Origin of the sequence: Paraburkholderia sp. ZP32-5, assembly GCF_021390495.1 — a bacterium.
Classification (GTDB): Bacteria; Pseudomonadota; Gammaproteobacteria; order Burkholderiales; family Burkholderiaceae; genus Paraburkholderia.
The window spans coordinates 1,211,104-1,268,376 of the sequence record NZ_JAJEJP010000001.1 but is presented as its reverse complement, the minus strand read 5'-3'; the positions used below and the strand labels follow the sequence as shown (position 1 = coordinate 1,268,376).

Sequence of the window (57,273 nt, the reverse complement as noted above, 5' to 3'; positions counted from 1 at the left end):
GCTCGGACGGATCGCCGCATCGGCCGGTCGATACCCGCGATTCATGCCATTGCCGACGATCCGCCATAGAATAGAAGCACCCGGCGGCGTGTTTCGGCAAGTTTCGACAATTTCGCCGAGAACTTCGCGAAACGCGCCGCGGCCCGACCCGCGGCCGCCGGTGCCGAGTCGTTCAGACGGCACGGCGGCGACCTCATTTCCCCTGAACCACGGCGCACGCGCCCTGAAGGCCCGAACATGACAACCGCACTCGATCAACTGAAGCAGTACACCACGGTCGTCGCCGATACCGGTGACTTCCAGCAGCTCGCGCAATACAAGCCGCGCGACGCGACCACCAATCCGTCGCTGATTCTGAAGGCCGTGCAGAAAGACGATTACCGGCCGCTGCTCGAAAAGACCGTGAAGGCGCATGCGTCGAAGCCGGTCGGCGCGATCATCGACCAGTTGCTGATCGCCTTCGGCACCGAAATCCTGAAGATCATCCCGGGGCGCGTGTCGACCGAAGTCGATGCCCGTCTGTCGTTCGACATCGAAGGATCGATCGCGAAAGGCCGTGAGCTGATCGCGCTGTACAAGGAGCACGGCATCGAGCGCGACCGCGTGCTGATCAAGCTCGCGTCGACGTGGGAAGGCGTGCGCGCGGCCGAAGTGCTGCAGAAGGAAGGCATCCACTGCAACATGACGCTGCTGTTCTCGCTCGCGCAAGCCGCGGCCTGCGCGGAAGCCGGCGCGCAACTGATCTCGCCGTTCGTCGGCCGGATCTACGACTGGTACAAGAAAAGCGCCGGCAGCGCGTGGGACGAGGCGAAAGACGGCGGCGCCAACGATCCGGGCGTGAAGTCGGTGCGCCGCATCTATGCGTACTACAAGAAGTTCGGCTACAAGACCGAGGTGATGGGCGCGAGCTTCCGCACACCCGAGCAGATCCTCGAACTGGCCGGCTGCGATCTGCTGACGATCAGCCCGGACCTGCTGCAGAAGCTGCAGGACAATACCGACAAGATCGAGCGCAAGCTGTCGCCGCAGATGTCGGGCGACGCGGACATCGAGCGCGTGCCGGTCGACGAGAAGTCGTTCCGCTTCCTCGTCAACGACGACGCGATGGCGACCGAAAAGCTTGCCGAAGGTATCCGCACGTTTGCCGCGGACGCCGTGAAGCTGGAAAAGCTGATCGACGCGCTGCGCTAAAGCGTGACAGGTACGCGCGGATCGCGCGCGTGAGTCGCGTCTTTCACGCACGATCCGCTCGATAAAACCGCACCACGGGCGGCCCTGAATCTGACGGTTCGGGGCCGCCCGCCGTTTACGACGCCACGCACGCGTAGCCCATGTGCGCCAGAACCGCGCCGCCGTCACGTCCTACGACATAACGTCACAATCCACGCGCGACACGCGACTACAATCGATTGCACGCGCTGGCCGCACCGCAAGCTCGCCCCGGCCACGACGGCGCCGACGCAACGCGAGCCCCTTCAGGAGACGATCATGAACCTACAGCCCTACGTGTTTTTCAATGGCCGCTGCGAGGAAGCGCTGAACTTCTACACCGAAAAACTCGGTGCGCAGGTGGTCTTCAAGATGCTGTTCAAGGAAGCGCCGCCGGACGCGCACAACCCGCCGCGCCCCGAACTCGCGGACAAGATCATGCACGCGACCGTGCAGTTGGGTTCGAGCACATGGATGGCCTCCGATGGCAATTGCGACCCCGCGGCGGGTCCGTTCAACGGCTTCAGCCTGTCGCTGACGATCGAAGACAACGCGTCGGCGGAAAAATGCTTCAACGCGCTGGCCGACGGCGGTCAGATCGTGATGCCGTTCGGGCAGACGTTCTGGAGCAAAGGCTTCGGGATGGTGGTGGACCGCTTCGGCCTGATGTGGATGGTCACGCTGCCGCCGCAGGTCTGAAGCGCTGGGACGTCCTAAGGTCAAGCCCGCGCTTGGCGCGCGAAGCAACCCGCTACGCGCCGCGCGGACTCCGTCCATGCTGCTCGATATTCCAGTTCGACTCGGTTTCGAGCAATAGCGCGCGCAGCCGGTCGACCTGCTCCGCGAGCCGCTGACCGAGCCAGTACGGCCCCTGCCATTCGGGCGGCAAACCGGCGGCGGTATCGGCGTGCCCCGCCGCGAGCGGTGCTGCGGCCGGAATGCCGAGTCGCGGCGGACGGGCAAAGCGCAGCGCGCGCGCCGTCGACAGCAGAATCGCCCGCACCGCTCGCACCTCGTTGCCGCAATGCGCGGCGTAAGCGGCACGCGCGGCCGCATCGGCATGCATCAGCGGCCCCGTGGCGAGCAGTTCGAGCGAACTGAGCACCGAACGATGCAGCCGCTGGATCTCTTCGAGCTTCGCTTGCGGCAGGTCGATTTCCTTCGCGACCGATGGCATCAGCGAGCGCAGCTGCACGAGCCGCTTGTTGATCTGCAGGAAGTGCTTGACCTGCTCTTCCTCGGAGATCGTCTCGCCGTCGAGCAGCCGTGCATAGATGCCCGCGCATTCGCGCAAATTGGCGGCGATGCCGTAACGCCACGAGTACGTCGCGTGCAGCGGAAACGCGAATGAAAACGCCAGCGCGATCACGATGCCGATCAGCACGTTCAGCGTGCGCCACAAGCCGGTGTCGATCAGATTGTCGCCGTGGCCCGCGACGATGCACATCGTAATCGCGGTCAACAGCCCGATATAGCCGGCCGAGCCGATCGCGAACCACGCACAGATCGCCGCGACGATCGACATCAGCACATAGGTCAGCGGCAGCGAGCCGATGAAGTGCTGCTGGACGATCAGCAGCAGACCGATCGATGCGCCGAGCAGCGTGCCGGCCGCCCGGTCGGCCGCCTTTTTGCGGATATTGCCGTGATGCTGCAAGCCGCCGATCACGACCAGCAGCGTCACCGACGACCAGATGCCATGCGGAATATCGATGCCCGACGTCGCGAGGATCGACGCGATCATCGCGAGACCGACGCGCACGCTGTGCAGCACCTTCGCGTGCCGGTAGCGGTAGTACGGCGACGTCACCGCGCGCACCATCCGGCTGAGCGCCGCGCGGCGTGGAATCACGGTGGGACTATCGGCTGCAGCCATGGTGGCGCGCGACGAACGCGTGAAAGGACGGTTCCGCTATCCTGCCCTGGAGTGCCCCGAAAACACAAACGCCCGCGAACTTTCGTCCGCGGGCGCTGCATTTTTCGAACACTGCTTTTTGAAGGCCGCTTGCTGGAGGCCGCATTTGGCAGCCATCACTCAAGCGGCACGCCAATCAGCTTTCGACCATGTCCAGATAGTCTTCCGGACTCGTGCTGTCTTCGCCGTGGCGCATGCCGACCGCGCGCACGATCAGGCTCACGACCACCGACACCACGAGGTTCACGATCAGCGACCACACCGCCGCGTAACCCGGAACCGCCATGCCGAACAGGTGGATCGTAAAGATCGAGCCGGCCAGCTTCAGCGAAATCGCCATCCACGTGCCGGTTGCGATACCGACCGCCCAGCCGATCAGCAGACCACGGTAGTCGAGCACGCGCGTATAGAGGCCCAGCACGATCGCCGGCAGCGTCTGGATGATCCAGATCCCGCCGAGCAGTTGCAGCTGGATCGCGTACGTAAGCGGCAGACCGAGAATGAACGCGACCGCGCCGACCTTGACGATCAGCGACACCAGCTTCGCGACGTTGGTCTCCTGCTCATGCGTCATGTTGCGGTTGATGAACTCCTTGTGCACGTTACGCGTGTACAAGTTCGCCGCCGCGATCGACATGATGGCCGCCGGCACCAGCGCGCCGATACCGATCGCCGCGAACGCGACGCCGACGAACCACGACGGGAAGAAGTGCAGGAACAGCGCCGGCACCGCGAAGTTCGGACCGAAGGCCTTGAAGTACGGCGCGAACTCGGGCATGTCCTTCACGCCGGCCGCGAGTGCCATGAAGCCGAGCAGCGCGAGCAGGCCGAGCACCAGCGAGTAAGCCGGCAGCAGCGCCATGTTGCGGCGGATCGTATTGCCCGATTTCGACGACAGCACCGCGGTGACCGAGTGCGGATACAGGAACAGCGCGAGCGCCGAGCCCACCGCCAGCGTCGCGTACGCGCTATAGCCGTTCAGGCTCGACACGTCCGGCGACTTCAGCAGCAGCTTGGCCGGCGGCACCACGCTGAAGATATGGCCGAAGCCACCCAGTTGCGGCGGAATCACGATGATCGCGGCGAAGATCGTCACGTAGATCAAAATATCCTTGACCACCGCGATCATCGCCGGCGCGCGCAGGCCCGACGTGTACGTGTAGGCCGCGAGGATCGCGAACGCGATGATCAGCGGCAGATCGCCGACGAAGCCGGTCGTATCGAAACCGAGCGCGCCGATCACCACCTCGATACCGACCAGCTGCAGCGCGATGTACGGCATCGTCGCGACGATGCCGGTCACGGCGATCGCGAGCGCCAGCATGCGGCTGCCGTAGCGCGCCGACACGAAGTCAGCCGAGGTCACATAGCCGTGACGCTTGGCGACGCTCCACAGCTTCGGGAACACCACGAACGCGAACGGATAGATCAGGATCGTGTACGGCAATGCGAAGAAACCGGTTGCTCCCGCACCGAACACGAGCGCCGGCACCGCGACGAACGTATAGGCGGTGTACAGGTCGCCGCCGAGCAGGAACCACGTGACGATCGTGCCGAAGCGCCGCCCGCCGAGGCCCCACTCTTCCAGATGGGCCAGATTGCCGCGCCGCCAGTGAGCCGCGACGAAGCCGAGAATCGTGACGCCGATGAAAAACAGAACGAAGACGAAAGTTGCAATGGGGTTCATTATTGCGCGCCCCCTTGGGAACGGCCCGAATAGCGGGATTTAGTCTTGTGGTAAACGAACGCGGTGATGACCGCGCTGATCAACACCCAAAGCAGTTGGTACCAGTAAAAGAACGGGAAATCGAACAGCAAAGGCTCGACCCGGTTGTAGGACGGGACCCAGATCATCGCGATCCAGGGTAGCACTAATAGCCATAGCCAGTGCTTGCTGGCCTTTTTCGCGTCGGCGTCGTGAGCCATGACGTCTCCTCTTCCTGTGAATCTATTTTGGATTTATCTGCCCGTGGTCGACGGGAGTGGAACTCATAGCGGGTGGTCAGCCCGCGGATCGCCACGGGCACCCCGAAAGTTTCGAAAGAGTATAGGAGCGGCGAACGCCCGGTCAAGCAGGGACGACCCGAGGCGCAACAGCCAGCCGCGGCGCGGAAAACACGCTGGCGATGCGCTCCGGATGAAGCCGCGGACGCCGAAAACGCTCGCTCAGACCGTGAACGACGCGCCGGTCTGTCCGGTCGATTCCCGCAGTCCCTTGACCCACTTGCGCGCCGGCAGGCCGAGCTGCGCTTCGATCAGTTTCGCGCGGGCGTCGAGCGTGGCGAACGGCACGTCGAGCGCCGGACCCGAGAACGCGATCGCGATGCGGTTGCCGTCATGGACTTCCGGCAGCGCGACCACGCGGCCGTCGAACGCTTCGTTCAGACGCTTCATGTTGCGCACGAAGCTCGGATGATCGCCGAACAGATTCACCGTGACGACGCCCGCTTCGGTCAAACATGCACGTGCCGCGCGGTAGAAACCGACGCTGTCGAGCACCGGACCGCGCGCGGTCGCATCGTAGACGTCGATCTGCAACGCGCCGATCGTGCCGTGATTCGCGCTGTCGTTGACGAAGTCCCACGCATCGGTCTCGTGGATCGTCAGGCGCGCGTCGTCGTACGGCAGCTCGAACATCGTGCGCGCGGCCACGACGACCGCCGGATTCAGCTCGACGGCCTCGACCTTCGCGCGCTTCAGGAAGCGATACGCGAATTTGGTCAGCGACGCCGCGCCGAGGCCAAGCTGCACGATGCGCTTCGGCGTTTCGAGAAACAGCAGCCAGGCCATCATCTGCTGCGCGTATTCGAGTTCGATGTGATCGGGCTTGCGCAGACGCATCGCGCCTTGCACCCATTCGGTGCCGAAATGCAGGAAGCGCACGCCGCCTTCTTCGGAGAATGTCACCGGCGCGAAACGCGGCTTGCGCGGCGCTTCGATTTGCGGTGCGTCGGCGAGGTCGTGGTCGTCCGCGCGGTGGTCATTGCGCGCGTTTTGACGCGGGGCCTTGCGCGCCATCTTCTGTTTGCCGCCGATGGCGTCGGCGTCCCGGTTACGGAAAGCGCGCGCCTCGGCCGATGCGCGCTTGATCAGTGTGGTCATGTGAGGAAGTCGCGCCGAACGGCGCCATTTTTGGACGAACGAGAGCATAGCATCCGGCGCGGCCGACGCAGACGGGCCGCGCGCGGCCCGGCATATTAAAGAGTTCGGCCCGGCGGTCGTAAACCCGATATACGGGGAATGGCTGCCGGCCGATGCATCGCATACGTCGCACGCGTCGCGCAGTCGAAATTAAATATATATAGCGTTGCGGGGGATTTACCTTGAGTCGTCCACAGTCGTGGTCGCGTACAGCGGCACCCGGCGAGATCATCTATTCCGAAGGCTATTGCGGCGAGCCTGTCGTCTTTCTGATTACCGAAGGCAAAGTCGAACTCTCCACCCGCTGCGACGACAGGAAGGTCGTCGTCGCGACCTTGGGCCGCGGCGAATTCTTCGGCGAAGCCGCGTTGCTCGGCGCGGAGCCGCGCAACAACACCGCGAAAGCGCTAACGTTCACGCAACTGACTGTCGTGCCCGCCAGCATGCTCGACGACGAAATCGAGCGCGTATCGCCGTTGCTGCGTCACATCACGCGCACGCTGGTCCGCCGCGTCAAGCGTAAGGACGATCAGCTCGCAACTTACACGCATGCGGATTTCATGCCGGGCGTGCTGTCGTACGCGCATGTGCTGACGCTGATGTCGAACGGCGAGCGGCGCGACGCGAATGACGAATGGGGCCGCCGCGCGATGCAGGCGCAGGCCGGCGAAACTTCGGTGCCGCTCGTCGAAGTGATCAGGAAATGCCGCGCGATCGCCGGCCATTCGCGGCCGCACGTGATGGCGATGCTCAAGCGGATGGAAAAGCTCAACCTCGTGACGATCGAGGCCGCTCAGCCCGGCCAGTTGACTCACGTATCGAACGAATACGCGGCGTACGACGGCGCGGCCGCGCGCCAGGTCGTCACGTTCGACGCCGCGCGGATCGTCGATCGCGCGCAGCAGGTCGCGGACGGCGACCTCGACATCGCGGTCAGCACCGAACTCGAACTGATCGAGCTGACCGATCTCGAAACGCTGATCGGCGTCGAGAAGACCGTCATTCTGAACAAGCTGTCGCACGGTGAAATCGCCGACGAAGTCTTCGCGTTCCGCAAGTCGAAGGTGCTGACCTATGTCGAGAAGCAGGGCGTCTCGTATTTCTCGCGGCGCAATCCGCGCCGGGCTGGCGAGCTGAACTCGCTCGACGACCTCGCGTTCGTCGACCAGCGCACGCTGTTCGACGCCATCAGCGCGTTCGATACGTACGACCTCGCAAAGCTGCTGGCGAGCATCGATGGTCAGCCGGTCGCGGAGCGCCTGCTGGCGGTAATGACTGAAGTGCGCAGAAACGAGGTGTCGTGGGTGATGCGGCGCGACATCAAGCTCGATGCGGTCGAAATCGGCGACATCGAAACGCGGCTGCTCGATGCGGTGAAGGCGCTCAAGGCGCCGCCCGCGCCACGCCCGCCGCGGCAGCAGGATGCCGGGCTATGAGCGGCCTGACGTCGAGCCGTGAGTTACCGGCGCTGCGCGCCGATCGTGGTGCCGTACGGAGACCAGCATGGATCTGCTGACGTTATTCGGCGTGCTGTTCGGCGCCGCCGCGATCGTCTTCGGCTTCGCGCTCGAAGGCGGCCATTTCCAGACGCTGTTCCAGCTCGAGGCCTTCGTGATCGTGCTCGGCGGCACGCTCGGCGCGGTGATGATCCAGAACACGTGGGCGCGTTTCTTCGATGCGCTGAAGCAACTGGGGCTCGCGTTCACGAAGGCGCGGCGGGTCGACCGCAAGAGTCTCGCGGACCTGCTCGAATGGGGCGATCAGGCGAAGCTCAACGGCCTGCTCGCGTTCGAATCGATGGATGTCAGCGGCATTCATCCGTTTGCCCGGCGCGGGCTCGAACTGCTCGCGAACGGCGTATCGACCGCGGTGCTCGAAGATGCGCTGCAACGCGAGCTGGATGCGTACGAGCGCAATCACATGGCGGCCGCGCGCGTGTGGCAGCAGGCGGGCGGCTATGCGCCGACGTTCGGGATTCTCGGCTCGGTGCTGGGCCTGATCCAGGTCACGAATCATATTCTCGACCCCGCGCAACTCGGCTCGGGGATCGCGACCGCCTTCGTCGCGACGCTGTATGGGCTCGCGCTCGCGAACCTGGTTTTTCTGCCGCTGTACGGCAAGCTGCAGGCGCAGGTCGATAGCGAGGTGCGGTTTCGCCGGCTTTATCTCGACGGCTTGCTGGCGATTTCGCGCAAGGAGTCGCCGCACACGATCGAAACGCGCCTGACGGGCGAGGTGCGCGCCCGCGCGGCCGAGTCGCTGGCTTAGAACGGATCAGCGTTATGCAAACGACGTCTGGCGGCAAACATGGCGCGAGCGGCACGGATGATCGCCGCGAGTATCGGGGCGAGCACAGAAGTAACTACAGAGGCAACGACGGCGACGGGGGCGACGGCACCCAGGCGGGACGGTGGCTGATCTCTTACGCGGACCTCGTCACCACGATGATGGTGCTGTTTCTCGCGCTCTATGTGTTGCAGTTGGCGAAGTCGAAGGAACTGGAACTCAGATATCAGACGCTCGAGTCGAAGACGACTCAAACGCACGCGCCGGCCGCCTCGCGGACGCCCGCCACGCGCGAGGATACGCGTAAGCAACTCGATGCATTGCTCGCGGCGTTGCGCGACAACGGGCAGATCACGGTGACGGACGTGCCGCACGGCGTCGAAATCGGCGTCAACGCGAAGATCCTGTTCAATGCCGGCGATGCGCGGCTGCTGCCGGCGTCGTTCGACGTGCTGAACCGGATCGCGCAGGTGCTACAACAGGCTCCGGTGGGCGACGTGCTGGTCGAAGGCCATACCGATAACCTGCCGATCTCGACCGCAAAGTACGCGTCGAACTGGGAGCTGTCGTCGGCTCGCGCGGGCGCGGTGGTCAGGTATCTGGTCGAGCGCGGCGTCGAGCCGCATCGGCTGGCCGCAATCGGGCGCGCCGACAACTTTCCGCTGGTCGCGGGCGATGATGCGGCGGCACGCGCGGCGAACCGGCGGGTCGCGATCGTCGTGCAGTATTGAGCCGCCCACGTCCGGCGGGCGGCTCCCCTTCCTCCGATTTCAGCGCGTTTTAAGCGCGTTCCAGGCGCGCTTAAAACGCGTTTCACCGCACCTCACTGCGCCGACATCGCCGCGAGCGCGTCGTTCAACGTGCGGCTCGGGCGCATCACCGCATCGAGCTTGTCGAAGTCGGGCCGGTAATAGCCGCCGATGTCGACCGACTTGCCCTGCACGGACGCCAGCTCCGCGACGATCGTCTGCTCGTTGGCGGTCAGTTGCGTGGCGAGCGGCTTGAAGCACGCGGCCAGTTCGGCGTCGTCAGTCTGCGCGGCGAGTTCCTGCGCCCAGTACATCGCCAGATAGAACTGGCTGCCGCGATTGTCCAGCTCGCCGGTCTTCGGGCTCGGGCTGCGATTGTTGTCGAGCAGCTTGCCAGTTGCGGTGTCGAGCGTCTTCGCGAGAATCTTCGCGCGGTTGTTACCGGTCTTGATGCCCAGTTCTTCGAGCGACACCGCCAGCGCGAGAAACTCGCCGAGCGAGTCCCAGCGCAGATGGTTTTCCTCGACGAGCTGCTTCACGTGCTTCGGCGCCGAGCCGCCGGCGCCGGTCTCGTACATGCCGCCGCCCGCCATCAGCGGCACGATCGACAGCATCTTCGCGCTGGTGCCCAGCTCCATGATCGGGAACAGATCGGTCAGATAGTCGCGCAGGATATTGCCGGTGACCGAGATCGTATCGAGCCCGCGCACCACGCGCTCCAGCGTGTAACGCATCGCGCGCACCTGCGACATGATCTGGATATCGAGGCCGGTGGTGTCGTAATCCTTCAGATAGGTTTCAACCTTCCTGATCAGTTCCGCCTCGTGCGGACGATACGGGTCGAGCCAGAACACCGCCGGCGTACCCGAGTTACGCACGCGCGTGACCGCGAGCTTCACCCAGTCGCGGATCGCCGCATCCTTCACTTCGCACATGCGCCAGATGTCGCCCTCTTCGACGTTCTGCGTGAGCAATACCTCTCCGGTCGCCAGATCGACGATGCGTGCTTCACCGTCTTCCGGCACTTCGAAGGTCTTGTCGTGCGAGCCGTATTCTTCCGCCTGCTGCGCCATCAGACCGACGTTCGGCACGGTGCCCATCGTGACCGGATCGAAGTTGCCGTTGGTCTTGCAGAAGTTGATGATCTCCTGATAGATGCGCGCGAACGTGCTCTCCGGAATCACGGCCTTGGTGTCCTTCGGCCGGCCGTCGGCGCCCCACATCTTGCCGCCGATGCGGATCATCGCCGGCATCGACGCATCGACGATCACGTCGTTCGGCGCATGCAGGTTCGAGATGCCCTTCGCCGAATCGACCATCGCGAGTTCCGGACGGTGCTCATGGCACGCGTGCAGGTCGCGGATCACTTCCTCGCGCTTCGATTCGGGCAGCGCCTCGAGCTTCTCGTACAGATTGACGAGACCGTTGTTGACGTTCACGCCGAGTTCTTCGAACAGCTTGCCGTGCTTCGCGAACGCATCCTTGTAGAACACCTTCACCGCGTGGCCGAACACGATCGGGTGCGATATCTTCATCATCGTCGCCTTCACGTGCAGCGACAGCATCATGCCGGTCTTGCGCGCATCTTCCATCTGGTCTTCGTAGAATTCGAGCAGCGCCTTTTTGCTCATGAACATGCTGTCGATGATCTCGCCCTCCTGCAGCGCGACCTTCGGCTTCAGCACGACGATGTGGCCACTCTTCGTCACGAGTTCCATCTTCACGTCGCGCGCGCGATCGAGCGTCATCGACTTTTCGCCATGATAGAAGTCGCCGTGGCGCATATGCGCGACGTGCGTGCGCGACGCCATGCTCCATTCGCCCATGCTATGCGGATGCTTGCGCGCGTAGTTCTTCACCGCGGCGGGCGCGCGGCGGTCCGAGTTGCCTTCGCGCAGCACCGGGTTCACCGCGCTGCCCAGGCACCGGGAATAGCGTTGACGGATCGCCTTTTCTTCGTCGGTCTTCGGATCTTCCGGATAGTCGGGTACCTTGTAGCCCTTCGCCTGCAGTTCCTTGATCGCGCTCGTCAACTGCGGCACCGACGCGCTGATGTTCGGCAGCTTGATGATGTTGGTTTCAGGCAGCAAGGTCAGGCGGCCGAGTTCCGCGAGGTTGTCGGGCACGCGCTGCGCATCGGTCAGGAACTCGGGAAACTCGCCGAGAATGCGGCCCGCCACCGAGATGTCGCTGGTATCGACTCGCACGCCGGCCGGCGCCGTGAAGGCCCGGATGATCGGCAGGAATGCGCTGGTCGCGAGCAGCGGGGCCTCATCGGTGAGGGTGTAGATGATGGTCGGTTGCTGAGTCGTCATTGCTGGCCTCTGGGCAGGCAGTTGGGAGGCATCCCGCAAGCGTGAGCCGGGAGGGATGCGTAGGCGTCGATCAGGATCGGGCGACACGGGCGCGGAACCGGTGTGCGGCACGGGCGCCGCCGGCCGCGGTTCACGAAGGCGGAACCGGATGGCGAACGAGACGGCCTGCTTCGCACAGCGGATAGCACGATCCGATTCTGCCTCATTTTTGGGGGCGCGGAAAAGCGGGGTTTGCCGTACCGTCGAGGTGTCGCGCGAGCGCGCCGCGCGCGTGTCCGGCACTAGCGCGAGTGCAGGCGTAAGTCCCGGCAGGTCTGGCGATGACGCCCGCTGATGTGCTTCAATGTGAACGAACGTGCGGCTCGAACGCGTGGCACGCATGGATGAATTCGTGCCCAAGGGCACCGTTCGACCCGAAGCGGCAGCCGGCATTCACGCAATTGACATTACTATCGACTAAGATCGAGCGCCATTTTTGATCGAGAAAGAGCATCGCCATGTCTCAGACGCTCGCAGAAACCTCGGGGCGCCCCCGCTTCCGACAACCATGCGCCGAGGACCTGTGTATCCCGGTTCCATCGGTGACCAGCGAGCAGACCAATCAGGACGTAAACGACGTCTTCAACCGGCACCGGGACATGGCCACGCTACCGGTGACCGAGAACGGACGGCCGATCGGCCTGATCAACCGCTCGATCTTCATGTCGCAGATCAGCAAGCCGTTCTATCAGGAACTCTATAACCGCAAGAGCTGCATCGCCTTCATGGACAAGGAGCCGCTGGTGGTCGACGCCGCCACGAGTCTGGAGGCGCTGACGTTCAAGGCGGTCGAGTTCGGTGAAAAGGCGCTGTCCGACGGCTTCATCATCGCGCGCGAGGGTCGCTATCTGGGCATCGGACTGGGTCTGCATCTGATGCGCCTCGTGGCCGATACGCAGGCCGAGCGCAACCGGCAGATCATGCACAGCATCGACTACGCCAGCAATATCCAGCGCGCGATGCTGCGCACCTCGCGCAGCGCGCTGGCGCGGACGCTGCCCGACGCGAACCTGGTGTGGGAGCCGCGCGACGTGGTGGGCGGCGACTTCTACCACTTCGCCAGTTTCGACGATGGCTGGTTCGCCGCGGTCGCCGATTGCACCGGCCATGGCGTACCGGGCGCCTTCATGACGCTGATATCGTCGTCGATTCTCGGCCAGGCGCTGGAGCGGCAAGGGCCGCGCGACCCCGCCGCGCTGCTGATGGCGGTCAACCGCGGCATCAAACAGATGCTCGGCCAGTTCGAAGGCAGCGCCGAAACCCCCGAGTCCGACGACGGCATGGACGCCGCTTTTTTCTGGTTCGACAATGCCACCAAGCGCCTGACCTTCGCCGGCGCCCGCAGCTGGCTGTTCGTGCTGCACCCCGATGAGGCCGCGATCGGCACCGTCGACGGCGAGCGCGCGGGGGTCGGCTATGTCGACAGCGACATGGATTTCGTGTGGGCCAACCATACGATCCAGACTCACGTGGGCACCGTGATCTTCGCCAGCACCGACGGACTGGTCGACCAGATCGGCGGCCCCAAGGAGATCGCCTTCGGCAAGCGCCGCATCCGCGACGCGATCGTTGCCAACCGCGATGCGCCGGCGGCCTCGCTGAGCCGGGCCGTGCTCGATCAATACCACCTCTGGAAGGGTGATCAACGCCGCCGCGATGATCTCACCGTTTTCTGTTTTCGCGTTCTGGAATCCTGATATGACCAACGCCGCAATCGATACCGACTATCAAGCTTTCTTCGACACCGCTCGCAAACATCGGGTGATCTTCTACTACGTCGGCTATTTCTCGCAGAACATCATTGCAGCGATGTCGGACGCGGTACGGTTACAATTGACGGCCTCTGGTGTCGATAACGTGAAGCGCCGCAAGCTGTTCTCCTCCTTCGTGGAGATGGCCCAGAACATCGTCCACTATTCGTCGGATTCGTTGACCGCCGAAGACCAGAACGACAACCAGTTGCGCCACGGTTCGGTGTGCATCAGCCTCGTCGATGGCCAGCACCGGTTGATGTGTTCAAATCCCGTGGATACGTCGCGCGTCGAGCATCTGCGCGAAACGCTGGAGCCGCTGCGCCATATGACGCTGGAAGAAATCAAGCACGCGTACAAGGAAACGTTGCGCGCCGAAACACCAGAACACAGCAAGGGCGCGGGCCTCGGTTTTCTGACCATGGCCCGTGATGCCAGTGCGCCACTGGAATACAACTTCCTGCCGATCGCCGCGAATTCCGCGACGACCATGTTTTTCCTGACGGCCATCATCTGAGTGAATTCAAATCGAGAGATGTGATGCAGAACCTCCTACTTGCCGCCACCCCGACCTCGCCGGAGGTGAATTTCGATTTCGAGCGGCATACCTTATCGCTGAAAGGCGAGTCGTATCCTGAAAACGCCGCGATGTTCTACGGCGAAGTGATTTCCCGGCTACGCGAATATCTTGGCATTTGCACGTCGGCCAGCGTGACGGTCAACGTGGCGCTGACGTACTTCAACAGCTCCAGTACCAAGATGCTGTTCAGCATGTTCGATGCGCTCAACGAGGCTGCGCAGAACGGCAACCGGATCCTGCTGAACTGGTTCCACGATGTCGACGACGAAACCATGCTGGAGTTCGGCCAGGAGTTGCATGCCGATTTCGACAACATCGAGTTTGTTAGCCACGCAACCACGAGCGGCTGAATTTCCATGGCGGAAACCGATCTTTTCGAGTTTGAGAGCAAGATCCTGGCTAGCGCCAGAGTGGTATTCGACGACACCGAGGCCGGCGCGACGGGTTACCGCGACGCCCTCGGCCAACTGATCGGGCACTACGAACGGCTGATGCGCGAAACGCGCCGGCTGATCCGTCGCAGCGATCGCGAAGAGCTGGAAATGAACCGGCTCAATCAGCGGCTGCAGGAGCTCGCGCAGGAATTGGGCTTCCGCGTCCGGCACGACAGCCTGACTCGCGCGCTCAATCGCGGTGCCGTCATCGAGCAGGCCACGGCCATACTGACTCGCGACAGTCTCGCCGTCGTGATCCTCGACATCGACAACTTCAAGCGCATCAACGACACCTTCGGCCATCCGGTCGGCGATATGGTGATCTGCGAGCTGGTCGACTGTCTGAGGCAGGCATTGGGCGAGACCGCGATATTCGGCCGCCTCGGTGGCGAGGAATTCGCCGTGCTGCTGCCGGGTATCGATCTGGCCGAAGGCGTCAAGGTGGCCGAGCGCGTGCGTCTGCACATCGCCCAGAAGGCCTTCGGCTCGCTATCGGCCGGCCAGGTCACGGCCAGTTTCGGCGTCAGCTGGAACGCGTGCGGCGCGAGCTACGACGAAGCCTATCGCCTCGCCGACGAAGCCTTGTACGTCGCCAAACGCACCGGCCGCGACCGGGTCGTCGGCGCCCGCTGACGACAAACGCCAAGCCGAATCCGGGCTCCGGATGCGGTGACGGCAACCCAAAGCCGACTTTCGTCGAGCTATCGCGCACGCCAGGCGCGCAAACGTTTCGCCTCGGTACAATCCCCCTATCTCGAAATTTTCCGCCAATCAGCCAGAGAGGCCGGAGAGCGTCATGAACGGCGACATCAAGCAACTGCAATCCGACTGGATTTCCCGTTCGGAATCCAGCAGTGGAGTCGAACGCATCGAAGCCTTTTTCCACGGCAACGCGTACTCCATGCATCGGCACGACACCTATGCGATCGGCCTGACCCTCGCCGGCGTTCAGTGCTTCCACTACCGGCGCGGCCTGCGCGCGAGCCTGCCCGGACAGACGATGGTGCTGCATCCCGACGAACTGCACGACGGTCAGGCCGGCACGCAAGAGGGATTCCGCTATCAGATGATTTACGTGCAGCCTGCCGCGATTCAGGACGTGCTCGGAGGCCGGCCGCTGCCCTTCGTCGAAGGAGGCGTGACGAACGATCCGCGGCTCCTTGAAGCGACGCAGGCCGCGCTGCGCCAGATGCGCGGCGATGCCGAGCCGCTCGAACGCGACGACGCGCTCGCCGGCCTCGCGCTGGCACTGGATAGCGCATCGAGCGCACGAACCGTGCGCAAGTCCGCGGATTTCGCCGCGGCGCGGCGCGCACGGGAATATCTGCACGCTTCGAGCACCCGCGCCGTCACGCTGGAAGAGCTTGCCGCCGTGAGCGGACAGGACCGCTGGAGCCTGTCGCGCGATTTCCGGACGTTTTACGGCACCAGTCCCTATCACTACCTGGTGATGCGCCGGCTCGAAGCAGCGCGCGCGATGATGCTGCACGGCGTGTCGCTCGTGGATGCTGCTGCGGCCGCCGGCTTCGCCGACCAGAGCCACATGACCCGGCATTTTCGCCACGCGTACGGAATTCCGCCCGCGCGTTGGCTCGCGATGATGAACGGCGCGCGCACCGGCTAGCGCAGGCTTGCACGATCGTTCAAGACACGCGTCGGCGGCGGCACTAAGCTCTGTTGCAGGTATCACCCGAACGGAGCCATCATGCATAGCGATTCCCAGCCGACACCCGAGCAACGCGGCCAATACAAAACGATCAACCTGCTCGACAAGACCCGTCAGATCAACGACCACTGGCAGCCGCGCGTGGTTGCCGAAATGAACGACTACCAGTTCAAGGTCGTGAAAATTTCCGGCGATTTCGTCTGGCACCGGCATGCCGACACCGACGAAACCTTCATCGTCCTCGAAGGCCGCTTGCGCATCGACTTCCGCGACCGCTCGATCGAACTGGCCGCCGGAGAAATGGCGGTGGTTCCACGGGGCGTCGAGCACAAGCCGTATGCCGAATCCGAAGTGAAGCTGCTGCTGATCGAGCCGCGCGGCGTCGTCAACACCGGCGATTCGACCAACGAAAGAACCGCCGAAAACGACGTATGGATCTGACAGCCACACTGCAAATGCCGCTGCCGGTCGTGCGCGAAGCCGTTTTCCCCGCCGATACGCGCAAGCTCGTCGCGGTGATCCGCGAGTACGTCGCGTGGCTGGATCTGGATCTGTCGTACCGTGGCTTCGAAGCCGAAATGGACGCGTTCGAACAGGTCTATACGTTGCCATCCGGCATGTTCTTCGTCGCCGATGCCGGCGGCGAACTCGCCGGCTGCGCGGGGCTGCTGCGCCATGACGCGCAGACCGCCGAAGTCAAGCGGCTCTTCGTTCGCGATGCATTCAGAGGGATGAGTCTCGGCGAAACGCTGATGACGTCGGTGATCCGCAAGGCGAAATCATTGGGCTTCACGACACTGGTGCTCGACTCGGTGCCGCAAACCGCGTTCGCGCGGCGCCTTTACCAGCGCTTGGGGTTCGTCGAAATCGCGCCGTATTACGCCAATCCGGTTGAGGGGACGCAGTTTCTTGCATTGGCGCTTTGACGGCGGGCGCATGGCAGGCTGACAGTTCTGCCTTAGCGAAGAGTCGCGATCGGCGAGACGATCTTGCTGTGCGTCGCGCTCAGCAGACAATCTCGCGCCACACCAGCAGCTTCTGCTCGAAAGAGAGCGCGGCATGCGCCGGACTCGACGACGGCAACACGAGCGTTTGATAGCCTGCCGCGCCGATGACCGGCGCAAAGCGCCCCGCCGTCTTGCCGTTGAAGCAGACCTTCTTCAGCACCGGCGCATGCTCGCGCAGCGACGCGAAGTCGTTCGGCTGTGCATGACGGATCGCCGAGTCGAGGCTGCCCTGACGGTGGCACGCATCCAGCACATCCCAGATGCCGATCCCGTGTGTCAGTACGCAAGCAAGGCGCTCTTCGTAGCGCAATTCGTGCAGCGCGGGCTCGTCCAGCACCGCGCCGAGAAGACGCCAGAACTGGTTGCGCGGATGCGCGTAATACTGCGTCGCGGCCAACGATGCCTCGCCGGGAAAGCTGCCCAGAATCAGCGTGTGCGTATTGGCCGCGATAACCGGCGGAAAGCCGCGCAACATCAGCGGCTCCTGTCGTCGGCGCTGCGCGACGCGGCATGCGCGCGCGATGCGGTGTGCTCGAGCGGACGACCGTGCTCACGTATGCGTGCATGCGCATGCGCGACGTGGTCCGCATTGACACCTGTCTTCTGCGCAGCTCCAGCCCCGCGCATCGAAATCGAAGCCAGATGCTCCCACAACGCCGGCAGCATGCATTCGGTCACCATCAACGGCTCTCCGTGACGCTCGAACACCGAGCGGCGCGCGACGAGAACATGAGGAATGTTGTCGCCCGCAAGCTCACGCACGGCCAGCCGATACAACGGATGCCGCGCCCCGACCCGCCGGCTCACCAGCGACGAGCGCGCGACGCTGCTATCGCTATACAGCAGTTCCGCCAACGGTCGCGTTCGCAGCCGCCGCGTCGCCTGCCACACGCCGGCGCTGGCCGCGCGCGGCGTCACGCTATGCGCGGCGACGAACGGCACGCCATCCACCGACAGCACCACCTCGCGCACCCACACCGGCGCGCGCGGAGCAAGTCCGAGCGGGGCGGCTTCGTCGGGCCATGGCAGCGCGACGGTCTCGCGCGTGACGCGCACCGTGACCGCGCCGAGCGCGCGCAAGTGCGCGGTCAGCGAACCACCACGGGTCAACCAGTCTTTCTGGGCAGCACTGCAGCTGGGCGAGGAGGCAACGCGCCAATGAGTATCGGCGGGATCGAAACGGATAGGCATGGTGTCGGATTATAGCGGCGTGGTTGGTCGGGGTTTGGTCGCCGCGACTCGCTATCGCGCAACGCAATCCGACCCGTTGTGCGCGCGATGTGCAAAAAAAACGCTGCCGAAGCAGCGCTTTTTTCAACTCGTCAGTAACGAGCGTCACGACGACAACGACGCCCGTCACGCAGACTCGAACTCAAACCGGCATTCAACCCGCGCGCGACAGCAGCAACGCATTGGTCCGCTTCACGAAGCTCGCCGGATCTTCGAGCGAACCGCCTTCGGCCAGCATCGCCTGATCGAACAGCAGATGGCACCAGTCGTCGAAATTCGCGCTGTCCGCATGCAAGCCCTTCACCAGTGCGTGCTCCGGATTCACTTCGAGGATCGGATGGAAGTCCGGCGCCTGCTGACCCGCGGCCTTCAGCATACGCTGCAGATAGCCGCTCATTTCGCCATCGTCGGCCACGAGGCACGACGGCGAATCGGTCAGGCGGAACGTCAGACGCACGTCCTTCGCCTTGTCCTTCAGCGCTTCCTTCATCTTCTCGACGAGCGGCTTGAACTCTTCGCCGATCTTCTCCTGCGCCTCTTTTTCCTCGTCGTTCAACGCGCCCAGATCGAGATCGCCACGCGCGACGCTTTGCAGCGGCTTGCCGTCGAATTCGTTGAGGTACGACAGCATCCACTCATCGACGCGATCGGTCAGCAACAGCACTTCGACGCCCTTCTTGCGGAACACTTCCAGATGCGGGCTGTTCGCCGCGGCCTGCCATGTATCGGCGGTCACGTAGTAGATCTTCGTCTGCTCGGGCTTCATGCGCGCGACGTAGTCCGCGAGCGCAACCGTCTGTTCGGCGGTGCCGGTATGCGTCGACGCAAAGCGCACGAGCTTCGCGATCCGCTCGCGATTGGCAAAGTCTTCGCCGATGCCTTCCTTCAGCACCTGGCCGAATTCCTTCCAGAAGCCGGCGTACTTTTCCTTGTCGGCGTCGTTATCCGCATTGGCCAACTCTTCGAGCATCGACAGCGCGCGCTTGCTCACGCCTTCGCGAATCGCCTTCACGTCGCGGCTTTCCTGCAGGATTTCACGCGATACGTTCAGCGGCAGATCGGCCGAATCGACCACACCCTTTACGAAACGCAGATACGTGGGCAGCAGTTGCTCGGCGTCGTCCATGATGAACACGCGCTTCACGTACAGCTTCAGGCCGCCGCGTTGCTCGCGGTTCCACAGATCGAACGGCGCGTGCGCGGGCACGTACAGCAGCTGCGTATATTCGCTGCGGCCTTCGACGCGGTTATGCGTCCACGTCAGCGGATCCTGATGATCGTGCGAGATGTGCTGATAGAACTGCTTGTACTGCTCTTCGGTGATGTCGTTCTTCGCGCGGGTCCACAGCGCGCTGGCCTGATTGACGGTCTCGTCTTCGTCCTTCAGGACCATCTCGCTCTTTTCCGCGTCCCACTCTTCCTTCTGCATCAGGATCGGCAGCGCGACGTGGTCCGAGTACTTCTGGATGATCGACTTCAGCCGATACGACGACAGCAGTTCGTCTTCATCGGCACGCAGATGCAGCGTGATCGTCGTGCCGCGCGCGGCGCGCTCGATCTGCTCGACCGCGAAATCGCCCTCGCCCGCGCTTTCCCAGCGCACGCCTTCCGAAGCCGGCAAACCGGCGCGGCGCGTTTCGACGGTGATCTTGTCGGCGACGATAAAGCCCGAGTAAAAACCCACGCCGAACTGACCGATCAGCGCTGCGTCCTTCTGCTGATCGCCTGACAGCTTGCCGAAGAATTCCTTGGTGCCCGAGCGCGCGATCGTGCCCAGATTCGAGATCGCTTCGTCGCGGCTCATGCCGATGCCGTTGTCGTCGATCGTGATGGTGCGCGCGGCTTTGTCGTACGACACGCGGATCCGCAGGTTCGGATCGTTTTCGTACAGCGCGCTGTTTTCGATCGCTTCGAAGCGCAGCTTGTCGGCCGCGTCGGACGCGTTCGAGATCAGCTCGCGCAGAAAGATTTCCTTGTTGCTGTACAGCGAATGGATCATCAGTTGCAGAAGTTGCTTCACTTCTGCCTGAAAGCTCATGGTTTCTTGTGCCACGGTCGGATTCCTCTCTGTTTCGAATGGGGGTCGGGCGGCGGCGAACCGGAGTTCGGGCCTGGTTCAATGATGGTCAGGGCGCGCCGGATCGTTCGCCAACATGGGGACGCGCCGGCGCGGTTTCAAGAGGCGCGGCGCGCGACGCCGTCGAGATAGCGGGCGAGAAACGCCGGCAACTCGGGATCGCCGCAATTGGCGATATTGAAGCGCATCCACGTGCTCGGCGACTGCTGCGGCGAAAACAGGCCGCCGGGCGTCAGCAGATAGCCGGCCTCGTGCGCGGCCGCGGCGAACGCGCTGGCATCGACGCCGGTGTCGGCCCACAGGAACATGCCGGCGGTCGGCGTCAGAAACAGCTTCATGCCCGTCTTCTCGATCATTCGCACGGCCTTTTCGCGCACGCCGTCGAGCCGCGCGCGCACGCGCTCGACGTGCCGCCGGTAATGGCCTTCGGTCAGGATCTTGTAGATCACGCGCTCGTTCAGTTCGGGGCTCGTCATGCCGACCAGCATCTTCTGATTGCTGACGACCATCGCCACCTCCGGCGCGCACGCGATGAAGCCGACGCGCAGATTCGGCGCCAGCGTCTTCGAAAAGCTGCCGAGGTAGATCACGCGTTTTAACTGATCGAGGCTCGCGAGCCGCGTGCCCGGATAGCCCGGCGGGCACAGGTCGCCGTAAATATCGTCTTCAACGACGATGAAGTCGTACGCCTCGGCCAGACGCAGGATGCGAAACGCCTGCGCGGCGGTCAGCGACGTGCCGGTCGGGTTCTGCAGCACCGAATTGATCACCAGCATTCTCGGGCGCCACTCCTGCACCAGCGCCTCCAGCGCGTCGAGATCGGGGCCCTCCGGCGTGTACGGCATGCCGACGAGCCGCGCGCCCTGCGCGGCGAAGCAGCCGAACATCTGGAACCACGCCGGATCGCCGACGATCACCGCATCGCCGGGCTTCACGTAGATGCGCGAAATCAGGTCGACCGCCTGGGTGATACCGGACACCATCACGATCTGATCCGGCGACGCGCCGATCTCCAGCTCCTCCAGGCGCGTCTGCAATTGCTGGCGCAGCGGCAGAAAGCCCTGCGCGGTGCCGATGCCGAGCATCTGCATGCCGCTTTGCCGCCCCAGCGTACGCAGCGCGTTGGTGATCAGGTCGCCGTCGAGCCAGCGGGCCGGCAAATAGCCGAGCCCGGGGCTGCGCTCGGGCCGCGCGCCGGTATGCAGCATGTTGCGCAGCAGCCAGACCACATCGATATTGGCCGGCACCGGCGGCGTCTCGGCGCGCGGGCGTAGTTCGGTGACCGCCGCGCCGCCGCCGTGACGCTCGCGCACGTAAAAGCCTGAGCCGCGCCGCGACTCCAGAAAACCCTGCGCGACCAGCCGCTCGTACGCCTCGACCACCGTGAAGCGCGACACGCCTTTATCGAGCGCGAGCTTGCGGATCGACGGCATGCGCATGCCGGGGCGAAACACGCGCTCCTCGATGCGGCGGCGCGCCCACTGCACGAGCTGTTCGACCAGCGTCAGCGACGCGGTGTCGTGCGGGGCGGGAATCTGGGTAAGCGGGACGGACATGACGGGCTCCAACTGTACCGAATAGTATCGCGTCGATTGTACCGTTACTGTGCAGGTCGTGATCGTTACATTGGATCCCAGCGAAGGGTGGTAGCGTCACGTCGAAGCGGCACGAATGCCGCGCAAAAGCGTTGCCGGCATACTCCGGACAGCGCCCGCCAACTGCCCGCATGGCCCGCCGATCCGGCAAACGGTTATGCTTACGGCCCAGCCGCGCGGCTTTCGTGCATGGCGCGCCGGCCTCCTTGCCGAAACCGTTTCCGTCGATCCGCCATGACAGTTCTGCCCGCTCATTCGCTCAGTCTCGATCATCTCGTCGTTTCCGCCCGCACCCTCGACGAAGGCGTCCAGTACGTCGCCGATACGCTCGGTGCCGCGCCGGCCGGCGGCGGCGCGCATCCGTTGATGCGCACCCACAACCGTTTGCTGGGCCTGTGGGGCGGCATCTACCTGGAAGTGATCGCGATCGACCCGCTCGCGCCGGCCGCCGCCGACGGCGAGACCGCCCGCCCGCGCCTGTTCGCGCTCGACGACCTCGCGACGCACGCGCGGCTCGAAAGCGGGCCCTATCTGTCGCATTGGGTCGCGCGCGTCGCGCGGCCGAAGCGTCTCGCGACGTGGCAGGCGCAGTATCCGCAGCGCATCGCGCCGATCGTGCCGATGACGCGCGGCGATTTCACATGGGGCCTGTCGGTGCCCGACGACGGATCGTTCCCCACCTGGCAGGGCACCGGCGACGGCGTGCTGCCGTCGCTGATCCAGTGGGATTCGACGCGCCATCCGTCGGCCGTGCTCGCGCCGGCGAATCTCGCGCTGAAGGCGCTGAAGGCCGTGCATCCGCGCGCGGACGTGATCGGCGAGCAACTGCGCTGGCTCGGCGCCGCGCATCTGATCGACGTGCAGCCGGGCGAGAACGCGGCGCTCGTCGCCGAATTTGAAACACCCGAGGGTCCGCGGACTCTCGCATGAGCAGCACGGGTCGGCACCCGAAATCCGCAACCCGTGCCGACTCGCGCGATAATCGAAGTTTTGACCGGTTCCAGAAATACAGCAGAGGAGATCATGGACCAAAGCGATCTGAAAGCCCCGACGTGGCAATTGTCCGAACGCGCACGCAAGCTCACGAGCTCGGCGATCCGCGAGATCCTGAAGGTCACGGAACGGCCGGAAGTCATTTCGTTCGCGGGCGGCCTGCCGTCGCCGGCTACCTTCCCGGCCGAGCGCATGCGCGAAGCCGCCGACCGCATTCTGCGCGACGCGCCGGCCGCGGCGCTGCAGTACAGCGCAACCGAAGGCTACGCGCCGCTGCGCGAATGGATCGCGCAACGCTACTCGGTGGGCGGCGTGCAGATCCGCGCGTCGCAGGTGCTGATCACGACCGGTTCGCAGCAGGCGCTCGATCTGCTCGGCAAGGTACTGGTGTGCCCGGGTAGCCCGGTGCTGGTCGAAACGCCGACCTACCTCGGCGCGCTGCAATCGTTCTCGATGTACGAACCGCACTACGTGCAGGTGCCGACCGACGAGCAGGGTCTGATCCCCGCGGGCCTCACGCCCGAACTGACGAAAGACGCGCGCTTGCTGTACGCACAGCCGAACTTCCAGAATCCGACCGGCCGCCGCCTGCCGGTGGAGCGCCGCCGCGCGCTCGCCAAATTCGCGAAGAGCGCGCCGTTCCCGGTGATCGAAGATGACCCGTACGGCGCACTCGACTATGCGGGCGAACCGCTGCCGACGATGCTGTCGATGGCGCCGGATCACATCGTCTATCTCGGCTCGTTCTCGAAGGTGCTCGCGCCGGGCCTGCGGGTCGGCTACATCATCGCGCCCGAAGATCTGATCTTCAAACTCGTGCAGGCCAAGCAGGCCACCGATCTGCACACGCCGAGCTTCACGCAGCGCATCGTGCATGAAGTGATCAAGGACGGCTTCCTCGACACGCACGTGCCGACGATTCGCGATCTGTACCGCAACCAGTGCGAAGCGATGCTGAACGCGCTGCAGCGCTACATGCCCGAGGGCGTGAGCTGGAACCGTCCGGAAGGCGGCATGTTCGTGTGGGTCAATCTGCCCGCGCAGATCGACAGCATGAAGCTGCTCGAGGAAGCGGTCGCGCAGAATGTCGCGTTCGTGCCGGGCGGTCCGTTCTTCGCGAACGAGGCGCAGCACAACACACTGCGTCTGTCGTTCGTCACCGTGCCGCCGGCTAAAATCGACGAAGGCGTGGCGCGTCTCGCGCAACTGGTTCGCGCGAAAATCTGAGCGGCGTGAGCAGCACACATATCGGGGCGAAGTCCGCATGCGCCGCGTAGGCGTTGCGTGTGGACTTCGCCCCGCCTGCATCAACGCAATCTCACCGAATCGAGGTCTCAACATGGCTCAATCGAATGTGTACGACAAGCTCAAGGAACTCGGCATCGAACTGCCGGCGGCAGGCGCGCCGGCAGCGGCCTATGTGATGAGCGCGCAAAGCGGCAACACGGTGTACCTGTCGGGCCATATCGCGAAGAAGGACGGCAAGGTGTGGGTCGGCAAGCTCGGCGCGACGATGGGCACCGACGAAGGCAAGAGCGCGGCGCGCTCGATCGCGATCGATCTGCTCGCGACGCTGCATACGCACGTCGGCGATCTGAACCGCGTCACGCGCATCGTCAAGCTGATGAGCCTCGTCAACTCGACGCTCGAATTCACCGAACAGCATCTGGTCACGAATGGTGCATCCGAGCTGATCGCCGACGTGTTCGGCGAACGCGGCAAGCATGCGCGCTCGGCGTTCGGTGTCGCGCAGATTCCGCTCGGCGCATGCGTCGAGATCGAACTGATCGCCGAGGTCGAATAAGGCAAGCGGTAATGGGCTGTGAGCGGCCGGCTTACGAAGCTATACGACGTAACGTAACGTGACGTGATTTGACGTTATGTAACGTCACGCGGTGACCATCCAGCCAGCATAGGCCGCGCGTTCGTACCCGCTTCACAACGAACTCATACTGCATTCCCTGTCAAACGCGCCGCCCGGCCTGTCAAGCCGGCGGCGCGTTTTGCTTATTGCACGGTAGATCGCCGGCGCGGACGCGGATAGAATCCGCAAAGCCCTTCAACGCTTTGCAGCTGTTACGCGCCGAGTCATGTCGATGCCCGCTCATACCGTCCGTTTCAAACAGGTCGACGTCTTTACGTCGACACCGTTCAAAGGCAATCCGCTTGCCGTCGTATTCGATGCCGACGCGCTCGATACCACGCAGATGCAGGCCATCGCGCGCTGGACCAATCTGTCCGAAACCACGTTCCTGCTGAAGCCAGGCGATGCGGCCGCCGACTATCGCGTACGCATCTTCACGCCGGGTGGCGAACTGCCGTTCGCGGGTCATCCGACGCTCGGCACCGCGCATGCGTTGCTCGACAGCGGCTACCAGCCGAAGCAGGCCGGCAAGCTGATCCAGCAATGCGGCGTCGGGCTGGTCGAACTCGAAGCGCTCGACAGCAGCGGTGGCACCAGCGACGCGCACGGCGCATGGGCGTTCGCCGCGCCGCCTGCGCGCGTCACGCCGCTCGCCGCGGATCGTTACGATGCGCTGTCCGCGGCTTTGCGTAGTCGTGCGATCGATTTCAGCGCGGCGCCCTGCGCGGTCGATAACGGTGCGCCATGGCTCGTCGTGCGTGTCGATTCGGCACGTGCCTGTCTCGAACTCGAACCGGATGCCGCGGCACTCGCCGAACTGGTGCAGTCGGTCGATACGCATGGTCTCGCTGTCTATGGCCCGCATGACGCCAACGGCCCCGCGACATTCGAAGTGCGCTGCCTGATGGCCGGCGGTGATTTCGGCCTCGGCGAAGACCCGGTGACGGGCAGTGCCAATGCCGCGCTCGCTGGCCTGCTGAACGCACAGCAACGGCGCCCCGGCACACGCTATACGGTGCGTCAAGGCACAGTGCTCGGGCGCGCAGGTGACGTGTCGGTTCATTACGACGATGCGCGCGGCAAGATCTGGATCGGCGGACCTACGGTTACGATCGTCGACGGCACGTTCCGGCTCGCATAGCGAGCGCGCCTGAAGTCGTGAGGTGCGCGCATCATTCGACGTCGTGATAGCGGCTGCAACTCAACGCTGAGACTCAACACCGAGACCCAACGCCGCATCATGCCGCACGAAAACAGAAAAAGCCTCATTGCATTACGTCAGCACAAAAAGATTCATGCATCCCGAATCACGAACACCCTGATGCAAGCCCACGCCATAGTGGGCGCCATGCCGATGAGATATTTGCAGAATCGCCGATAAATTGCCGCATCAAGACCGGCCCAGCCGGCATCGAATCCAACTGGACCGAGCGCCTCGCGCGCCAGCGTATACCCCATGCCCGGACCCTTTCTTAATCCATTGGCATTCAGTAATATCGGACATATACGATGACCTTTGGACCGTCAGGCACGGCATCACGCCCCCTCCTCCTGCGCAGCAGCTTTGGCACCCTGGTCACATGCAGCCATCCAACCAACTAGCGCAGTCGATGCCCATGCATTTGCAACTGGCCCGTCTGCAGCCACGGCCCGCACGATGAGTCAGTCCCGCTTCTCCGACCCGCGCGAAGCCAGGCCGCGCCGTGATCCGATGATCACGCGCCGGCGGGCGCTGCTCGTCATTCCCGCGCTCGGCGTGCTGGTGTTGATTCTGCTATGGACGGTCATCTTCGCGCGCCTGTCGGTCGAAAAGGAAGCGACCTATCGCGAAGCGATGGCCTCATCCGCAATTCTTTCCGCTGCGCTCGAACAGCACACGATCAAGGCGATCCACCAGGTCGATCAGATCACCCGCTTCGTCAAATACGAGTTCGAAAAAACGCCGAATCATTTCGATCTCGCGAGCACGGTCGAAAAAGGCGTCGTGCAAAGCGAAACGCTCGTGCAGGTGTCGCTCATCGACGAACACGGCAAGCTGATCGCCAATACCGCCGAACTCAATCCGAAGCACATCGACCTGTCCGATCGCGAGCACTTCAAGGTCCACGAGCACGAGAACGACGATCAGCTGTATATCAGCAAGCCGGTGCTCGGCCGCGTGTCGGGTCAATGGACGCTGCAGATGACGCGCCGTCTGAATCATCCGGACGGTACGTTCGCGGGCGTCGTGGTGGTCTCCGAAGATCCGAGCTATTTCACGTCCGACTTCTACAACAACGCGGCAATCGGCCGCGAAGGCGTGATCGCGGTGATCTCGGACAACGGCACCGTGCTCGCGCGGCGCACCGGCAACGCGCACCGCGCGAGCAGCACGTTCTCCGCGAGCGGCACCTATCCGACCTCGGAACACGTGTCGGGCACCTACGTCGATTCGATCGACAACGTCACGCGCATCGTGTCGTACCGGCATATCGACGGCTATCCGCTCGGCGTGCTGGTCGGTCTTTCGCAAGCCGAAGAGTTCGCCGACTACAACCACACGCGCAACGTCTATCTGCTGATGGCGGGCTTCATCTCGCTGGCGATGCTGAGCTTCTTCGCGGTCGCGACCGGCCTGATCGGCAAGCTGCTCGGCCGCGAACGCGAGATGACGCACCTCGTCGAATACGATCTGCTGACCGGCCTGCGCAACCGCTATGCAACCTTGCAGGCGCTGCGCCATGACGTCGCGCAGCCGTTCAATCTCGGCCGCCTCGCGATCCTCTTTATCGACCTCGACAACTTCAAGACCGTCAACGACACACTCGGCCACAACGCCGGCGACATCGTGCTGCAAATGACCGCGTCACGGCTCGCCGCCGCGGTCGGCGAAGGTGGCGCGCTGTCGCGCATCGGCGGCGACGAGTTCGTCGTCGTGATCAAGGGCGACGATGTCGAAAAGCGCGCGGTCACGCTCGCCGAAGCCGCCGGCGAGGCGTTCTCGAAACCATTCGAAGTGCGTGGCAGTGCGTTCGTGCTGCATGCGAGCATCGGCATCGCGCTGTACTCGGTCACGAACGAAAGCGAAATCGATCTGCTGAAGAAGGCCGACCTCGCGATGTACAGCGCGAAGGACGCCGGCAAGAACTGCTACCAGTTCTATTCGCCGCATCTGTCGCATCGCGCTGACCACTTGATGAAGTGGGAACAGCAGTTGCGCGTCGCGCTCGCCGAGGGGCAACTGTTTCTCGCGTATCAGCCGAAGATCGATCTGACGCTTCGCTGCATCACCGGCTTCGAGGCGCTGGTGCGCTGGAACCATCCGCAGCACGGGCTGATTCCCGCCAACGAATTCATCCCGGTCGCGGAATCGACCGGACTGATCGTGCCGATCGGCGACTTCGTGATCGACACCGCGTGCCGGCAGCTCGCGCTGTGGCAGCAACAGGGCTACGACACGCTGTCGCTCGCGGTGAATATTTCGGCGGTGCAATTCTGGCGCGGCGATCTGTTCGAAACGATCTCGCGCGCGATCGAGGAAAGCGGCATCTCGGCGCGCCGCCTCGAACTCGAAATCACCGAGACGACGATGATGGAATATCCAGAGCTCGTCTCCGAAAAAATCTTCGCGCTGAAGCGCCTCGGCGTACGCATCGCGCTCGACGATTTCGGCACCGGCTATTCGTCGCTGTCGTATCTGAACCGCTTCTCCGTCGATACGCTGAAGGTGGACCGCTCGTTCGTGCAGGCGATTCCGGGCGACCGCAGCGTCCGCGTGATGGTCACCGCGATCGTCAACCTTGCGCGCTCGCTCGGGCTCACCGTGGTGGTCGAGGGTACCGAAACCGAGGAACAGATCGCGTGGCTGGCCGCGCTCGGCCATATCGAGGCACAGGGTTTCCTGTTCTCGCGTCCGGTGCCGGTCGAGGCGACCCCGGCGCTGCTGGAGCGCTTCGGGGTATGCGGCGTGAGCAGCGGCGCCGGGCGCCACGCCGCGCAGGAAAGCGACAGCACGAGCAGCATGTCCAGCACCAACAACTAAAGGACCGGCGCCCGTGTGCCGGGCGCGCATTGCGCCATGCAGACCATCATCACCACCGAGGATGCCGCCAGACACGGCCAACGGGAACCGCTATGGACGCTGTTCCGGGTCGTGCTCGGCCTGTCGTCGCTATCGTGGGGCGGCCTCGCGCTGATGGCGCAACTGGAACATCACTATGTCGAACGCGAGGGGCGCCTGTCGCGCGTCGCGTTCTCGGATCTGATCGCATTGGCGTGGATGGTGCCGGGGCCGGTGGGCTGCAACGTCGCCGTACAACTCGGCCATGCGCTGCGCGGACGATCCGGCGCGTGGGTCGCGGGCATCGCGAGCGTGCTGCCGTTCTTCACGCTGATGACGCTGTTCGCGATCTTCTACCGCACACCGCTCGTGCACGCGGTCGCGTCGCAAACACTGCTGCATCACTTCAGCGTCGTGCTCGCGACGCTGATCGCGGTCACCTGGTACAAGCAGACGCGCGCGCTCGTGCGCGGCAAGCTCGAATGGTGCGCGGCGGTGCTCGGCTGCATCGCGCTCTTCTATGCGCACAGCGCGGCCGCGTATGTGGTGATGCTCGGTGCGGCCTTCGGCGCCGGCTGGTTCGCGAGCCCGGAGCGCGACACGCGCCTGAACGTGTCGTTCGAACGCGGCGACTACCGGATACTGGCCGCGCTCGCCATACTGCTCGTGCTGTTCGCGTTGCCGCTGCCGCACCGCTATGAATTGGCGCTGTTGTGGCCGCGACTCGCGGGTGCCGGGATGACGCTGTTCGGCGGCGGCTTCTCCGCATTGCCGGTATTGAAGACGCTGTTCGTCACGCCGGCGGTCGGCGTATCGGACAACGACTTCACGCTCGCGTTCTCGCTGTCGCCGTTGTCGCCTGGACCGCTGTTGAATGTGGTGCCGTTCTTCGGCTATCTGGTGGACGGCTGGGCCGGCGCGCTGATCGCGACACTCGCGCTGTTCGTGCCGTCGGGCTGCCTCGTCGTGCTCGCGCAGCGGCATCTGCATCAGTTGAAGGCGAACCCGCGCTTCGAGCATGGCATGCGGATTCTGCGCGCGGTCACGACCGCGTTTCTCGCGGTCGCGGTGCTGCGCATTGGCGCGCATGTGCCGTTAGAGCCGATCTATCTGCTGACCGCGCTGTTCTCGGTCATGTGCTTCGCGAAGCTGAGGGTGCCGGTGTACGCGGTGTATGGGACGGTTGCTGTGGTGTGCGGAGTGTGGCTCGCCACGCACGGCGCGTCGTTCTGATTCGGTCTGGCATCGCGGGCGATAGATAGCCCGCAACGCAGCCCGCAACGCAGCCCGCAACGCCGCCGCAACGTTGATCGCGATCCTGCTTAGAACCCGCGCGACAGTACCGCGACGCCGATCGTCACGACGCCCAGCACGATATTGATCAACACCAGACGCCGGATCGTGCCGACCGCCCGCGCGCCATCGGGCCACTTCTGCGCCTGCACCGCGCGACGGATGCGCGGAAACACCGCGAAGCGGATATGCCCGAAGATCAGCATCATCATGATGCCGAGGCCGGCCATCGCGTGCAGAGGCCAGGTCGCGTGACCGCCGCCGAATTGCATCAGCAGGAAGCCGCCGCTGATCAGAATCACCAGCACCGAAACGCCGACCCAGTTGAAGAAGCGGCCGAACACCGACTCCCAAAGCGGCAAACGCAATTGCGGCGACAAATCGCCGAGCGCCGGACGCAGGCAAAAATGCGCGAATATCATGCCGCCGACCCACACCGCCACCCCGAGCAAATGCAGAAACAGCGCGATCTCAATAGCCTTGTTCATCTAGTTTTCCTCTCCCGACGACGCCACGCCGCTTGGCCAGTTGATTCGGCCCAGTTGATTTTCGACAGCGGCTACTGAGCGCATTCGACCGCGCGTGCTACATGCAGTTCCGGGCGCCGGTGCTAGTTGCGTGATTATTGTGTGGTTATCTTTTGCGATAAACGGCGTGCGTCTCGCATGCTGTCAGGCACACGCCGTTGTCCCGGGTCGACTTCGTCAACCGGGCATCACCGGGCGCATGCCGTCGAGCTTCAGCTTGCTCTCCGGCGAGCGTCCCTTACGCGCGCGTTTGCCGACATGCGGCGCGAGCGCTGCGCCGCTCAGTTTCTCTTCGTCGAGACGGCCGCCGCGGCGCGTGCCGATCAGCATCACACCGGCCGCGTTGATCGCGAGCGCCTGCACGAGAGACTCGTTGTCGTCGAGCGCCATCAGCGTGACGCCGCGTCCGCCGCCCGACAGCGTCTTCATCTCGTCGAGACCGAACACCAGCAGACGTCCGCCCGACGACAGACACGCGACCTGCCCGGCATCCGGCAGCATCGGCATCGGCGCGAGCGGCGTCGCGCCCGCGTCGATCGTCATGAACGACTTGCCGGCCTTCACGCGGCTCACCATATCGCCGACCTTCGCGATGAAGCCGAAGCCGTTGCTCGACGCGAGCAGCAGCGCCTGTTCCGCCGATGCCGCGTAGTAATGCATCAAATGGCTGCCCGACTCCAACTCGATCAGCGACGTGACCGGCACGCCGTCGCCGCGTCCGCCCGGCAGCATCGCGACCGCGACCGAATAGACGCGGCCGTTGCTGCCCCACGCGATCAGCGTATCCGGCGTGCGACACTGGAACGCCGCATAGAGCCCGTCGCCGGCCTTGAAGGTGAAGCCGGCGTTATCGAGCCCATGACCCTTCAGCGCGCGCACCCAGCCCTTTTGCGACACCACCACCGTCACAGGTTCGTCGACCACGCGCGCCTCGAACGTCGCGCGCTTTTCCTGCTGGATCAACGTGCGGCGCTCGTCGCCGTATTGCTTCGCGTCGGCTTCGATTTCCTTGATCAGCTGGCGTTTCATCGCCGATTCGTTGCCGAGCAGCTCTTCGAGCTTGGCCTTCTCGTCGCGCAACTCGGCCAGTTCCTTCTCGATCTTGATCTTTTCGAGCCGCGCCAACTGACGCAAACGGATTTCGAGAATGTCTTCGGCCTGCCGGTCGGACAGCCCGAACGCGGCCATCAGCGCGACCTTCGGTTCGTCCGATTCACGGATGATGCGGATCACTTCGTCGATATTCAGGAAGACGATCATCCGGCCTTCGAGAATATGGATCCGGTCGTCGACCTTCGACAGCCGATGCCGCGTGCGGCGCGTGACCGTCGCGAAGCGGAACGCGACCCACTCCTGCAGGACTTCGCTCAAGCCCTTCTGACGCGGCCGGCCATCGCCGCCGACCATCACCATGTTCAGCGGCGCGTTCGATTCGAGGCTCGTATGCGCGAGCAGCGTGTTGACGAACTCGGTCTGATCGATGCGGCTCGACTTCGGCTCGAACACGAGGCGCACCGGCGCGTCCTTGCCGGACTCGTCGCGCACCGCGTCGACGAGCGCGAGCAACGTCTGTTTGGTCTGCAATTGCTCGGGCGTCAGCGCCTTCTTGCCGAGCTTGATCTTCGGATTGGTCTGCTCTTCGATTTCCTCGAGCACCTTCTGCGCGGCCGTGTTCGGTGGCAGTTCGGTGATCACCAGTTGCCACTGGCCGCGCGCGAGGTCTTCGATCTTCCAGCGCGCGCGTACCTTCAGACTGCCGCGGCCGGTTTCGTACGCGGCGGCGATTTCCGCCTCGCTCGAAATGATCTGGCCGCCGCCCGGAAAGTCCGGACCCGGCACGTGCTGCATCAGTTCCGCGTGCGACAGCTTCGGGTTACGAATCAGCGCGACCGCCGCGCCCGCGACTTCGCGCAGATTGTGCGACGGAATTTCCGTCGCGAGACCGACCGCGATGCCCGATGCGCCGTTCAACAGCACGAACGGCAGACGCGCCGGCAGCACCTTCGGTTCCTCGAACGAGCCGTCGTAGTTCGGCATGAAGTCGACCGTGCCCTGGTCGATTTCAGCGAGCAGCAGCTTCGCGATCGGCGTCAGACGCGCTTCCGTGTAACGCATCGCCGCCGCGCCGTCGCCGTCGCGCGAGCCGAAGTTGCCCTGGCCGTCGATCAGCGGATAGCGCATCGAGAAGTCTTGCGCGAGACGCACGAGCGCGTCGTACGCGGACTGGTCGCCGTGCGGGTGGTACTTACCGAGCACGTCGCCGACCACGCGCGCCGACTTGACCGGCTTCGCGTTGTCGCCGAGGCCCATCTCGTTCATCGCGAACAGGATGCGGCGCTGCACCGGCTTCTGGCCGTCGCACACGTCCGGCAGCGCGCGGCCCTTGACCACGCTGACCGCGTATTCGAGGTACGCGCGCTCCGCGTAGTTGCCGAGCGTCAGAAAGTCGCCGTCCGGGGGAGGCGGCTCGTTGAAAAGGTCGAGAGTGTTATCGTCGTCCATCTAGATTCCGTATCCGTGTTTGGCTTGAAGTGCGGTATGCCGTATTGAGGCAGGACCGAGGCTGAGACCGAAGCGCCGCGCGCTCAGATATCCGCTTCCACTTCGTTGCCCTTCTCTTCGAGCCAGCTGCGGCGCGACGCCGCTTCGCCCTTGCCCATCAGCATCGTCATGCGCGCGACGGTCGCGTCGTAATCGAGCTCGCCGAGTGCAACCGGTTGCAAACGGCGCGTATCGGGATTCATCGTCGTGTCCCACAGTTGCTCGGCGCTCATTTCGCCGAGACCTTTGAAGCGGCTGATTGACCACTGGCTGTCGCGCACGCCATCCTTGCGCAACTTGTCGAGAATCGCTTCGAGTTCGCCTTCGTCGAGCGCGTAGAGCTTCTGCGCGGGCTTCTTGCCGCGCGCGGGCGCATCGACGCGAAAGAGGGGCGGACGCGCGACGCACACATGGCCGCGTTCGATCAATTGCGGGAAATGCTTGAAGAACAGCGTGAGCAGCAGCACCTGGATGTGCGAGCCGTCGACGTCCGCATCCGACAGGATGCAGATCTTGCCGTAGCGCAGATTCGACAGATCGACCTTGTCGTCGGGGTTGTGCGGATCGACGCCGATCGCCACCGAAATATCGTGTACTTCGTTGTTCGCAAACAGGCGATCACGCTCGGTTTCCCACGTGTTCAGCACCTTGCCGCGCAGCGGCAGGATCGCCTGATATTCCTTGTCGCGGCCCATCTTCGCGGAGCCGCCGGCCGAATCGCCCTCGACGAGGAACAGTTCGTTGCGGCCGATTTCCGTCGATTCGCAATCGGTCAGCTTGCCCGGCAACACCGCCACGCCGGAGCTCTTGCGCTTTTCGACTTTCTGCCCGGCGCGCGTACGCGCCTGCGCCTGCTTGATCACGAGGTCCGCGAGCTTCTTGCCGTGCTCGACGTGCTGGTTGAGCCACAATTCGAGCGCCGGCCGCGCGAACGACGACACCAGCTTCACCGCATCGCGGCTATTCAGCCGTTCCTTGATCTGCCCTTGGAACTGCGGATCGAGCACCTTCGCCGACAGCACGAACGACACGCGCGCGAACACGTCTTCGGCGAGCAGCTTGACGCCCTTCGGCTGCAGATTGTGCAGCTCGACGAAGCTCTTGACCGCCTGATAGAGCCCATCACGCAGACCCGATTCGTGCGTGCCGCCCGCGGGCGTCGGAATCAGGTTCACGTACGACTCGCGCGTAAGCGGGCCTTCCTCGCTCCACGCGACGACCCATGCGGCGCCCTCGCCCTCGGCAAACGTCTCCTCGTTCGAACGCGAGTTTTCCGCGTAGCGCTCGCCTTCGAACAGCGGAATCAGCAGGTCGCTGCCGTTCATGCCTTCGAGCAGATAGCCGCGCAGACCATCTTCGTACTTCCAGCTTTGCTGCTCGCCGGTCTTCTCGTTGATGAGCGTGACTTCGACGCCCGGCAGCAGCACCGCCTTCGAGCGCAACAGACGCTGCAGCTCGCCAAGCGGCAGATTCGGCGAATCGAAGTATTTCGGATCGGCCCACGCGGTCACGCGGGTGCCGGATTTCTTGTCGGCCTTCGTCGCCGCGCGCACCTGCAGCGGTTTCGCGACATCGCCGTGGGCAAAGCTCAGTTCGGCGACCTTGCCGTCGCGCCATACGGTGACGTCGAGCCGCGTGGACAGCGCGTTCGTGACCGACACGCCAACGCCGTGCAGGCCGCCCGAGAACGTGTACGCGCCGCCGGCGGCCTTGTCGAACTTGCCGCCCGCGTGCAGGCGCGTGAAAACGATTTCGACGACCGGCACACCCTCTTCCGGATGCATGCCGAACGGGATGCCGCGGCCGTCGTCGTCGACCGAGACCGAATGGTCCGCGTGCAGCGTGACCGTGATTTGCCGGCCGTAGCCGCCGAGGGCTTCGTCCGACGCGTTATCGATGACTTCCTGAATGATGTGCAGCGGATTCTCGGTGCGGGTGTACATGCCGGGCCGTTGCTTGACCGGCTCCAGACCCTTCAACACCTTGATCGACGCTTCGCTATACGCGGCGTTTGGCTTTTTCGTAGACATGATTGACTCGGTGCGTCGGTTCATCGTTGTCCACAGCTCCTGTGGACAGGTCCGTGGACAGGTCCGTGGACAATGCGTTGACTTTTCAAAAAAAGCGAAACGAAACAACAGGGTTACATGGGTGCCCGTGCTGCGGGCACGCTGTTTTGTCTTGCCGCTTCCCGCTCGCGCACCCGCCGGCCGGACATGGCCGCGGAGCCCACGAGGGAAGCCTATTCGCGGGGTATTGTACTGATTTCGATAACGGCGGCAATTGACGACGCGTGGGATTGGCCGACTGGACAAGGCGCGTCGGGCAGCGCCGCGCCCGGAAAGCCGGGCAATGGGCGAGCGACGCTCGCGGGAAAGCGGGACACGGTCCCGCTTTGTATGTCGATGGAGGCGCGGCGACGCTTCTCTTTGTGTTTCTGTTGTTGCCGCCGCGCAAACCGCGCCGTGCTGCGCGGATGCTGCGCGAATACCGCGCCGCCGGGTCGCCCCTTGATCACCCCTTACTTGCCGCGGTTTTCCAACTCGTCCCAGCGTTCCAGCGCGATCATCAGCTCTTCGTCGATCTCGGCATAACGCTCGGTCAGACGCGTGCCCTCGCGCGCATCCTTTGCGAACACCGAACCGTCTTCGAGTTGTGCACCGATCGCTTTCTGCTCGGTTTCGAGTTCGGCAATCCTCTTCGGCAGCGCTTCGAGCTCGCGCTGTTCCTTGAACGACAGCTTCGCCGTGCGCTGCGCATTGCGGCCCGTGGCGCTGTCCTTCTGCGCCGCTTCCTTCGCTGCTTCCTTGTTCGATTCTTTCTGCGCTTCGAGCGCAAGTTGCGCCGAGCGCTCGCGCTGGGTCTGCCAGTCCGTGAAGCCGCCGACATACTCGCGCCACTTGCCGCTGCCTTCCGACGCAAACACCGACGTCACGACGTTATCGAGAAACGCGCGGTCGTGGCTGACGAGCAGCACCGTGCCGTCGTAGTCGATCAACAGTTCTTCGAGCAGTTCGAGCGTCGGGATATCGAGGTCGTTGGTCGGCTCGTCGAGCACCAGCACGTTGGCCGGCCGCGCGAACAGACGCGCGAGCAGCAGCCGGTTGCGCTCGCCGCCCGACAGTGACTTGACCGGCGAACGCGCGCGCTCCGGCGCGAACAGGAAGTCGCCGAGATAGCTCATCACGTGCTTTTTCTGGCCGTTGATTTCGACCCATTCGCTGCCGGGGCTGATCGTATCGGCGAGGCTCTTTTCCAGGTCGAGCTGCGCGCGCATCTGATCGAAATAGGCGACCTGCAGGTTGGTGCCGACACGCACGTTGCCCTCGTCAGGCGCGAGTTCACCGAGGATCAGCTTCAGCAGCGTGGTCTTGCCCGCGCCGTTCGGCCCGATGAAGCCGATCTTGTCACCACGCATCACCGTGGCCGTGAAGTTGTCGACCACCGTGCGCGCGCCATAGCGCTTGGTCACGTCCGTCAGTTCCGCGACGATCTTGCCGGACTTCTCGCCCTGACCGACATCGAGCTTCACGTTGCCCTGCACGTTGCGACGCTCGGCGCGCTCGTTGCGCATCTGCACGAGCCGCGCAATGCGGCCGACGCTGCGCGTGCGGCGCGCCTCGACGCCCTTGCGAATCCACACTTCTTCCTGCGCGAGCAGCTTGTCGAACTTGTCGTTTTCGATCCGCTCGACTTCCAGTTGCTGCGCCTTGCGCGTCTGGTACGCGGAAAAGTTGCCCGGATACGACAGCAGCCGTCCACGATCGAGTTCGACGATGCGCGTCGCGACGCGGTCGAGAAACGCGCGATCGTGCGTGATGAACAGCAGACCCGCGCGCAGCGATACCAGCAGATCTTCGAGCCAGCGGATGCCGTCGAAATCGAGATGGTTAGTCGGCTCGTCGAGCAGCAACACGTCCGGCTGCACGACGAGCGCTCGCGCGAGCGCCGCGCGCTTTTGCATCCCGCCTGACAGCGAACCGATGCGCGCCTCGCCGTTCAGGCCGATCTGCTGCAGCGTGGTGGCGACGCGGGTGCTCCAGTTCCACGCGTCGGCCGCATCCAGCGACGACTGCAGCGTGTTCATCCGCGAGAGCAATGCATCGTGCTCCGCGCCTTCGGGCGTGTCGGCAAGCTGATGCGCGACCGCGTCGTACTCATCGAGCAGCGTGCGCGCGTGCGTCAGGCCGGCGGCGACCGCGTCGAACACGGTGTCGTCGGCGTCGAACTCGGGCTCCTGCGGCACATAGACGGTGCTCAGATGCTGCTGACGGGTGACGAGGCCGTCGTCGGGACGAGCCAGATCGGCGACGATCTTCAGCAGCGACGACTTGCCGGCGCCGTTGCGGCCGATCAGCCCGACGCGCTCGCCCGCTTCGAGCGAGAAATCCGCGTGGTCGAGCAACGCGACGTGACCGAAGGCCAGTTGGGCTCCGGTAATGGTGTAGAGCGACATGGGAATGAGAGAAGACAGCGATGAGCCGGAACTGCTTATTGTACCGGGCGCGCGGGGCGGTGCCTGGGGTGCTTGTGCGCTCGGGGAGGCTGCGTGGAGAGTTGCCTTTGGTGGTGAGGCGGCGTGCGGTGCGATGTGCGCGCGGAAGGGTTGCGCGCTCCGTCCGGGTCACCGATGAACTGCGTTAGCGCTGGATTAGTGCCGGCCCAGCAAAAAGCACACGCAACCCAGTCAAAGCGGGCGGACGATGTTCACGTCCGCCCGCTGTGTCAGAACCGCTTATTTCACTTCACGTGAACCGTGATCGTCTTGCTCATTTCCGGGCCATACGAGCGATGCGCGCCGTCGCCGAATTGCAGCGTCAGCGTGTGGTCGCCCGGCGGCAACGTCAGGTCGGTTTCGGTCTGGCCCTTGCCGAAGTGCAGCGACTTGTCGTTCGCGGGGATCACCTCGCCCTTCGGCAGCGGCTGGCCGTCGATCAGCAGATGATGGTGGCCGGTGCCCTCCGTCATCGTGCCGGCCGGTGCGATCTTCATGCCGTCGAGGCCGAACACCACATGCACCGGATTGCTGACGGTCGCGCCATCGGCCGGTTGCACGAACGACACGCCCGCGGCATGCGCCACGCCTGACATGGCGATCAGCCCAGCCATCGCAACTCCCGCCAACCACTTGTTTTTAAACATCGTTTTTCTCCTTCAGGAATGGAACCGGGCACGCGGCGGCGGCGTTCGCGGAAGGCCGACTACCGTGAGGCCTGCGAAACGCGCGGCGCACCGCTGTGATTAGATAGCTGCCGGCCAAGCTTACACACGGTTTGTGACGGGACCACCCTGCAAGCCTCGCGACGTTACGCACGCGGTGTGGCGGTGCCGCACCGGCCAGCGGAGGTCGATTTAACAAATTCCGGTAATATTGCGCGTCGCCGCGCCGCCTTAAAAGGGGTACGCAAGGCTCGTCGTTGGATTGAAGAGAGAGTGTGTCGTGAGTGAAGTTGTCGATGTGACTGAATACAAGAGCTGGGTCTGCCTGATTTGCGGCTGGATCTACAACGAAGAAGAAGGCCTGCCCGAGGAAGGTATCGCGCCGGGCACGCGCTTCGCCGCCATCCCGGAAGACTGGCGCTGTCCGCTTTGCGATGTGGGTAAGGCGGAGTTTGCGGTGGTGGAGTTCTGAGGCGTTTTTTGTTGCGATGGCTTGACGCGATGGGCACCGTTTAGTGCGCATCGCGCGGTAGCTCAGGTGGGTTTGTGCGGCCCGGCAGGCGATGTCTGCCGGGCCGTTTGCTTTGGAGGGCGGGAATGCCGCTCTCCTTTTGCCGGAGTGGGTTTGATATACTCTGCGCTCGCTGGCGAATCGGGACTCGGCGAGTCCTCGTGGATTTGTCCGGTTCGGTCCTCTCCCTGTAGTTCAATGGATAGAACAAGTGCCTCCTAAGCGCTAGATACAGGTTCGATTCCTGTCAGGGGGACCAACTACCTTCCCAGCATCTTCCAGGATTGTTCAGAAAGCCCCGTATGCCCTGCGCTGCGGGGCTTTTTTGATGCTGCCATTGCCTACGTCAGCCTCATATAACCTAGATTTTCGGGGGTATCGCCGAATACCCAAAAAGTTGATACTCCCAGTGCCACACCCAAACAGATCGCACCGCAAACTGAGCTTCAGGTCTGCTTTGGCACATACGAGCATCGTTGAATATCGTCGGCTTTATGCAGGTGAACGGTTCCGCCATTTTCGTCACCACCAGGTAAGGACCAACACAACAACCCGAATGAAAGAGGTTTCCGATGAGAACTCTTGCACCCCTGGTTTCCCTGATCCTTGTCATCGTCCCACTGTGGCGAATATGTACACGCGCAGGCTTTCACGGCGCCATGTCGCTGCTGGCAATCATCCCCCTACTCGGCCCGTTCATCATCGGGGCTGTCTTGTCGTTCGGCACGTGGCGAGCGCCGCGTCGAGGAGCCTGACTATGGGCACGTTCTCGATCTGGCATTGGTCGATCCTTAGCCTCGTGCTCCTGCTCAACCTGATTTACATCCCGGCAGTTCGCAAGGCCGGTTTTTCGGGCTGGTGGGTCGTGCTCTCCATCGTGCCCATCGTCGGGCTCGTTCTGCTTTGGATGTTCGCATTCGCGCGCTGGCCCGCTCAACCCGAGCGTTAGATACGGCGGGACGCTTCACTTATGCAGAAATTTCGGGGCCCCGCCAGCGGCTCGCCTACGGCCACGTTGCCTTCGCCGCGCGCTCATAGGCGGGTCTCCGCGACAAACGCTCCGCGTAGCGGACAAGAGATTCCGCCGGCTGTGCGATGCGCTGATTGAACAGGGCGATCGAAAGCAACGAGCCAAGCATCACATCGGCGGCGGAAAACTGTTCACCTAGCAACCAGGGGCCAACGCAAAGCGCGTCGTCCAGAACTTCCAGTACGCTGGACCGACTGCCCCAGCCGCGACCACTCGCAGCCAACTCATCGCCATCGTCCTCGAGATAAATCGCAGGCTCGAAAACCGCGGTGGAAAAGATCATCCAGCGCAGGTAGCTGCCTCGCTCCGCTGCATCCAATCGGGGTGCCAGATTGCCCAGACTGTAGCGATCCGCCAGATAAATGCAGATGGCCGGGTTCTCCGAAACGGTCACCGGACCGTCCGTCAGCGCGGGAACCTTGCCCATCGAATTGATTTGCAGATAGCTCGGCGATTTTTGAGCGCCTTTACGCAAGCTGACTGTCTTCACCCGGTACGGTAGCCCAAGTTCTTCGAGTAACCAGCGAGCGGTAAACGCTCTGCTTGCGGGCGCGAAGTAGAGCGTGATGTCAGACACGGCCACGAACCTGGTTTTTCCCACACGGCGCTATCCGGGGTACGCGCTCCACAGCGTCTCCCAAGATTGCCGAGAAAATCCCGCATGCATTGCGCTGCAGGCACTTCCTGAAAATACTGCCAACGGTCGATGCTGCCTTTACCATCGATGTGCTCTGAACGTCTCGAAACGCGAAACCGCGATGCATCCGATACGCGTCAGGTTTCGCGCCGCAGTTCCGATCACACGTGGCGAGCGGACAGCACAGTCGGGCGCATCCAACCCACCCACGCCCGTCCACCGCCACCCCGCCCCCACTCAACTCGGACGCTTCGGAATATCCAACCCCCGCGCCACCGCCGGACGCTCGACGAACGCAGCGAGCACCCGCTTCACATTCGGGAAGTTCTGAATCCCGACCAGTTCGCCCGCTTCGTAAAAGCCGACCAGATTGCGCACCCACGGGAAGATCGCGATATCGGCGATCGAATAGTGATCGCCCATCACCCATTTGCGTCCTTCGAGGCGTTGTTCCAGCACGCCGAGCAGCCGTTTCGATTCGGCGATGTAGCGATCGCGCGGGCGCTTGTCCTCGTATTCCTTGCCGGCGAATTTGTGGAAGAAGCCGACCTGGCCGAACATCGGGCCGATGCCGCCCATCTGGAACATCACCCACTGGATCGTTTCGTAGCGGCCGGCCGCATCCTGCGGCATCAACTGGCCGCTTTTGTCCGCGAGGTAGATCAGGATCGCGCCCGATTCGAACAGCGGCAGCGGTTTGCCGTCCGGGCCGTTCGGGTCGACGATCGCCGGAATCTTGTTGTTCGGGTTCAGCGACATGAACTCGGGCGACGTCTGGTCGTCGGCATCGAAACGCACCAGATGCGGTTCGTACGGCAAACCGGTTTCCTCGAGCATGATCGAGACTTTCACGCCGTTCGGCGTCGGCAGCGAGTACAGCTGAATCCGGTCCGGATGCGCGGCCGGCCATTTCTTCGTGATCGGGAAAGCGGAAAGATCGGTCATGGGTTCAGGTCGCCTTATGCGAGAGAAATTACGGGGCCGATCAATATAAACCGACTCGGCGCGACGCGTGCGGCGCCGCGCACGGCAAACGCAGGCGGCAGCAGGAAGCGAAAACGGGAGACACGACTGTGCGGCACAGACGCGATCCCACGCTGACCGTAGACGCAGCGCCGGAGCAACCACAACGTAAGCCCAAGCCGCCCCGCAAGCGCCCCTAACGAAGCATGCACTGACCGCGCGACTCATCGCGCGCTGTAATTCACATCCCGACGCCCGGGCTCACCACAAATCTTTAGTCGCCGTCCCCGCGCGTACGTCGAACCCCTGGCGCCACAGCGCCGCGCCGACCGCGACCAGCAGCGTTCTCTCCGAACCGTCAAGCAACTCCCACGCCGCCGCGAGCCAGCTGGCGAAGCTCGCGCAGGTGGTTTCGAGATCGGCGGGGGCCTTGCCTTCAAGGTACTGCCGTTCGAACATCGAAAGCATCTTTTCGGGTGTCATTGGCGCTACCTCCAGGGGAGATTGCGCCCAGTCTAAAGGCCGCGCATCGCGCGCGGAATGCCTTCGATCGCGATCACGGGGTTAGTCCCAGGCCGCCCGTCAAGCGAACGGTTGTAGCTGCCCAGACTGTGAGTACGCGATGCCGCGCCACGCATCGACAGATGCTGGCAACGGCTTCACCAATGCACACACACGTGCCCCTGAAACAGACGAGGCGCCGCGCAATCCGCGACGCCCCGTCCGCTACCGCAGGCTACCGAGCACCGCCTCACGGATGGTTACGCTTGGCGTTCTCTTTCGCCTGATCCTTGGCGTCCTCCTTCGCGTCGCCGTAGGCCTTCTGCACCTTGCCCGCGCCTTGCTGCAAATCGCCCTTCAATTCCTTCGCAGGATTATTCGTGGCCTTGCCAACTGCCTCGTTGACCTTGCCCTTGATCTGTTCGCCTACGCCCTTCACCTGGTCCTTATTCATGTTCGGCTCCCCAATCGTCATAAACAGCAATGCCGGCACGGTCTTGCGCCGGTATCGGGGATTCAGCAACGGGTATGCCCGGGGGTCGACCGACTCGCCGCTACGAACGGCTGCGGGCATCGGTGATGCGCCTACTACAGATCGCGAGAAAATTTCATGAAACGCCCTAAAGTCCCGCCGCGCGCTGCCGTCAATGCGCTTAGGGAGGGGCTATGGACCAAACGCCTGGTACGTTGTCGGGATCTTCGCAGGCCGCCTTGATCGATCGCGACATCGCGCACATCGGGCGCGTGATGTACGTGTCGTTGCGTGGCGATTTCGGCGGACCCATTCTGCCGGCCTCCTACTGGCGCAAACGCCTGACCACGCTGCTGGAAAGCGGCAATCTCAGTCCTGCGCAATTCGGCAAGGTCGACAGCCTGCTGCTGCAACTCGACCAGTTCGAGACGATGCCGCATCCCGAATGGGAACGGTACGCGCCGTCCGCCTCCGAGCCGGTGCCGCCAGCGAAGACCGATCGTCCGGTGCGCTCGGCCTGACGAGTCGTCACTCACGCTTTTCAGCCGCACCGGGTGCGGCCCACGCGGCCACGCGGGCCGCGCCAATCACACGCGCATGACCGGCCACGCCTCTGCCCCTGTCACGCGACCGCCCCCCGTCCGCCACGCCACGCTCCGCGTCACGCAAAAAAACGGCCGCGCACAGAGTCGCGGCCACAAACACACATCGCAACGCAGGGAACGTGCGTCACGCAACAAGCCTACATGGCGATCTGTGACAAGCATGTTTCGCCGCCCACCGACTGAAATAGGTGAGAAATTTCCTATCTTAAGTCGGCAAAAAGAGGGAAATGGGACAGCCTTAGGTCATAATGTCCGCAAAAATTCCCAGCAAGGACGCCACGTGACCCTCGCCGCCCCGCTCGACCTGCTCCGGCAGGCGCGCGCCCGCTTCACCCAACGCGAAATCGCCGCGCATGTCGGCAAGGACATCAAGACCGTACGTCGCTGGGAGAAAGGCGAGACGCCTTGCCCCGCGATGCTGGAGCCCGCGTTGCGCGATCTGCTGCAACGCCCGCGCGCGGCGAGCCCGGCGCACGGCACCGCGCGATTCCGCTTTATCGATCTGTTCGCGGGCATCGGCGGAATTCGGATGGGCTTCGAGGCGCAAGGCGGCGAGTGCGTGTTCACCAGCGAGTGGAACGAATTCTCGACGCGCACCTATCGCGAAAACTACGGCGAACGGTATCAGGCAGACGCAGCCGAGGAAGCCGACGCGGCTGACGGCGCGGCGGCCAGCGAACATACGTTAATCGGCGACATCGTCACCTTTCCCGCCGAAGACGTGCCGAGCCACGACGTGCTGCTCGGCGGCTTTCCGTGCCAGCCGTTCTCGATCGCCGGCGTCAGCAAGAAAAACGCGCTCGGGCGTCCGCACGGCTTCGAATGCACGACCCAGGGCACGCTCTTTTTCGACGTCGCGCGGATCATCGCCGCGAAGCGCCCCGCCGCGTTCCTGCTCGAAAACGTCAAAAACCTGCTGTCGCACGACAAAGGCCGCACCTTCGACGTGATCCTGCAAACGCTGCGCGACGAACTCGGCTACGAGGTGCATCACCGCGTGATCGATGGTCAGCATTTCACGCCGCAGCATCGCGAGCGCATCATCATCGTCGGCTTTCGCGGCAAGACGTCGTTCTCATGGGACGATCTGCGCCTGCCCGAGCACGGCCCGCGGCTCGGCTCGATCCTGCATCGCACGGACGGCAGCGAGCCGGTGCTGCCATGGGACCACGACCGCTTCTTCGATCACGCCACGCGCCGCATCCAGCCGAAGTACACGCTCACGCCGAAGCTTTGGGCCTATCTGCAGAACTACGCGGCCAAGCATCGCGCGGCGGGCAACGGCTTCGGTTTCGGCATGGCTTATCCGGACAGCGTCACGCGCACGCTGTCGGCGCGTTATCACAAGGACGGCTCCGAAATCCTCGTCTATCAAGGCGAGGAACTGCGCCCACGGCGGCTGACGCCGCGCGAATGCGCGCGCCTGATGGGCTTTCCCGACACCTTCCGGATTCCGGTCAGCGATACCCAGGCCTACCGGCAATTCGGCAACAGCGTCGTGATGCCGGTGATGCGCGAAGTGGCGCGCATCATGCTGCCGCATGTGCAAACCCTGCTCGCCAACCCGACCCGCCATGGTTCGAAACATTAATTGCCGCGCCATGCGTGAGCGCGCGCCAGCGGAGCGCTGACGATGGTCGATATCGTCGACAGCGCGACGCGCAGCCGGATGATGTCCGGCATTCGCGGCCGCAATACCAAGCCGGAGATCCTGATCCGCAGCCTGCTGCACCGCCAGGGCTTTCGCTTCCGGCTCGACGCGCGCGATCTGCCCGGCCGGCCCGACATCGTGCTGCCGCGCTATCGCGCGGTGGTGCTCGTGCATGGCTGTTTCTGGCACGGGCACGACTGTCATCTGTTCAAATGGCCGCAGACGCGCCCGGAGTTCTGGCGCGACAAGATCGGCCGCAATCGCAGCAACGACGACAAGGTGCGCGACGCGCTGCTCGCGAGCGGCTGGCGCGTCGCGGTCGTGTGGGAATGCGCCTTGCGGGGCGCAAATCGCGATATCGCGGGCGTGATCGAGCGGCTCGTTCAATGGCTGCAAAGCGACGTGCGCGAGTTCGAGGAACGCGCATAACGAGCAGCTCGAAACGGCGCTGAGCGCAGCTTCGCGAGCGGCTGGAACAGCATGCGCTTGACCTCGCTCATGCGAGTCGCGCGGCCGTGGTGATACACTCGAAAAGCTCGTTTGGAGCGCTTTCGACGCGTGCTATAGAGCGTTTTTCATGCGCTTTGTGTGCATCGGGTATGTGTTTGATATGCGCTTTCGGGTGTGCGTTTTTACGGCACGTTCGCGGGCCGTTCGCCTGCACGTCGGCGCGCTGTCCAAGACCCGCTCGCTCACCACGATATCGCGCGCTCCAACGACCCCAGAACCAATCAACAAGGGAGGCACATCATGGCTGACTTCCGTCTCTGGTCCGACGACTTTCCCACCAACGGCTTCATGCCGAAAGCGCACGAATACAACGACAAGGCGTTCGGCGTCGATGGCGAAAACATCTCGCCGTCGCTGCAATGGGAAGCCCCGCCCGCGGACACGCAAAGCTTCGCGCTGACCGTTCACGATCCCGACGCGCCGACCGGCAGCGGCTTCTGGCATTGGGTGGTCGTCAACATCCCGGCCGATGCCCGCTCGCTGGCGCGCAATGCCGGCAAGGCCGACGGTTCGCTGTTGCCGCAAGGCGCGATGCAGGTGTGCAACGACTACGGGACTGTCGGCTTCGGTGGCGCCGCGCCGCCGCGCGGCGATCGCACGCATCGCTATATCTTCCGGCTGCATGCGCTGAAGGTGCCGCATCTGTCGATCACCGCGGAGACCACCAACGCGGTCGCGCGCTTCATGACGCACCTGAACGAACTCGACTCGACAACCCACACGGGACTTTACGAGCTCAAATAACGCCGACGTCGCGGCGCCGGCGTAACGCAATCGCAACGCCGGCGCGAACCGCCACGCTTGCCACGAGCGGTCAGCGCTTCGCGCCCCGCTCTCGCGCGCAACCGTCCTACTACAAATCAAACAATCGATGCACGCACAATCCTCGCGCAAGGACGGCTCCGCGCCCTCCGCCACGCCTTCGTTCGAACGGGCAACCGAACCGGGCCTGCCGGTCCCGCAACGCTACTGGGCGATGCTCGTCATCGCGCTCGGACTCACGCTGTCGGTGCTCGACGGCGCGATCGCCAACGTCGCGCTGCCGACGATCGCCCGCAATCTGCAAGCCAGCGCGGCCGGCTCGATCTGGGTCGTCAATGCCTATCAGCTCGCGATCACCGTGACGATGCTGCCGCTCGCGTCGCTCGGCGACCGCATCGGCTACCGGCGCGTCTATCTATCCGGGCTGATCCTGTTTACGGTCGCGTCGTTTGGCTGCGCGCTGTCCACGTCGCTGCCGGCGCTCGCACTCGCCCGCGTGTTCCAGGGCTTCGGCGCGGCCGGCGCGATGAGCGTGAACACGGCGCTCGTGCGCATGATCTATCCGCCGGCGCGGCTCGGCCGCGGCATCGCGCTAAACGCGATGGTGGTCGCGGTGTCGTCGGCGGTCGGGCCGACCATCGCGGCGGGCGTACTCGCGATCGCATCGTGGCCGTGGCTGTTTGCGATCAACGTGCCGATCGGTCTCGTGACGTTCATCGTCGGCATCAAGGCGCTGCCGTTGAACGCCGGCCACGAATCGCCTTACGACTATCTGAGCGCGATCATGAACGCGTTCGTATTCGGCCTGCTGATTTTCGCGGTCGATGGGCTCGGTCACGGCGAGAACTTCGGCTATGTCACGCTCGAAGCAGGCGCGGCGCTGCTGATCGGCTATTTCTTCGTGCGCCGGCAGCTGACGCAGCCCGCGCCGCTACTGCCGATCGACCTGCTGCGCATACCGGTGTTCGCGCTGTCGATCGGTACCTCGGTCTGCTCGTTCTGCGCGCAGATGCTCGCGTTCGTCTCGTTGCCGTTCCTGCTGCAGGACACGCTCGGCATGTCGCAGGTCGAAACCGGTCTGTTGATGACGCCATGGCCCGCGATCATCATCATCGCGGCGCCGGTCGCGGGCGTGCTGGCGGACAAAGTGTCGTCGGGTTGGCTCGGCGGCGTCGGGCTCGCGACGATGGCGGTCGGCCTGCTGCTGCTCGCCACGCTCGGGCCGCATCCGGACGCGTTGCAGATTGCGTGGCGCATGGCGCTGTGCGGCGCGGGCTTCGGCATTTTCCAGTCGCCGAACAACCGCACGATTTTGTCGTCCGCGCCGCGCGAACGCAGCGGCGGCGCGAGCGGCATGCTCGGCACCGCGCGCCTGACCGGCCAGACGCTCGGCGCGGCACTGGTCGCGCTGATCTTCGGCGTCGCGCCGAAGAACGGGCCGATCATTACGCTGTATGTCGCAGCGGGATTCTCGGCGGTCGCGGCGGTCGTCAGCACGATGCGCGTGATGCAGAAGGCACCGACACCGGCTTGATGGGTTTGCGTTGATTCGCTGCGCCGGCTGCGTGCAGGCGTGCACGGTGAGATAGAAGGCATTCATGCGCCGCGCGCGCCACACCTTCGTACGCGCCGTAGAAGCCATATATGCAAAAGGGCGCGCATCACATTACGCGATGCGCGCCCTTCTTTCGAATACAACCTACGCTTGCTGCTGACGTCACGCTCACGGACGCCAGCAACAGCCCCCTCTACCTCCGCGCGCCGACGCTCAAGCTCATTCGCTCTTGCCTCTTCCGTGCCGCGCTAAACGCAAATCACGACGTGACTGGCATGCGCGCCGCCCGCCGCGAATCGCGCGGGCAACGCCCATCTCCTTACGACGACGATGCCGCCACGTCAGCGAGCTTTACCGCTTTGGCCGTCACCGAAGACGCGGTCGCAACATTGCGCAGATCGTCGAGCAGCGTATCGCGCCACACCGACAGGTTGTTTTCGCGCAGCGGCTTCATCATGTCCGCGTGACGCGCCTGGCGCTCGGCGAGCGGCATCGATAGCGCGCGCTCGAGCGCTTCGGCCATCTGCGACAGATCGAACGGATTGACGACCAGCGCGCCCGGCAACTGCTCGGCGGCACCGGCGAATTGCGACAGCACGAGCACGCCCGGATCGGCCGGATCCTGCGACGCGACGTATTCCTTCGCGACCAGATTCATGCCGTCGCGCAACGGCGTCACATAGCCGACCTGCGACTGCCGGAACAGCGCCATCAGCAGATTGCGTTCGTACTTGCGGTTCAGATACTGGATCGGCGTCCAGTCGAGTTGCGCGAAGCGGCCGTTGATACGCCCCGCTTCGCCTTCGAGCGTTTGCCGGATGCGCTGATAGGTCTGCACGTCGGCGCGCGTCGGCGGCGCGATCTGCACGAGCGACACGCGGCCGTGCCAGCCGGGCGCGTTCTGCAGCAGCCGCTCGAAGGCCTGGAAGCGCTCGACGAGGCCCTTCGAATAGTCGAGCCGGTCGACGCTCATGATCAGCTTGCGCCCGCGCATGCCGTCGCGCAGGCTCTTCACCGGCTTGCGGTCGGTGAATTGTTCGGCGGCCTTCGCAATCGCATCCGGATAGATACCGATCGGATACGCGCCTACCTTCAGGAAGCGGTTGAACGCGTGGACCATGCCGTCTTCGCTCGACGTGCCGTGATGGCCGCGCTCGATATAGTCGACGAACGACTGACGGTCGGCCTCGGTCTGGAAGCCGATCACGTCGTAGCTGCACATCGCCTTGACGAGTTCGTCGTGCGGCGGAATCGTGCGCAGCACCTCGGGAACCGGAAACGGAATGTGCAGGAAAAAGCCGATCGGATTTTTCACGCCGAGTTCGCGCAGCTCGCGCGCGAACGGCAGCAGATGGTAGTCGTGAACCCAGATGATGTCGTCGGGCTTCAGCAAATCCTTCAGCTGCTTCGCGAAAATCGTATTCACGCGCAGATAGCCCGCGTATTCCTCGCGATCGTAGCGCGACAGGTCGTTGCGGTAATGGAAGGTCGGCCACAGCGTCGTGTTCGAAAAACCGCGGTAATACTGGTCATAGTCGCGCTTGGTGAGGCCGACCGTCGCGTAGGTCACGTTGCCCTGCTTCTCGATCACGGGCGCGGATGGCTCGCCGACGGTTTCGCCGCTCCAGCCGAACCAGACGCCGCCGGTTTCCTTCAGCGCGTCCAGCACGCCGATCGCGAGTCCGCCCGCTGCCGGGCGCGCTTCCTGGATCGGTGCGACACGATTCGATACCACGATCAATCTGCTCATTGATGCTCCATTGTTTCGTTGTATGCGGATATGCGCCAAAGCGGTGCACGCAAGTCATGTGCCGATTTTCGAGATGCGAGGAAGAAAGTTGTATGCAAATGTGACGGACGAAGCCGAACCGCGCGACATCAACGGATCGCGAAGAAAATTTTTCTGCCTGTCGTCGGGAAAACGGAAACGTTTTTACCGTCTGTCAGGTCCGCGACGAGCGTGTCGCCGCGCGCTGGCGCCGTCAGGCGTCCTGTTCCGATCCCAGATCGCGCTGGTATTCGAGACCTTCCTGACGCACCCCGCCCTGGTTGTGTTCGCCGTCTGGCGGGGCATCCGGAGCAATCCGGTTCTGCGCGGCCGGGTCCGGCGACACCGCCGGCTCGGTCTTGCCGTCGTCCTGCCTGGGTCCGCGCTTCGCATGCCGCGCGGAACGTCGCAATGCGGGATGTCTCATGATCGATGCCTCCGGGGGAAGCCCGCCGCCTGCCGCGGCATCCATACAGTCTAGGGGGCGTAACGGTAATTTGCCGGTAAAAGATGCGCCGGGCTTGTAACAAGTACATAAATTCGCTGCGTTGCGTCGAAGGCTCGGCAAAGCGGCTAAAGGCAGTTGCAGTAGCGCATCCGGCGATGGCCGCCGCACGCGACTTCGGCATCTTCGGCGCGGCGCGTCAGCGCTGCATCATTGCATCACTGCAGCGGCATCGACCGGCGTTCGCCGGCCTGCGGGGTCTGGCTCGGCTGCGGAGGTGGATCGCCGATCGGCGGCGTCATCGGCGGGTCTGGATCGATCGGCTCGGGCGTCGGGCCGGGGACGGTGTCGGGCTCGCCGGGGCTCGGCGGCGCAATGGGGGGCGCCGTCGGAGGCTCGACCGGCTCGGGCCGGTGAGCGCGCTTCGGCGGGAACGGCGCGGGTGCGGCAGCGTATTGCGGCATGTCGATGACCTCGTTTTGCGTTCCATTGGAACGCAGCAAGGCATGTGCCGTTTGTGGTGGCTGCGCGGTGGGGCGAGTGATGCGGGGAGCGCGAGTGGTGCAAGTGGATCGGCGCGAATAGCGCGAGCACCGAGCGGATGACGCGAACGATCTGTAGCAGACTTTCGCGGCGGACTTGGAGAGCTGATTCGCGCGTGCCTGACAGCACGCACGAATCAACGCGAATCGATGCAAGCGAGCCGAATCAATCAGGCATCCGCGCCGCCGAGTGCGCGCGATTCGTCGGCGGCATCGCCATCTTCACGCGCATCGTTGCCATATTCGACGAGGCGGTTGTACAGCGTCTTCAGGCTGATGCCGAGAATTTCCGCCGCGCGCGTTTTCACGCCGCCGCATTGTTCGAGCGTCGCGAGAATCAGCTGACGATCCGCTTCGGCAAGCGACGTGCCGAACGGAATCGTGATCGCGGTGCCGGCCGACGGCTTCGACAACGTGATCTGCAACGGCACGGTCGCCGTGCTATCCGAATCCGCGCCCGACATGATGTGCGCGCGCTGCACGTAATTCTTTAGTTCGCGCACGTTGCCGGGCCATGGGTACGACAGCAGCATCTCCTTGACCGCGGCCGGGAAATGCTTCTTCGTGCCATGCCGTTCGTTGAGCTCGTCGAGGAACGCCTGCGCGAGCAGCTCGACGTCCTTGCCGCGCTCGCGCAGCGGCGGCAGGCTGATCGGAAACACGTTCAAGCGGTGATACAGATCGAGCCGCAGCTTGCCTTCGAGCACCGCCTGCTCCGGATCGCGATTGGTGGCCGCGATCAGACGCACGTCGGTTTCGATTTCCTTGGTCGTACCGACGCGCATGAACATGCCGGTTTCGAGTACGCGCAGCAGCTTCACCTGCAACTCGATCGGCATCTCGGTGATTTCATCGAGGAACAGCGTGCCGCCGTTCGCGCGCTCGAAATAGCCTTTGTGCTGCCGGTCCGCGCCGGTGAACGAGCCGCGCTCGTGGCCGAACATCTCCGATTCGATCAGGTTCGGCGAGATCGCGCCGCAGTTCACCGCGAGGAACGCATGCTTGCGACGCAGACTCAGCTCGTGCAGCGTCTGCGCGGCGACTTCCTTGCCGGTGCCCGATTCGCCGACCAGCATCACCGACGCCGCAGTCGGCGCGACCCGGCTGATCTGATCGTAGACCTCCTGCATGGCCGGCGAATTGCCGAGCATCAGGCCAAACCGCCCCATGCGGCGCAACTCGCCGCGCAACGTGCCGATCTCGGCCTTCAGGTCGCCGGCACGCGGCAGACGCGACAGGATCGCCTTCACGCGCTGCATGTTGATCGGTTTGACCAGGTAGTCGGCCGCACCCATCTTCAGCGCGCTGACCGCCGACTCCACCGTCGCGTGGCCGGTGATCACGATCACTTCCACGCCCGAACGTGGATCGAGATCTTCGAACAGATCGACCCCGCTGCCGTCGGGCAGCTTGAGATCGGTGAACACGACATCCGGCATCTGCCGGACCAGTTGAATCCGCGCTTCGCGCAGATCGCCCGCGGTGGCGGTGGTCAGCCCGTCTTCGCCGATGATGGCGGACAGCGCCTCGCGGGTACTTGCATCGTCATCGACAATCAGTACATGTGGCATCGCGTCTCAAAAGCCTGCAAGCGTGGGTGTGAAAAGAAGCGAAACATGCCAATACGCATGCCGCGAGGAAGGTCGGACGGTGGCGCACGGGAGTACGCCGCGGGTACGCCGACCCTTTATTTCATAAAAAATTGCAACAATTACACGAAAAACCGGGTGAAATTCGGACTCATTGTTGTGTATTTATCCATTATACGACTTTATTGCAATCGTTTAACCATGCTACCCAGGTGGGCCCCGCCAATATCTGACCCACAGCACGCGCACCGCCGATTCGGCGCGCTCCCGGCCGGGCGATGCGCACGGTGTGTCCCGGGTAGATCCCGGCGGGGCGTAAATCAGCCACGCGGAAACGGCCATGCGCGGCCCTCGCCATTCATCTGGCCCGAACCGTTCGTACTCTGCGTGGCCGGCGCCGCCGCTGCTACCTCCGCCGGGCGCGCGGCCGCCACTGCCCCGCCCTCGTTTTCCCAGCGGCTCAATTCGCGCGCCGGGGAAAACTGGCCGGTGCGTTTGTTCTGCACGTAGCGAACCGCCAGAAAGCCGCCGAGCGCCATCAATGCGCCGAAGATGCCAATTGTGGGTCGTGCCATCGTGAACTCCTTTTCGTGAGTCTGATGCGAAGAGTGCGAGTCGTCCGGGAAGCGCGGGCTATACACGCCGTGATGTGTCCCGTGATACGCCACGCGATGCGCCTCAATGCAGCTAATGCAAATCGCTCGCCATGTACCGGCTTGTGCGTGGCGCTAGCGCGCGATCAGCACGCCGAGCAGAAAGCCGCTGCCCGCCGCGATCGCGAGCGAGCGCCACGGGTTATGGCGCACGTAGCGCTCGGTGCCGACGGTCGCTTCGCGATAGCGGCGCTGTACGTTGCGTTGCGCGTCGCCGAGTGCCGATTGCAATGTCTCCACATGCGTACCGAGCCGGTCGCGCAACGCGTCGACGCTTTCGCCCGGCACGTTGGTCGCAAGCCGCAGCATTTCCTCCGAGTCCCTCAGCAGTACCCGGAGATCTTCGACGAGCTTCTGGCCGCCGAGTGCAAGTTGTTGCGTGGTGTCAGTCATTGTTCGCTCCTCGTCTGGTTCGGCGTTCGTGCGGACTTCGCGACATGCGTGTGCGATATGTACGCGTCACAGCGCGCGTCACAGCGCATCGTGCGCGCATTCGCTGCCGCGGATCTCGACACCGGTCGAAGACTCACACGAGTCGATAAGTCGGTCAATGCTGCAAGGCATATACCCGGTAAATTTGCCGTTCTAATACATCGCACCAAAGCATTTTCCGGAAGTTTCGACCGACTACGTATGCCGCTATGTCACACATTGCCGGTTCGATTGCCGGAAACGGCATCGAGGTGGTTAAATCGTTTTTTATGAGATAGTGGCTGTACGGTCTATCGCGTTCAAGGCCTGCGCTGCGCAATATCGAACTTCATTTGCACAGGACTTCCTTTATGCCGTCAATCGATCTGGACTCGCCCACCGTCTCCGCCGGCGGCAATACTTCGCCACAAGCGAAGCAGCGCGTCGCGGACGGTGTCGCGGGACTGAAATCGTACGGGCTGCTGTACGGCTCGTCGCCGGTGATGCTGGATCTGTACGACCAGATCGAACGCGTCGCCGATACCGACGCCACCGCGCTGATCATCGGCGAATCGGGCACCGGCAAGGAGCTGATCGCCCGCACGATTCACGAACGCAGCAGCCGCAAGAACGGCGCGTTCGTCGCCGTGAATTGCGGCGCGATTCCCGATGAACTGATCGAAGCCGAGTTGTTCGGTCATGAAAAAGGCAGCTTCACCGGCGCGGTCCAGGGCCGCATCGGCTACTTCGAACACGCGAACGGCGGCACGCTGTTTCTCGACGAAATCACCGAGATGGCACCGGTGCGCCAAGTCAAACTGCTGCGTGCGCTCGAAACCGGCACGTTCTATCGCGTCGGCGGCAACGAGCTGATTAGCGGCGACGTGCGCGTGATCGCCGCGACCAATCGCGACCCGGCAATCGCCGTGAAGGAAAACGGCTTACGCGAGGACCTGATGTACCGGCTCGCGGTTTTTCCGTTGCGCGCGCCGCCGCTGCGCGAACGCGAAAGCGACCGCGAACTGCTCGCGCAATACTTCCTCGCGCAATTGAATCAACAGGAAGGTACCAGCAAGAGCTTCAGCAAACGCTCGATCGAAACGCTGCGCGCGTGGTCGTGGCCGGGCAATGTACGCGAGCTGAAAAACGCCGTGTATCGCGCGTTCATTCTTGCGGAGAAGACCGTTGAATTGCCGCATCCGCATCTGACGTCGCGGGTCAAGAAAGCGGTCACTCAAGGGGACTCGATGAGTGTGTGGATCGGCACGCCGCTCGCCGATGCCCAGAAGCAGATCATTCTCGGCACGCTCAAGTACTGCGGCGGCGATAAACGGCGCGCGGCGAAAGCACTCGGCGTTAGTCTGAAGACGCTGTACAACCGGCTGAGCGCATACGGCGACGAAAGCGGAGAAGAAGAAGCGGAGCAATAAGATTCGTCTTAGTGCGAATGGCTCGCTACGGTTTTCGCATTTGATATTCGTGCCGCGTTTTCGCGGCATTTTTTGTTTATCGCGCTCGTCAGTGCTGTCAGTATTGCCGGCAATAAATACTCAATCGCAAAAAAGCGTGAGCTTTCGTCGGTCTTCCGATTACCTGGCACGGCCAGGAATATATCGCCCACGTATTGCCTGCGATTAAACAGAAAACAGTGAGCCCCGCACACTGTTTTGCAATTTCTTGCACTTTTCTACTGCCAATTACAAAAAGCATCCTGCACAATGCGGCAGCGTATTGAACGACGTGCCGCTCATTCACATCTCTTTCGCGCGTGATCGACGGCACGTGTACGAGCAGGAACAAGAGAATGCAAAACAACACAGCGTGGGCCGGTAACGCAAATTCCATTGTCACCGGCAGACGCCCTCGCGCAAGCGTGCCCACCCTACTGGTCGCACTGGCACTCGTCGCGTCATCGGCATTGAGCGGCTGCAGCTCGCTGTACTCGGAAGGCGCAGTAGCAGGTGCCGGTATCGCGGGTGCGGCGGTCGCGAACAAGGTCACCAGCAATGCGGCAGTCGCGACCGGTATCGGTCTCGGTGCAGTCGCCGCGGCGCGCGCCGGCGTGCAGTACTCGGAGCGCGTAGTCCACCGCAACACGCAGAACAGCATCGCGCTGGCGGCCGGTCCGCTCAATATCGGCGCGGTCGCTCCGTGGAGTATCACCCACTCTTTCCCGATCGAAGACGACGAGCATGGCCGCGTGACGGTCAGCCGGCTGATCAGCACCGGCGCGCTCGACTGCAAGGAAATCGTCTTCTCGATCGATCAGAACGCCAAGCGTGATACGCCGGCCAGCAGCTCGTTCTTCATCGCTTCGATCTGCCGTGACGGTAAGGACTGGCGCTGGGCGTCGGCAGAGCCGGCCACCGAGCGCTGGGGCGCGTTGCAATGACGGCACGGCCTACTTTGCCTCACGCGTCATCTGAATTGGCGCAACGCGGCGCGCTTCATGGCTCCAGGCGGCGCTCGCTGCCCCTGTCCGGCAATCGGCTACGCCTGCTCGCCGCCGGCGCGCTCTGCGTCGGCGCGAGCCTGCTTGCGAGCGGTTGCGCGTCGATCGGTGCGGCCAGCGGCGCGGCGGCAGGTGTCGCCTCGGGTATCGTGACCAGCAACCCGGCCGTCGCGCTCGGCGTCGGCGTCGCGGTGCAGGCCGCCACCGATGAAGTGGTCGCGCGCTACATGCGCAACATGCACCAGGATCAGCAGGACCTGATGGCGGCGCTGGTCGGCACGATGACTGTGGGTGAGACGCGTCCCTGGTCGGTCAAGCATACGTTGCCGATCGAGAACGGCCACGGCGAGGTGCGCGTGACGCGCGATGTCAGCTCGGTGCTCGCGCAGTGCAAGGAATTCGTGTTCTCGGTGCAGGACGGCGACAGCCCGAACGCCCCCACGATGTGGTTCACGGCGAGCGCGTGCCAGCAGGACAAAGGCTGGAAGTGGGCGACGGCCGAGCCGGCCGTCGAACGCTGGGGCAATCTGCAATAGAAAAAAGCGGCGAGGTCTGAATGAACCGACCTTGCCGCTTTTTTACTGAAGCACCTGCTGCCGAAAAGCACCCTGTTAAGACTCCACGTCTTCCAGGCTGAAGATTTCGGTCTGGTCGTTGTACGAGAAGATCTCCCCATAACGGCCCCAGTTGATCACCGCGTCGAGCGTTTCCTCGGCGGCGCTGTCCGACAGAAAATCCTCCAGCTCCTGCTCGAAGCGCACGCGCGGCGCGCGATGCCCCGGCCGCTCGTTGAGCACCTTCTTGATTCGCGCGGCGAGCGGCACGTGCCGCAGCAGATGCTCGGCGAACATCATCTTCCGCTCCTGCGTGCCGAATTCGGAGAACACGCGCGCCGGCGGCGTCAGGAAAATATCGCCCTCGCGCACGTCGGCGAAACCGAGGTGTTGCAGCACTTCGGCGATCGGGAACAGATCGTCCACCTCCAGATGCAGCGAGCGCGCGATTTCCGGCATGTCCGCGCGGCCGTGGTACGGCGCGGCGGCGAGCGTTTCGATCAGACCGGCCATCAGGTTGGTCGACACGTGCGGCAGCCAGCTATGCAGCTCAAGCCCCTTCTTGGTGGTTTCGTCGGTCTGGCGCGCGGTCATCTTCGCGTAGATCTCGTCGACCAGACGGCGGAACGCCGGGTCCAGACGATTGCGCGGATGCTTGAATGGCACCTTGATCTCGGCGATCACGCGGCCCGGATTCGACGACAGCACCAGAATCCGGTCGCACATGAACACCGCTTCCTCGATGTTGTGCGTGACGATCAGCACCGCCTTGATCGGCATGCGACCCTGCGTCCACAGATCGAGCAGGTCGGTACGCAGCGTTTCGGCCGTCAGCACGTCGAGCGCGGAGAACGGCTCGTCCATCAGCAGCAGCGTCGGGTCGACCACCAGCGCGCGCGCAAAGCCGACGCGCTGACGCATGCCGCCCGACAACTCGCGCGGATACGCGTTTTCGAAACCGTCGAGACCGATCAGGTCGATCGCGGCGAGCGCGCGCGTGCGCCGCTCGCTGGCGCCAACGCCCTGCGCCTCCAGACCCGCTTCCACGTTTTGCAGCACGGTCAGCCACGGGAACAGCGCGAAGGTCTGGAATACCATCGCGACACCTTTCGCCGGGCCTTCGAGCGGCTTGCCCATATAGGTGACTTCGCCGTCGGTCGGCTCGATCAGACCGGCGATGATGCGCAGCAGCGTCGACTTGCCCGAGCCCGAGCGGCCGAGCAGACCGACGATCTCGCCTTCGCGCAGCGA

Annotated in this window: 53 protein-coding genes and 1 tRNA gene (1 of these 54 only partly in view); 29 read left to right on the top strand and 25 right to left on the bottom strand. The window is 63.7% G+C overall.

Annotation, left to right across the window (positions count from 1 at the left end; translation table 11 throughout):
* The first annotated feature begins 237 nt into the window (after positions 1–237).
* Positions 238–1,191: a transaldolase gene (gene tal, locus L0U82_RS05375; RefSeq protein ID WP_233828995.1), complete on the top strand. Its 954-nt coding sequence runs from the start codon at positions 238–240 to the stop codon at positions 1,189–1,191.
* A 297-nt stretch (positions 1,192–1,488) separates the two neighbouring features.
* Entirely contained in the window at positions 1,489–1,908 is a 420-nt protein-coding gene (locus tag L0U82_RS05370; protein WP_233828994.1) for a VOC family protein, read from the top strand.
* 52 nt (positions 1,909–1,960) lie between these two features.
* On the opposite strand, the gene L0U82_RS05365 is transcribed toward L0U82_RS05370, so the two are convergent.
* The 4 genes from L0U82_RS05365 to L0U82_RS05350 form a co-directional block, all read right to left on the bottom strand.
* The gene (locus tag L0U82_RS05365) at positions 1,961–3,085 is read right to left on the bottom strand and encodes an FUSC family protein (RefSeq protein WP_233828993.1); all 1,125 of its coding nucleotides are present in this window, start codon (positions 3,083–3,085) and stop codon (positions 1,961–1,963) included.
* Between the two features lie 175 nt (positions 3,086–3,260).
* A complete protein-coding gene (mctP, locus tag L0U82_RS05360) occupies positions 3,261–4,811 on the bottom strand; it encodes a monocarboxylate uptake permease MctP (RefSeq protein ID WP_233828992.1) in 1,551 nt (516 codons plus the stop codon).
* Positions 4,811–5,050, bottom strand: a complete 240-nt coding sequence (locus tag L0U82_RS05355; protein ID WP_233828991.1) for a DUF3311 domain-containing protein — start codon at positions 5,048–5,050, stop codon at positions 4,811–4,813. Before L0U82_RS05355 ends, mctP begins: the two co-directional genes overlap by 1 nt.
* 240 nt (positions 5,051–5,290) lie before the next feature.
* Positions 5,291–6,226: a spermidine synthase gene (locus tag L0U82_RS05350; protein ID WP_233828990.1), complete on the bottom strand. Its 936-nt coding sequence runs from the start codon at positions 6,224–6,226 to the stop codon at positions 5,291–5,293.
* A gap of 221 nt (positions 6,227–6,447) precedes the next feature.
* Here L0U82_RS05350 and L0U82_RS05345 point away from each other — a divergent pair, with 221 nt between their 5' ends.
* The 3 genes from L0U82_RS05345 to L0U82_RS05335 all read left to right on the top strand — a co-directional run bounded on the left by L0U82_RS05345 (position 6,448) and on the right by L0U82_RS05335 (position 9,282).
* Positions 6,448–7,701 carry a Crp/Fnr family transcriptional regulator gene (locus tag L0U82_RS05345; protein ID WP_233828987.1) on the top strand — a complete coding sequence of 418 codons (1,254 nt, stop codon included), beginning with the start codon at positions 6,448–6,450 and terminating at the stop codon, positions 7,699–7,701.
* Between the two features lie 67 nt (positions 7,702–7,768).
* On the top strand, positions 7,769–8,533 hold the full coding sequence (locus L0U82_RS05340) for a flagellar motor protein (RefSeq protein WP_233828985.1): 765 nt from the start codon (positions 7,769–7,771) through the stop codon (positions 8,531–8,533).
* 14 nt (positions 8,534–8,547) lie between these two features.
* Positions 8,548–9,282, top strand: a complete 735-nt coding sequence (locus L0U82_RS05335; RefSeq protein WP_233828983.1) for an OmpA family protein — start codon at positions 8,548–8,550, stop codon at positions 9,280–9,282.
* A gap of 92 nt (positions 9,283–9,374) precedes the next feature.
* Here L0U82_RS05335 and L0U82_RS05330 read toward each other — a convergent pair whose 3' ends face one another.
* Positions 9,375–11,615, bottom strand: coding sequence for an NADP-dependent isocitrate dehydrogenase (locus L0U82_RS05330; RefSeq protein WP_233828982.1), 2,241 nt, complete (start codon positions 11,613–11,615; stop codon positions 9,375–9,377).
* 497 nt (positions 11,616–12,112) lie between these two features.
* Here L0U82_RS05330 and L0U82_RS05325 point away from each other — a divergent pair, with 497 nt between their 5' ends.
* The 7 genes from L0U82_RS05325 to L0U82_RS05295 all read left to right on the top strand — a co-directional run bounded on the left by L0U82_RS05325 (position 12,113) and on the right by L0U82_RS05295 (position 17,011).
* A complete protein-coding gene (locus L0U82_RS05325; RefSeq protein WP_233828981.1) occupies positions 12,113–13,351 on the top strand; it encodes a SpoIIE family protein phosphatase in 1,239 nt (412 codons plus the stop codon).
* Between the two features lies 1 nt (position 13,352).
* A complete protein-coding gene (locus L0U82_RS05320) occupies positions 13,353–13,922 on the top strand; it encodes a SiaB family protein kinase (RefSeq protein ID WP_233828980.1) in 570 nt (189 codons plus the stop codon).
* A 23-nt stretch (positions 13,923–13,945) separates the two neighbouring features.
* Positions 13,946–14,335: a DUF1987 domain-containing protein gene (locus L0U82_RS05315; RefSeq protein WP_233828979.1), complete on the top strand. Its 390-nt coding sequence runs from the start codon at positions 13,946–13,948 to the stop codon at positions 14,333–14,335.
* Between the two features lie 6 nt (positions 14,336–14,341).
* Positions 14,342–15,052, top strand: coding sequence for a GGDEF domain-containing protein (locus L0U82_RS05310; protein WP_233828978.1), 711 nt, complete (start codon positions 14,342–14,344; stop codon positions 15,050–15,052).
* A gap of 163 nt (positions 15,053–15,215) precedes the next feature.
* Positions 15,216–16,043: an AraC family transcriptional regulator gene (locus tag L0U82_RS05305; protein ID WP_233828977.1), complete on the top strand. Its 828-nt coding sequence runs from the start codon at positions 15,216–15,218 to the stop codon at positions 16,041–16,043.
* Between the two features lie 81 nt (positions 16,044–16,124).
* Positions 16,125–16,526 carry a cupin domain-containing protein gene (locus L0U82_RS05300; protein ID WP_233828976.1) on the top strand — a complete coding sequence of 134 codons (402 nt, stop codon included), beginning with the start codon at positions 16,125–16,127 and terminating at the stop codon, positions 16,524–16,526.
* On the top strand, positions 16,517–17,011 hold the full coding sequence (locus L0U82_RS05295) for a GNAT family N-acetyltransferase (RefSeq protein ID WP_233828974.1): 495 nt from the start codon (positions 16,517–16,519) through the stop codon (positions 17,009–17,011). Before L0U82_RS05300 ends, L0U82_RS05295 begins: the two co-directional genes overlap by 10 nt.
* Positions 17,012–17,090: 79 nt before the next feature.
* On the opposite strand, the gene L0U82_RS05290 is transcribed toward L0U82_RS05295, so the two are convergent.
* The 4 genes from L0U82_RS05290 to L0U82_RS05275 all read right to left on the bottom strand — a co-directional run bounded on the left by L0U82_RS05290 (position 17,091) and on the right by L0U82_RS05275 (position 21,955).
* On the bottom strand, positions 17,091–17,567 hold the full coding sequence (locus L0U82_RS05290) for a DNA-deoxyinosine glycosylase (RefSeq protein ID WP_233828973.1): 477 nt from the start codon (positions 17,565–17,567) through the stop codon (positions 17,091–17,093).
* A complete protein-coding gene (locus tag L0U82_RS05285) occupies positions 17,567–18,283 on the bottom strand; it encodes a chorismate--pyruvate lyase family protein (protein ID WP_233828972.1) in 717 nt (238 codons plus the stop codon). The genes L0U82_RS05290 and L0U82_RS05285 overlap by 1 nt, the downstream gene beginning before the upstream one ends.
* Positions 18,284–18,476: 193 nt before the next feature.
* Complete coding sequence (gene htpG / locus L0U82_RS05280; protein WP_233828971.1) at positions 18,477–20,375, bottom strand: molecular chaperone HtpG; 1,899 nt, start codon at positions 20,373–20,375, stop codon at positions 18,477–18,479.
* Positions 20,376–20,497: 122 nt separating this feature from the next.
* The gene (locus L0U82_RS05275) at positions 20,498–21,955 is read right to left on the bottom strand and encodes an aminotransferase-like domain-containing protein (protein WP_233828970.1); all 1,458 of its coding nucleotides are present in this window, start codon (positions 21,953–21,955) and stop codon (positions 20,498–20,500) included.
* A 282-nt stretch (positions 21,956–22,237) separates the two neighbouring features.
* On the opposite strand from L0U82_RS05275, the gene L0U82_RS05270 reads away from it, so the two are divergent.
* From L0U82_RS05270 to L0U82_RS05245, 6 genes are all read left to right on the top strand, one after another.
* The gene (locus L0U82_RS05270) at positions 22,238–22,924 is read left to right on the top strand and encodes a VOC family protein (RefSeq protein WP_233833136.1); all 687 of its coding nucleotides are present in this window, start codon (positions 22,238–22,240) and stop codon (positions 22,922–22,924) included.
* 93 nt (positions 22,925–23,017) lie between these two features.
* Positions 23,018–24,214 carry an aminotransferase-like domain-containing protein gene (locus L0U82_RS05265; RefSeq protein WP_233828969.1) on the top strand — a complete coding sequence of 399 codons (1,197 nt, stop codon included), beginning with the start codon at positions 23,018–23,020 and terminating at the stop codon, positions 24,212–24,214.
* Positions 24,215–24,326: 112 nt separating this feature from the next.
* On the top strand, positions 24,327–24,791 hold the full coding sequence (locus L0U82_RS05260; protein ID WP_233828968.1) for a RidA family protein: 465 nt from the start codon (positions 24,327–24,329) through the stop codon (positions 24,789–24,791).
* 292 nt (positions 24,792–25,083) lie between these two features.
* Complete coding sequence (locus tag L0U82_RS05255) at positions 25,084–25,992, top strand: PhzF family phenazine biosynthesis protein (protein WP_233828966.1); 909 nt, start codon at positions 25,084–25,086, stop codon at positions 25,990–25,992.
* A gap of 516 nt (positions 25,993–26,508) precedes the next feature.
* Positions 26,509–28,872, top strand: a complete 2,364-nt coding sequence (locus L0U82_RS05250; protein ID WP_233828964.1) for a bifunctional diguanylate cyclase/phosphodiesterase — start codon at positions 26,509–26,511, stop codon at positions 28,870–28,872.
* Between the two features lie 36 nt (positions 28,873–28,908).
* On the top strand, positions 28,909–30,123 hold the full coding sequence (locus L0U82_RS05245) for a chromate transporter (RefSeq protein ID WP_233828962.1): 1,215 nt from the start codon (positions 28,909–28,911) through the stop codon (positions 30,121–30,123).
* Between the two features lie 89 nt (positions 30,124–30,212).
* Here the strand turns inward: L0U82_RS05245 and L0U82_RS05240 are convergent, their stop codons facing one another.
* The 5 genes from L0U82_RS05240 to L0U82_RS05220 all read right to left on the bottom strand — a co-directional run bounded on the left by L0U82_RS05240 (position 30,213) and on the right by L0U82_RS05220 (position 38,393).
* Complete coding sequence (locus tag L0U82_RS05240; protein WP_233828960.1) at positions 30,213–30,671, bottom strand: CopD family protein; 459 nt, start codon at positions 30,669–30,671, stop codon at positions 30,213–30,215.
* 216 nt (positions 30,672–30,887) lie between these two features.
* Positions 30,888–33,212, bottom strand: a complete 2,325-nt coding sequence (parC, locus tag L0U82_RS05235) for a DNA topoisomerase IV subunit A (RefSeq protein ID WP_233828958.1) — start codon at positions 33,210–33,212, stop codon at positions 30,888–30,890.
* Between the two features lie 83 nt (positions 33,213–33,295).
* Positions 33,296–35,281 carry a DNA topoisomerase IV subunit B gene (locus L0U82_RS05230; protein WP_233828957.1) on the bottom strand — a complete coding sequence of 662 codons (1,986 nt, stop codon included), beginning with the start codon at positions 35,279–35,281 and terminating at the stop codon, positions 33,296–33,298.
* A gap of 491 nt (positions 35,282–35,772) precedes the next feature.
* The gene (locus L0U82_RS05225) at positions 35,773–37,707 is read right to left on the bottom strand and encodes an ATP-binding cassette domain-containing protein (protein WP_233828956.1); all 1,935 of its coding nucleotides are present in this window, start codon (positions 37,705–37,707) and stop codon (positions 35,773–35,775) included.
* A 284-nt stretch (positions 37,708–37,991) separates the two neighbouring features.
* Positions 37,992–38,393, bottom strand: coding sequence for a DUF4399 domain-containing protein (locus L0U82_RS05220; RefSeq protein ID WP_233828955.1), 402 nt, complete (start codon positions 38,391–38,393; stop codon positions 37,992–37,994).
* Between the two features lie 298 nt (positions 38,394–38,691).
* Between L0U82_RS05220 and L0U82_RS05215 the strand changes: the two genes are divergently transcribed.
* The 3 genes from L0U82_RS05215 (at position 38,692) to L0U82_RS05205 (ending at position 39,871) form a co-directional block, all read left to right on the top strand.
* Positions 38,692–38,883 (top strand): rubredoxin, encoded by a 192-nt coding sequence (locus L0U82_RS05215; protein ID WP_233828954.1) that lies wholly within the window; start codon positions 38,692–38,694, stop codon positions 38,881–38,883.
* 223 nt (positions 38,884–39,106) lie between these two features.
* A tRNA-Arg gene (locus L0U82_RS05210) sits at positions 39,107–39,181 on the top strand.
* Positions 39,182–39,679: 498 nt separating this feature from the next.
* Positions 39,680–39,871 carry a hypothetical protein gene (locus L0U82_RS05205; protein ID WP_233828953.1) on the top strand — a complete coding sequence of 64 codons (192 nt, stop codon included), beginning with the start codon at positions 39,680–39,682 and terminating at the stop codon, positions 39,869–39,871.
* A gap of 55 nt (positions 39,872–39,926) precedes the next feature.
* Here the strand turns inward: L0U82_RS05205 and L0U82_RS05200 are convergent, their stop codons facing one another.
* From L0U82_RS05200 to L0U82_RS05185, 4 genes are all read right to left on the bottom strand, one after another.
* Entirely contained in the window at positions 39,927–40,529 is a 603-nt protein-coding gene (locus L0U82_RS05200; protein ID WP_233828952.1) for a glutathione S-transferase family protein, read from the bottom strand.
* 297 nt (positions 40,530–40,826) lie between these two features.
* Entirely contained in the window at positions 40,827–41,534 is a 708-nt protein-coding gene (locus tag L0U82_RS05195; RefSeq protein WP_233828950.1) for a glutathione binding-like protein, read from the bottom strand.
* A 279-nt stretch (positions 41,535–41,813) separates the two neighbouring features.
* Positions 41,814–42,035, bottom strand: a complete 222-nt coding sequence (locus L0U82_RS05190) for a hypothetical protein (RefSeq protein ID WP_233828948.1) — start codon at positions 42,033–42,035, stop codon at positions 41,814–41,816.
* Between the two features lie 268 nt (positions 42,036–42,303).
* Positions 42,304–42,507 carry a CsbD family protein gene (locus tag L0U82_RS05185; RefSeq protein WP_233833135.1) on the bottom strand — a complete coding sequence of 68 codons (204 nt, stop codon included), beginning with the start codon at positions 42,505–42,507 and terminating at the stop codon, positions 42,304–42,306.
* A 212-nt stretch (positions 42,508–42,719) separates the two neighbouring features.
* On the opposite strand from L0U82_RS05185, the gene L0U82_RS05180 reads away from it, so the two are divergent.
* The 5 genes from L0U82_RS05180 to L0U82_RS05160 all read left to right on the top strand — a co-directional run bounded on the left by L0U82_RS05180 (position 42,720) and on the right by L0U82_RS05160 (position 47,587).
* On the top strand, positions 42,720–43,046 hold the full coding sequence (locus tag L0U82_RS05180; protein WP_233828946.1) for a hypothetical protein: 327 nt from the start codon (positions 42,720–42,722) through the stop codon (positions 43,044–43,046).
* Between the two features lie 364 nt (positions 43,047–43,410).
* The gene (gene dcm / locus L0U82_RS05175; RefSeq protein WP_233828944.1) at positions 43,411–44,721 is read left to right on the top strand and encodes a DNA (cytosine-5-)-methyltransferase; all 1,311 of its coding nucleotides are present in this window, start codon (positions 43,411–43,413) and stop codon (positions 44,719–44,721) included.
* A 42-nt stretch (positions 44,722–44,763) separates the two neighbouring features.
* Entirely contained in the window at positions 44,764–45,210 is a 447-nt protein-coding gene (locus L0U82_RS05170) for a very short patch repair endonuclease (protein WP_233828943.1), read from the top strand.
* Between the two features lie 321 nt (positions 45,211–45,531).
* Complete coding sequence (locus tag L0U82_RS05165; RefSeq protein WP_233828942.1) at positions 45,532–46,035, top strand: YbhB/YbcL family Raf kinase inhibitor-like protein; 504 nt, start codon at positions 45,532–45,534, stop codon at positions 46,033–46,035.
* A gap of 127 nt (positions 46,036–46,162) precedes the next feature.
* The gene (locus tag L0U82_RS05160; RefSeq protein WP_233828941.1) at positions 46,163–47,587 is read left to right on the top strand and encodes an MFS transporter; all 1,425 of its coding nucleotides are present in this window, start codon (positions 46,163–46,165) and stop codon (positions 47,585–47,587) included.
* 340 nt (positions 47,588–47,927) lie between these two features.
* On the opposite strand, the gene otsA is transcribed toward L0U82_RS05160, so the two are convergent.
* From otsA to L0U82_RS05130, 6 genes are all read right to left on the bottom strand, one after another.
* Positions 47,928–49,358 (bottom strand): alpha,alpha-trehalose-phosphate synthase (UDP-forming), encoded by a 1,431-nt coding sequence (gene otsA / locus L0U82_RS05155; protein WP_233828940.1) that lies wholly within the window; start codon positions 49,356–49,358, stop codon positions 47,928–47,930.
* Between the two features lie 232 nt (positions 49,359–49,590).
* Positions 49,591–49,803: a hypothetical protein gene (locus tag L0U82_RS05150; protein ID WP_233828939.1), complete on the bottom strand. Its 213-nt coding sequence runs from the start codon at positions 49,801–49,803 to the stop codon at positions 49,591–49,593.
* Between the two features lie 236 nt (positions 49,804–50,039).
* Positions 50,040–50,285: a hypothetical protein gene (locus L0U82_RS05145; protein ID WP_233833133.1), complete on the bottom strand. Its 246-nt coding sequence runs from the start codon at positions 50,283–50,285 to the stop codon at positions 50,040–50,042.
* 248 nt (positions 50,286–50,533) lie between these two features.
* Positions 50,534–51,934 carry a sigma-54-dependent transcriptional regulator gene (locus L0U82_RS05140; protein ID WP_233828938.1) on the bottom strand — a complete coding sequence of 467 codons (1,401 nt, stop codon included), beginning with the start codon at positions 51,932–51,934 and terminating at the stop codon, positions 50,534–50,536.
* A gap of 338 nt (positions 51,935–52,272) precedes the next feature.
* Positions 52,273–52,527, bottom strand: coding sequence for a hypothetical protein (locus tag L0U82_RS05135; RefSeq protein ID WP_233828937.1), 255 nt, complete (start codon positions 52,525–52,527; stop codon positions 52,273–52,275).
* Between the two features lie 153 nt (positions 52,528–52,680).
* The gene (locus tag L0U82_RS05130; RefSeq protein WP_233828936.1) at positions 52,681–52,998 is read right to left on the bottom strand and encodes a DUF883 family protein; all 318 of its coding nucleotides are present in this window, start codon (positions 52,996–52,998) and stop codon (positions 52,681–52,683) included.
* Between the two features lie 389 nt (positions 52,999–53,387).
* Between L0U82_RS05130 and L0U82_RS05125 the strand changes: the two genes are divergently transcribed.
* From L0U82_RS05125 to L0U82_RS05115, 3 genes are all read left to right on the top strand, one after another.
* Positions 53,388–54,446: a sigma-54 interaction domain-containing protein gene (locus L0U82_RS05125; protein ID WP_233828935.1), complete on the top strand. Its 1,059-nt coding sequence runs from the start codon at positions 53,388–53,390 to the stop codon at positions 54,444–54,446.
* 374 nt (positions 54,447–54,820) lie between these two features.
* Positions 54,821–55,408, top strand: coding sequence for a hypothetical protein (locus L0U82_RS05120; protein ID WP_233828934.1), 588 nt, complete (start codon positions 54,821–54,823; stop codon positions 55,406–55,408).
* Between the two features lie 77 nt (positions 55,409–55,485).
* Positions 55,486–56,004: a hypothetical protein gene (locus L0U82_RS05115; RefSeq protein WP_233833131.1), complete on the top strand. Its 519-nt coding sequence runs from the start codon at positions 55,486–55,488 to the stop codon at positions 56,002–56,004.
* Between the two features lie 75 nt (positions 56,005–56,079).
* Here L0U82_RS05115 and L0U82_RS05110 read toward each other — a convergent pair whose 3' ends face one another.
* Positions 56,080–57,273: the 3' portion of an ABC transporter ATP-binding protein gene (locus L0U82_RS05110; RefSeq protein WP_233828933.1), read on the bottom strand. Its footprint extends 153 nt past the window's final position; only the last 1,194 of its 1,347 coding nucleotides appear in the window; its start codon lies off the right edge, out of view — the gene reads right to left on this strand; the stop codon is at positions 56,080–56,082.

Coding starts and splice junctions, on each gene's coding strand:
- L0U82_RS05265 (WP_233828969.1), top strand. CDS start 23,018: ATGGACCAAAGCGATCTGAAAGCCCCGACGTGGCAATTGTCCGAACGC.
- L0U82_RS05275 (WP_233828970.1), bottom strand. CDS start 21,955: ATGTCCGTCCCGCTTACCCAGATTCCCGCCCCGCACGACACCGCGTCG.
- L0U82_RS05305 (WP_233828977.1), top strand. CDS start 15,216: ATGAACGGCGACATCAAGCAACTGCAATCCGACTGGATTTCCCGTTCG.
- L0U82_RS05260 (WP_233828968.1), top strand. CDS start 24,327: ATGGCTCAATCGAATGTGTACGACAAGCTCAAGGAACTCGGCATCGAA.
- L0U82_RS05240 (WP_233828960.1), bottom strand. CDS start 30,671: ATGAACAAGGCTATTGAGATCGCGCTGTTTCTGCATTTGCTCGGGGTG.
- L0U82_RS05120 (WP_233828934.1), top strand. CDS start 54,821: ATGCAAAACAACACAGCGTGGGCCGGTAACGCAAATTCCATTGTCACC.
- tal (WP_233828995.1), top strand. CDS start 238: ATGACAACCGCACTCGATCAACTGAAGCAGTACACCACGGTCGTCGCC.
- L0U82_RS05350 (WP_233828990.1), bottom strand. CDS start 6,226: ATGACCACACTGATCAAGCGCGCATCGGCCGAGGCGCGCGCTTTCCGT.
- L0U82_RS05190 (WP_233828948.1), bottom strand. CDS start 42,035: ATGACACCCGAAAAGATGCTTTCGATGTTCGAACGGCAGTACCTTGAA.
- L0U82_RS05140 (WP_233828938.1), bottom strand. CDS start 51,934: ATGCCACATGTACTGATTGTCGATGACGATGCAAGTACCCGCGAGGCG.
- L0U82_RS05180 (WP_233828946.1), top strand. CDS start 42,720: ATGGACCAAACGCCTGGTACGTTGTCGGGATCTTCGCAGGCCGCCTTG.
- otsA (WP_233828940.1), bottom strand. CDS start 49,358: ATGAGCAGATTGATCGTGGTATCGAATCGTGTCGCACCGATCCAGGAA.
- L0U82_RS05330 (WP_233828982.1), bottom strand. CDS start 11,615: ATGACGACTCAGCAACCGACCATCATCTACACCCTCACCGATGAGGCC.
- L0U82_RS05255 (WP_233828966.1), top strand. CDS start 25,084: ATGCCCGCTCATACCGTCCGTTTCAAACAGGTCGACGTCTTTACGTCG.
- L0U82_RS05130 (WP_233828936.1), bottom strand. CDS start 52,998: ATGACTGACACCACGCAACAACTTGCACTCGGCGGCCAGAAGCTCGTC.
- L0U82_RS05150 (WP_233828939.1), bottom strand. CDS start 49,803: ATGAGACATCCCGCATTGCGACGTTCCGCGCGGCATGCGAAGCGCGGA.
- L0U82_RS05225 (WP_233828956.1), bottom strand. CDS start 37,707: ATGTCGCTCTACACCATTACCGGAGCCCAACTGGCCTTCGGTCACGTC.
- L0U82_RS05355 (WP_233828991.1), bottom strand. CDS start 5,050: ATGGCTCACGACGCCGACGCGAAAAAGGCCAGCAAGCACTGGCTATGG.
- L0U82_RS05335 (WP_233828983.1), top strand. CDS start 8,548: ATGCAAACGACGTCTGGCGGCAAACATGGCGCGAGCGGCACGGATGAT.
- L0U82_RS05320 (WP_233828980.1), top strand. CDS start 13,353: ATGACCAACGCCGCAATCGATACCGACTATCAAGCTTTCTTCGACACC.
- parC (WP_233828958.1), bottom strand. CDS start 33,212: ATGGACGACGATAACACTCTCGACCTTTTCAACGAGCCGCCTCCCCCG.
- L0U82_RS05125 (WP_233828935.1), top strand. CDS start 53,388: ATGCCGTCAATCGATCTGGACTCGCCCACCGTCTCCGCCGGCGGCAAT.
- L0U82_RS05145 (WP_233833133.1), bottom strand. CDS start 50,285: ATGCCGCAATACGCTGCCGCACCCGCGCCGTTCCCGCCGAAGCGCGCT.
- L0U82_RS05250 (WP_233828964.1), top strand. CDS start 26,509: ATGAGTCAGTCCCGCTTCTCCGACCCGCGCGAAGCCAGGCCGCGCCGT.
- L0U82_RS05290 (WP_233828973.1), bottom strand. CDS start 17,567: ATGTTGCGCGGCTTTCCGCCGGTTATCGCGGCCAATACGCACACGCTG.
- L0U82_RS05310 (WP_233828978.1), top strand. CDS start 14,342: ATGGCGGAAACCGATCTTTTCGAGTTTGAGAGCAAGATCCTGGCTAGC.
- L0U82_RS05295 (WP_233828974.1), top strand. CDS start 16,517: ATGGATCTGACAGCCACACTGCAAATGCCGCTGCCGGTCGTGCGCGAA.
- L0U82_RS05185 (WP_233833135.1), bottom strand. CDS start 42,507: ATGAATAAGGACCAGGTGAAGGGCGTAGGCGAACAGATCAAGGGCAAG.
- L0U82_RS05135 (WP_233828937.1), bottom strand. CDS start 52,527: ATGGCACGACCCACAATTGGCATCTTCGGCGCATTGATGGCGCTCGGC.
- L0U82_RS05195 (WP_233828950.1), bottom strand. CDS start 41,534: ATGACCGATCTTTCCGCTTTCCCGATCACGAAGAAATGGCCGGCCGCG.
- L0U82_RS05220 (WP_233828955.1), bottom strand. CDS start 38,393: ATGTTTAAAAACAAGTGGTTGGCGGGAGTTGCGATGGCTGGGCTGATC.
- L0U82_RS05340 (WP_233828985.1), top strand. CDS start 7,769: ATGGATCTGCTGACGTTATTCGGCGTGCTGTTCGGCGCCGCCGCGATC.
- L0U82_RS05170 (WP_233828943.1), top strand. CDS start 44,764: ATGGTCGATATCGTCGACAGCGCGACGCGCAGCCGGATGATGTCCGGC.
- L0U82_RS05370 (WP_233828994.1), top strand. CDS start 1,489: ATGAACCTACAGCCCTACGTGTTTTTCAATGGCCGCTGCGAGGAAGCG.
- L0U82_RS05300 (WP_233828976.1), top strand. CDS start 16,125: ATGCATAGCGATTCCCAGCCGACACCCGAGCAACGCGGCCAATACAAA.
- L0U82_RS05160 (WP_233828941.1), top strand. CDS start 46,163: ATGCACGCACAATCCTCGCGCAAGGACGGCTCCGCGCCCTCCGCCACG.
- L0U82_RS05245 (WP_233828962.1), top strand. CDS start 28,909: ATGCAGACCATCATCACCACCGAGGATGCCGCCAGACACGGCCAACGG.
- L0U82_RS05315 (WP_233828979.1), top strand. CDS start 13,946: ATGCAGAACCTCCTACTTGCCGCCACCCCGACCTCGCCGGAGGTGAAT.
- L0U82_RS05205 (WP_233828953.1), top strand. CDS start 39,680: ATGGGCACGTTCTCGATCTGGCATTGGTCGATCCTTAGCCTCGTGCTC.
- L0U82_RS05285 (WP_233828972.1), bottom strand. CDS start 18,283: ATGCCTATCCGTTTCGATCCCGCCGATACTCATTGGCGCGTTGCCTCC.
- L0U82_RS05230 (WP_233828957.1), bottom strand. CDS start 35,281: ATGTCTACGAAAAAGCCAAACGCCGCGTATAGCGAAGCGTCGATCAAG.
- L0U82_RS05365 (WP_233828993.1), bottom strand. CDS start 3,085: ATGGCTGCAGCCGATAGTCCCACCGTGATTCCACGCCGCGCGGCGCTC.
- L0U82_RS05165 (WP_233828942.1), top strand. CDS start 45,532: ATGGCTGACTTCCGTCTCTGGTCCGACGACTTTCCCACCAACGGCTTC.
- L0U82_RS05325 (WP_233828981.1), top strand. CDS start 12,113: ATGTCTCAGACGCTCGCAGAAACCTCGGGGCGCCCCCGCTTCCGACAA.
- mctP (WP_233828992.1), bottom strand. CDS start 4,811: ATGAACCCCATTGCAACTTTCGTCTTCGTTCTGTTTTTCATCGGCGTC.